This window comes from Calidithermus roseus (assembly GCF_003574095.1).
In the GTDB taxonomy this organism is placed as follows: domain Bacteria; phylum Deinococcota; class Deinococci; order Deinococcales; family Thermaceae; genus Calidithermus; species Calidithermus roseus.
Genome location: NZ_QWLA01000018.1, coordinates 1 through 49,714 on the forward strand (window position 1 = coordinate 1; position 49,714 = coordinate 49,714).

Genomic DNA, 49,714 nt, shown 5'->3' on the forward strand with positions numbered 1-49,714 from the left:
TCTCGATGAAGTCGGCGATGGCCTGAGCCGCCGGGCGAAGCTGGTCGGAGTTCTGGGTGGGGTTGAAGCCGATGCGAACTTTGATCGGGGCCTGGGCGATGCGCCCCAGCAACCACGGCGGCACCAGCCCCAGCGCCAGGGCATCGAAGAGCTGGGCGCTGTCGGCCTCGGTGAACACCTCGCGCAAAGCAGCCTCGGCAGAGACCTCCTCCCCCGAGAAGCCAAGGTGAAGGCGGGCGGCCTGCCGCACCTTCTCGCTGGGGTGGCTCCGCAGGGCCTCGAGCGCTTCCCGCGAGAGCAGCGGGTTGCGGCACAGCGCCAGCAACGCCTCCTCCTCCCCGTACTTCAAGGCCCAGCGCACGAACTCGGGCCAGCAGGCCGGGCTGCCCAGCAGGCGGTCGCGGCTCTCCGGGCGCATCTCGGCCAGCAGGTTGGGGTTTTCCAACAGCAGCAGGTCCAGCACCGGGTTGCGCAGCACCTCCTCGGGGAAGTGCACCGCCAGCCGCAGCAACACCTGGGTGGGGGTGTTGGGGTTGGCCGCCACCGCCCGGCGCACCTCGGCAGCAGGATGGGTCGCCAGGCGGGCCAGCCGCCGGGGAGGGGTGGTGGTCTGGGTGGCCTCGAGCAGCGCGTTCATCTAAAACACCTAAAACACCAGCTCGCGAAACTTGCTCAAGAACTCCTCGAGCCTCGGTTCGGCCTGGCGCAACTGCGCCAGCTCGCCCAGCTGCCCGCGCTGGCGCAGGCGGGTAAAGAGATCACAGGCAAAAAGCTGCACCCACTCGGGCGGGGCAACCTCCACCATCCAGCGGAAAGCGTGCAGGGCCTGCCGGGCGTTCTCGGCCCGCAGGGTCAAGCCCAGGGTCAGGGCGTAGCGGGCGGAGGGCTCGGCGGGGAAAGGCTTGGTGCTGCGACCCTCGAGGATGTCGGTGAGCTGGGGCAGCACCGCGTAGACCTGCTCGAAGGCCGCGAACTCGGCGGCGGCTCCCTGGCCCACCACCGGGGCGATGTCCAGCCCGGCTCTGAGCAACTGCGAGGCCATCTCCCAGCTACGCGGGCTGGGCCAGGCCGGGTTCTTGGGGTCGAGCTGGTGCAGCAGCGCCGGGCGGAAGGCCAAAAAAGCCAGGATGCGCTCGTGGATCCCGTTGCGGAAGGCATAGGCTTTGAAGCTCTCGAAGTCGGGTTCGACCTCGAGGTGCAAAAAGCGGTTGGCCAGGGGTGCGGGCATGTCGAAGACGGCGGCCCGGTCCTCCTTGCGGTTGCCCGCGGCCCACACGTACCACCCCTCCGGCAACTCGTACGAGCCCACCTTGCGATCGAGGATGAGCTGCTGGGCGATGCCCTGCAAGGTGGGCGGGGCCATGTTCAACTCGTCGAGGAAGAGCACCCCCTCCCCCTCGCGGGGCAGAAACTCCGGCGGAAACCAGCGCGAAACGCCACGCTCGGGCACCGGCAGCCCGCGCAGGTCGGTGGGAGCCAGCTGCGAAAGCCGCAGGTCGATGAAGCCCAGCCCGTGAGCCTTGGCCGTCTGGGCCACAATGCTCGACTTCCCCACCCCCGGCGGCCCCCACAGCATCACCGAGAGCTTGATCCTGTGCTGGATGAGACCCCGCAGGTAGTGCTCGAGCGCATTGGGCGTCACGCTTGCAAGGTGAGGTTACTCGGCCCCGGCTGCTGTATGCCAGGTCACCTTCTGGGTCGAATGCCTCACGCCAGGGTCGAACGCCGGACATTAGGGAATTAATCACTCTGGGGTAAAGCGCCCTCAATCGCTGACGGCGCTGCCCAGGCGGAGGTGGGGTGAGAGCAGGCGCACGGCCTCGCGGGAGAGTTCCCACAAGCGCCGGTCCTCGGGGTCGCGGGGCCGGGGAAGGCGCCCGGTGAGCTCGAGCTCGGCGATGATTCGTCCGGGGTTGGCGGCCATGACCAGCACGCGGTCGGCCAGGTAGACCGCCTCGAGGGGGTTGTGGGTCACCAGAAGCACCGTGCCTTGCTGCTCTTTCCACAGCTCCAGCACCTCCTCGCGCATGCTCATGGCGGTGATCTCGTCGAGGGAGCTAAAGGGTTCGTCCAGCAGCATCACCTCAGGGTCAAGGATGAGCGCCCGCGCCAGGGCCACGCGGTGCTGCATCCCTGTGGAGAGTTGGTTGGGGTAGTAGTCGTAGTAATCGGCCAGCCCCACCCGCCTGAGCCAGCTCTGCACCCGCGCCCCCACCTTGGGGGAGGGAGTGGCCTCGAGGGCGAAGTGGATGTTTTGCCGCACCGTCATCCAAGGCAGCAGGCGGGGCTCCTGAAACACGTAGCCGATGGTGGGACGTGTGGGGCTGCGCGAGTCGGTGAAGCTCACCTGGCCGCTGTAATCGGGGTCGAGACCGCTGAGGATGTTGAGCAAGGTGGTCTTGCCGCAGCCTGAAGGCCCCAGGATGGCCACGAACTCCCCGCTCTTTACCTCGAGGTTCACCCCTTCCAGCACTGCCTTTGGGCCTCGGCTCGAGGAGAAGACCTTGCGCAGGCCCAAGCAGCGAATCCCCGCCATCAGATCACCTGCTCCACGGGCCGCCGCCAGCGGAAAGCGCGCTCGCTCAAGGCCAACATCGAGAGGTCGATGGCCGCCAGCACCAGGGTCATGGCCAGCCCATAGGCTAGGATGCCGCGCATCTCGAACATCTGGAAGTAGAAGTTGATCTGGTAGCCCACCCCGCTGGTGCGGCCAATCAACTCGGCGAACACCACCATCTTCCAGCTTAGCGAGAGCACCCCCCTGGCAGTGCCCAGCAGGTAGGGAGCTAGTTGAGGGAGTACCACCTGGCGCCAGATCTGCCCCCTGGGTCGGCGCAGCGCCCGGGCCATCTCCACAAGCTTGACGTCGATGGAGCGGATGCCCTCGCGCATCTGCACGATCACCTGCGGCACCATGATGATCACCAACGCCACGATGGCCGCCGTGTCATTGAGCCCGATGAGCAAGTAGCACACCACCAGCGGCAGGATGCGGGGGACAGCCAGCCCGGTGACCACCCAGGCTTCCAGCAGGCGGTCCAAGGTCCGCGAGATCCCCACCGCCACCCCGATCAGGACACCCAGGGCCATGGTGATCGCGAAGGAAAGCAGCACCCGCCACAGGGTAATCCAGATATGAACCCACAGCTGTCCGCGCTCGTGTTCGCGGATGAGAAACTCCACCGTCTCCACCGGACCGGGAACCACGGTGCGGCCCAGCAACCAGGACAGGCCCAGCCACACCAGCACGATCGAAAGCAGCGAGAGCAAGCGCAGGCCGAGGGAACGGGAGAAGTCCCCCTGCGAGCGGGTTGAGGTTCGGGCGGGCAGGGCTTCCATGTTACTCCTTCTGTCCTTCGAGTTTCGCGCTTTTCGTAGGTCTGCTCAGTAACATCGCTACCTTTTCCACCTCATCGCGTCCTGCCCACTCGAGGATTCGAAGTGGCTGGCGAACAGGCTGCTGGGCCCGGTGAGGGCGCGACGCGCAGCCCGCATACGCGGCCCAAGGCGTCCGGGTGGCACCTCCGCGCTCGTGGGGCGCAACCGTGCCCACCTGACACCCCGATCCCATCGCCAACCCCTCGAGACGGTCCTAGTCTCCGAGGGGTCTGAACTGCGTGCTGTAGGCTCTGGCGTCGAAACGCGAGACCCCCACCACCTCCGCGCCGGCCACCTGCACCATGCGCTGCACCAGGTTGGTCAGCCCCACCACCACCCCGGCATCCCAGCGTTTGGGCAGACCGGATTCCCAGCGCTTGCGCACCGCCGGCATCAGGGAGCGGTCGGGCAGGGCGTAGAGGTTCTTGTCCAGAATCTCTTGCCAGAAGGCGTCGCTCTCCTTCATCCGCTGGTTGGCGAGTTGAACCGCCTTCAGCAGCCGCCCGATGGTCTCGGCATCGGCGTCGTTTCGGGCGATGATCAGCAGCAGGGGAAGGTCTGGCGGGGCCCCCAGCTCTTTGAGCATGTCCACTGCCGAGATCAGCTCCCGCGCCTCACCCGAGGCCACCTGGCGGGCCACGAAATGCCAGAAGGGCAGGCCCGCGTCGATCTCGCCCTTCCTGAGCAACTCCGCCATCAAGGGGGGAGCCACCGCCACCACCTTGCTGTCTTTCTGCGGGTCGAAACCGTACTTGTAAACCGCCAGCGCCCGCAGGATGAGCAGGCTCTTATCCCCCAGGCTCTGCGCGGCGATGGTCTTGCCCTTGAGGTCGGCGACGCTCTTGATGGGGCTGTCGGCCCGGACCACCACCCCACCCGTCACCAGGCTGTAAGGGTAGACCGCTCGAGCGGGAATCCCCTGCTGCTGGATACGAACCGCCTCGATGAAGTCATCTACCGTGACCTGGACCTCCCCAGCCCGTAGTGCGAGCTGGGTAGCCGCCTTGGTGGGGTACGTCGCCTCCTTGACTTGTATCCCTAGCTGCTTGTCGATGCCAAAACGCTCAATCGCGTAGATCACCCAGCTAAAAGTACCCCCCGCCTGAAGCCCCACCCGGATGGTCTTCGGCTCCTGGGCCAAAGACAGACCGCCCAGCATCAGGGTAGCCAGCAGCGCCAATGCTCTCACGCCCACTCCCATGGCTCACCTCTTTCCTTCCCTTCACTTGAGCTTTTATAGTATACCCCGCTCGAGCCAGTCGATGGCATCGGGAACGCATTCAGCTACCGCTCTTTCACCATCCCCAAGGCCAGTCCCACGAACCCCATCTCCTGGGAAATCTCGCCCGCCGCATCGGCGGCCATGTGCCCGTAGATTTGCAGGTGCTCGTCGTCCATGCGGAAGGCCGGGCCTCCCACCGCGATCGACCCCACGACCCGGCCACCAGAACCAAAGATCGGCGCAGAGACGGCGCGGGTCTCGGGGTCGTACTCCCGGTCGCTGATGGCGTAGCCGCGCTCGCGGGTACGTTCGATCTCACGGCGCATCTGCTTGGGATCGGTGATGGTGCGCGGGGTGTGTTTGGGGAGGGTGGGCAGTTTTCCCAGGAACGCCTGCTGGGACTCAGGGTCGAGGTAGGCCAGTATGGCCTTGGCCCCCGCCCCTGCGTGCAGGTCGAAGTGCTTGCCGACGATCGAGGACCAGCGAATGGCCTTCGTGCTCTCGATCAGATCGATGCACACCGCCCGCTCCCCGTCGTAGGTATAAAGCCCCACGGTCTCGCCGGTCTGCTCGAATAACCGGTACATGTGGCTGGCGGCGGCTCGAGGCAAGGAGAGCGCTGCCTTGCGGTGATTGCTCGCTGCCAGGGCGTTGACCAGGGAAGTCAGGGCCAGCTTGCCGTCGGGCTCGCTGCTCAAGAACCCGGCGTACTCGAGGGTCTTGACGGCCCGGAAGACCTGGTTCTTGTCCATCTGCGTCAGCACGCTCAGTTCGTGCAGTGAGAAACGGTGGGGGGCATGAGCAAAAGCCAGCAAGACCTGCAACGTCTTGTAGGCCGCTTGAATTACATAGCGCTCCATGATTATTTGATTTGATCAAATATACTTGATTCCGTCAAATATCAAACGCCCCCGTCGGATTTGGAAGGAGGGCTCGAGGGCGAAGGCCCCAACAAACTCAAGACTCACAAAGAGGAATCTTCGTGGAGCAGGGCCATTTGAGGCTAGCCTGGCCACGCAGAGTTGAAGTAGGCATCCTTCCGTCTGAGGGTTGTGGTTCTTGCTTGTGACCGCGATGTGGGCTATCTTAAGAAAGCTAAAAGCACAGGGCAAGTGTCGAGGTTGGGGTGCTGTTGCCGCCGCATTTGGCGACACGTCCCAGAAGTCGCGAGGAGGACACGATGCGAATAGTGGTTTGGGGAAGGCGACTCGCCGTGCTCAGCGTCATCTGTATAGCTTTTCTCCCCGGCGCTGTAGCCTATGACCCGGAAGAACCCGATGTACTGGTGGCACAGAGCCCGGTTTATGGACAATACCTCACCGATCTCAAGGGGCGCTCGCTATACCTCTTCACCAGGGACACCAAGAACACCCCCACCTGCTATGATCAGTGCGCCCAGAACTGGCCGCCCCTTCTCCTGGAGAAAAACAACAAACCCCTGGGCGACAAAGGGATAGATGCAAAGCTGTTGGGCACTGCCAAGCGCAACGATCTCAGTTCCTTGCAGATCACCTACAACGGCTGGCCGCTGTACTACTTCGCCCGCGACCAGAAGGCCGGGGACACCAACGGCCAGGGGGTGGGCGGGGTGTGGTTTTTGGTCTCGCCTAAAGGTGAGGCCATCAAGGCCGCGGTGACCCAACAACCGGCAGGAGCGGCGGCCCAGCAACCCGCAGGGGCCCAGGCCGACGCGCTGCTGGCCCAGCTCAAGACCGAGGGGCAGGCCGTCTATGCCCGTATCTGCGCTGCCTGCCACGGCGCTGAAGGCCAGGGAGGGGTCGGTGTGAAGCTGGCGGGCAACTCCTTATTGAGGAATGCGCGCTATATCGCGGGCCTGATCATTGGCGGGGGCCAGCAGATGCCCGCTTTCGGCAGGCTGCTCTCCGACCGGGAGATCGCGGCGGTGGCTACGTATGTTCGGAATTCCTGGGGCAACCAGTTTGGCGTAATCACCGAGGAGGAGGTGAAGGCCGTAAGGTAGCAGACCCGAACACGGGTCTCAAAGACAAGGGGCAGCGTTAGGGAGGGAATTGCGGTTGCCATGGGGGTTGGTGTGAGGAAAGCCTCTGCGTGGATTAGCCTGAGCGGGTTTCTGCTGCTGCTTCTTCAAGCCATCGCCCAGCAACCGGCAGCTCAAGCTGAGGATGTGGTCGTCAAGGTCGTTCATCACAAAATTGGCGATTACCTGGCCGATGCCAAGGGGCGCTCGCTGTACCTCTTCACCAACGACACCAAGAACACCCCCACCTGCTACGGCGCATGCGCCCAGAACTGGCCGCCCTTGCTGGTCAGGGGCAAGCCCGTAGCCGGTGAAGGGTTTGGCGTGATGGACGACTTTTACGATGGCCGGCTTCTGGGTACCGCACAGCGCACGGACGGCAGCACCCAGGTGACCTTCAGTGGCTGGCCGCTGTACTACTTCGCAGGCGACAAAGACCCCGGAGACATGAAGGGCCAGGGAGTCGGCGGAGTGTGGTTCCTGATAACCCCCAGAGGGGAACCCATCAAAGAAGGTGTGGCGGCCCAGCAACCCGCGGGGGCCCAGACCGACGCGCTGCTGGCCCAGCTCAAGGCCGAGGGGCAGGCCGTCTATGCCCGTGTCTGTGCCCCCTGTCATGGCCAGGAAGGCGAGGGGGCAGGCGGTGTGAAGCTGGCGGGCAACTCTCAGCTAGGAAACGTTCGCAACGTGATCGGCCAGATTGTCGGTGGGGGGCAGGAGATGCCCGCTTTCGGCAGGCTGCTCTCCGACCGGGAGATCGCGGCGGTGGCCACCTACATCCGAAATTCCTGGGGCAATCAGTTTGGCTTGATCACGGAGGAGGAGGTGAAAGCAGCGAGGTAAAAAGACGAGCATGCTCGCATACTTCGGCCTCGGCACACACGAGTACTAAGGGAGGTAAGTTGAATGCTTAAAAGTCGGCTTTTGATGAAGTTGGCCGTCATCCTGGCGGTGGTCCCGATCAGTGGAGTTCTGGCCAACCAGGAGCTGCTATACCTCCAGCAAGATGCCGCCCAGTGGGCCATGAGCAGCAAGACCTACAACGGCTGGCGCTACAGCCCCTTGAACCAGATCAACACCGGCAACGTGCGCAACCTGCGGGTAGCCTGGACCTTCGCCCTGGGCATTCAGGATGACGGGGTGGAGGGCGAACCGCTGGTAGTGGGCAACACCATGTACATCGTCTCCCCCTGGCCCCACCAGGTCTACGCCCTGGACCTAACCCAGGACGGCACCATCAAATGGATGTACGAGCCCAAGCTGGACGAGAAGTACAAGGCGGTAACCTGCTGCGGACTGATGGAGCGCGGCTGGTCTTATGCCGACGGCAAGCTGATCTTCAACACCGTCGACGGTCAGACCATTGCCCTGGACGCCCGAACCGGCAAGGAGGTTTGGAAGACCCAGGTCGGTGAGCTGGCCAAGCAGGAGGCCATGACCGCACCCCCGCTGATCGTGGGCAACAACGTCATCGTGGGCATGGCCGGGGGCGAGTTCGGCAACCGGGGCTGGGTCACGGCTTTGGACCTCAAGACCGGGCAGCGCAAGTGGCGGGCTTACAGCACCGGTCCCAACGAGGAGATGCTGATCGGCCCCCGCTTCAAGCCCTTCTACGACCAGGACAAAGTGCCCAACCCTGGGGTTTCCACCTGGTTTGGCGACTCCTGGCAGCGCGGCACCGCCACCACCTGGGGCTACATGACCTACGACCCCGAGCTGAACCTGTTCTACTACGGCACCAGCAACGGTGGCCCCTGGAACCCCAAGTACCGTCGGGACCCCAACGACCCGAGCCCCACCAAGTGGAGCAACAAGTACGTGGCCTCAGTGCTGGCCCGTGACGCCACTACCGGCGAGTTGGTCTGGGCCTTCCAGTTCACTCCCCAGGAGATGTGGGACTACGACGAGATCGCCGAGAACATCCTGGTGGACCTGCGGATTGGCGGCCAGGTACGCAAGGCGCTGGTCCACGTGGGGCGCAACGGCTTCTTCTACGTCCTGGATCGCACCACCGGCGAGTTGCTCTCGGCCACTCCCTACACCCACGTCAACTGGGCCACTGGATACGACCTCAAGACCGGCTTCCCCCTCTATAATCCCGACAAGATCCACAAGGGAACTGGGGTGGTCATCCAGGACATCTGCCCTAACCTGATCGGCGGCAAGAACTTCCAACCGGCCTCCTACTCCCCGCGCACCGGCCTCTTCTACTTCACCGCCACCAATCTGTGCATGGACCAAGAACCCCTGGACGTGGAGTACAAGCCTGGCGAGCGCTACGTGGGCATGCGCAACGTACATAAGCCCAGCCCCGCGGGGGACCACCGTTCTGAGCTGATCGCCTGGGACCCCATCAATCAGCGCCGGGCCTTCACCATCAAAGAGCCCTTCAACAACCGCTCAGGCACCATGGTTACCGCCGGTGACCTGGTCTTCTACGGCACCGTCGACGGCTGGTTTAAGGCGCTCAACGCCCGCACGGGCGAGGTGCTCTGGCAATTCCGCACCGGGGCGGGCACCTTCGCCAACCCCATGACCTACCTAGGGCCCGATGGCAAGCAGTATGTAGCCCTGTTGGTGGGCGCCAAAGGCCAGGGGAACCGCCCGGTAGATCAGGACGACGTCTTCAACGGCCTGATTGGCAAGTACTCGCGACGGGGCAACGTGCTGTTTGTCTTCAGCTTGCCATAAAAGCCAAGGCGCAAGGGTGGGGTAGCCCCCACCCTTGCCTTTACCCACAGCACAGAGGTGATCCTTGAGAAGAGGGGGCAGGGGAGGCCACCATCATGCGGCTTATTGGCTTCTCCCATGGATCATTGGCCTGGCCTGCCTCTCAACGGGAAAGGCCCAGGAGTGGGAGTTGCGGGTGTGCGCCGACGCCAATGGCCTCCCCTATTCCGATCAGCAGCAGCAGGGCCTTGATAACCGCATTGCCGAGGTACTGGCCCAGGATCTGGGGGCCAGACTGAGCTACGAGTGGTGGCCCCAGGGAGCCAGCACGGTCCAGTTCAAGCTGCGTGAAGGTCACTGCGACCTGATCATGGGGGTAGGTGAGAGCTATGAGGGCATGCTCTCTACGATCCCCTACTACCAGAGCAGCTTCGTGTTCGTCTACCGGGAGGATAGCCCTTATCAAATCGAGACCCTGGACGACGAAGTGCTGCGCCGACTCCGCATCGCCATCGAGACCGCTGGCATTCCGCCTTTCGAGGCGCTGGCCAACCGAGGTTTATCGGAAAAAACGGCGATCCTCGAGGCAATAGACCCCAACGACCGCACCCGCTCCCCCATCCTCGAAGCCGTGGCCGGGGGAGAGGTGGACGTGGCCATCCTGTGGGGGCCGGTAGCCGGCTATTTCGCCAAGCGGCAACCGGTGAAGCTCAAGGTAGTGCCCATATCCCCGGAGTTCGAACCCCCAGCGCTTTCGATGGTTTACCCCGTGACCATCGGCGTCAGAGCAGGGGACGAAGCCTTTCGGGACCGGCTCAACATCGCCATCGCCCACCGCTGGGAGCAGATCCAGGCCATCCTGAACGAATACGGCGTGCCCCAGGTTCCCCTGCCAGCACCGCTGGCGCAGACCGAGGAGGAGCCGGCCCAGGCTTTCAAAACCCTCCGTATTGGCCTGGTGATCCCCACCCAAACCGGAAGCATCCCGGTCAGCTCCTCGATCTACGAGGACGCCGGTGAGGCCGCACGCCGGGGGGCCGTCCTGGCGGGGGATGAGTTAGATCAGCAGGCGGAGAGCATGGGGATGCGGTTGAAGGTTCTTCTGGCGAGCGCCCCGAGCGCCGAGGCTGCCTTTCGCGCCGCCGCACGGCTGGTGGCGACCGAGGGAGTCTTCGCCCTTATCGGCGGGATAGGCCAGGGGCAGGCCGAGGCCCTGAGCCGGCTGGCCGAGCAGCGCCGGGTGCTCTTCCTCAACATCGGCTCGCCCTTCGACCGGCTGCGCCAGGAGGCCTGTGGCCGCTACACCTTCCACCTGGAGGCCAGCGCCGCCATGTACCTCGACGCCCTGGCAGCCTGGTTCGCCCGCACGGGCCTGCGCCGCTGGTTCGTGGTGTACCCGGACTCCGACGAGGGGAAAACCCTCTATCGGCGGGCGCTCGAGGCCCTCCAACGGCACCCTGAAACCGGCGAGGTGGGCAGGGCAGCGGTGCGCCCAAGGCAGGCAGACTACACGGCTATAGTCCAGGAGATTCGCAGGGCAAACCCACAGGGAGTCCTGTTGCTGCTGGATGCTCAGGATCAGCTAGCCTTTCTGGGTCAGTACGAACTCGAGGGCCTCGAGGCCCAGGTAGTCGCCTTCCCTGAGTCCATCGCCCAGACCCGTAACTTCCTCATCGCCCTGCGGCTGACGGCCCCCCAAGCGGGCGCCGGCTACCGGGCGGCTTTATGGGAGACGTCTTTGCAAAGTGGAGGAGCCGGTGAACTCAACGCCCGCTTCACCTCGCGCTGGGGCGAGCCCATGGACCCCCCGGCCTGGGCAGCCTATGCCTCGGTTAAGGTGCTTCTCGAGGCGGCCTCCTCCAATAAAGGGACGGGAAGTGCCGAACTCGTAGCCTACCTGGAAGACCCCAAAACCTCCTTCGACCTCTACAAGGGGGTGCCCCTCTCCTTCCGCCCCTGGGACCACCAGCTCAGGCAGCCGCTCTACCTGGTCAAGCCCGACCCCGAAGCCCCTCGAGGCATCGACCTATCCCACAAGGTTGGCCTGGCCCAACTAGTCGGCCAAGTCCCGGAGATCCCTCCAGGAGCCGATCCCGTACCCCTGCTCGACCGGCTGGGAGACCCGGCCCAGGGCTCGAGCTGCCGCTTTCCAGGAGAGCAGCAGTGATCGCCAACAGTTCCACGAGTATCGAAAGAAATGTGAGGCTAGCCACTGCACCGCGACGGTATTCGCGATATTCAAGGAGTCGGTTTTCTTCAAATCCGGATTTTCAAAGCCGCCTCGATATCACAGATAAAGGAGGTCCACTGTGAGGGAATGGTTTGTCCTCGGGGCCCTCGGCCTGGCCGGGCTGGGTGCGCTCGCCCTACAACAACAAGCCGCAGAGGTGGTGGTCCAGACCAGTGAGCACCAGGGCTACGGCCAGTACCTCACCGACGCCCAGGGACGCAGTCTCTATCTCTTTACCAACGACAGCAAAAACACCAGCAACTGCTACGACCAGTGCGCTCAGAACTGGCCACCCTTGCTGGTCAAGGACAAGCCCGTGGCCGGCAAGGGTGTGGCGGCCAGCCTTTTGGGCACCACTCAGCGCAGGAACGACACGCTCCAGGCCACTTACAACGGCTGGCCGCTGTACTACTTCGCCCGCGACCAGAAGGCTGGGGACACCAACGGCCAGGGGGTGGGCGGGGTGTGGTTTTTGGTCTCGCCTTACGGGGTAGCCATCAAGCCTCCGCAGCCAAGCCCGGCGGCAACTCCTGCCACCCCAGAGCCTATGGTCGCTGCGGCCCAGAACCCTGAGCTTATGAGGGCGGGCGAGGCAGCTTTCAAGGCCAATTGCGCCATGTGTCACGGGGAGCAAGGCCGGGGAAACCCAGCCCTGGCCGAGAACCGCAAGCTTCAGGACGCCGATTTCGTCATAAGACAGGTCCTCAGAGGCTCACGCTACATGCCCGCCTTCGGGGACAGGCTCTCGGATCGAGAAATCGCAGCGATCATCACCTTCATCCGCAACTCCTGGGGCAACAATTACGGAACAGTTACGGAGGGGATGGTCAAGACACGGCGGTAAAGCTGGAGGTGTCTCATGGGAACGCAAGGGAAGAGCTACTCGAGGGTTGTTGTAGTACTCGCCATGCTGGCCTTGCCAGTGGCAGTGGCCCAGACTGAGCAGGAGCTCCTAAATCCCCCGGCTAGCGAGTGGCCGACCTATGGGCGCAACCTGGAGATGCACCGCTACAGCCCTCTCTCCCAGATTAACACCCTCAATGTGACCAGGCTTCGCATGGTCTGGAGTCGCAGCCTGGGCTTCAGAACCGATGCCCAGTTCTCACCGGTGGTCTACCGGGGGATCATGTACATCCCCGCTCCCGACCGGGTCATCGCCCTCAACGCCACCAATGGTGAGCTGGTATGGGAGTACAAAGTCAAGCTGCACGAGAAGACCGGGTCTCTCGCTGCCAGCCGGAATCGCGGTGCCGTTGTGGTGTTCGACGGCAAGGTCTACCACACCCTGGGGGATGGCCGGGTGGTAGCCCTGGATGCCAGGACCGGCAAGGAGGTCTGGAGCACCCAGGTCGGCAAGATTGAGTTTGGTGAGGGGTTCACCTCTGGCCCCATCTTCGCTGGGGGCAAGATCGTTGTTGGCCCCTCGGGCGCCGACATCGGTGGGGTTAACGGACGCGTTGTGGCCCTGGATCCCCAGAACGGAAGGATTCTCTGGACCTTCAACACCATTCCCCAACCAGGGGAGCCTGGCTTCGAGACCTGGGATCCCCCCACGGCCGCCCAGTGGGGAGGGGGTTCGGCCTGGAACGTCGGTGCCTACGATCCAGTTACCAGGACGGTGATCTATGGGGTTGGTCAGCCCATCCCATGGGTCGCCAAGGACTTCCGAAGGGGTGATAACCTCTACACGGCTAGCTGGGTGGCCCTGGATGTGGATACCGGGAAGCTGAAGTGGCACTATATGGTCATTCCCAACGACGAGTGGGACCTTGACCAGATCGCTACCCCCACGATCACGGATATGCGCATTGACGGGCAGACCCGCCGGGTAGCCCTGCTGCCTACCACCACGGGCTTTCTGCTGCTCTTCGACATCCGAAGCGGGCAGATGATCAAGTGGTACCAGATGGTACCCGAGGTCACGATTCACAAGGGTTTCACTCCGGACGGCAAACCCATCATCGACGACACCTTCAGGTACCAGCAGGCAGGCGAGAAGAAGTTGGTCTGCGCCTTCCGCTGGGTGGATTGGGAGCCCGCTGCCTTTAGCCCACAAACAGGTCTTTACTATCGTCCTAACACCTACGACTGCGCAAACCTGAAGAACGACCCGCCCCCAGCCGATTGGAGGCCTGGCCAGAACCCCATCAACGCCGAGTTTGAATACCTTACCGATCGCTTTAACCGCTACGGAGCCCTCTCGGCCATCGACCCGGTCACAGGCAGGGTGGTGTGGGAGTTCGGATACGGGTACCGGAACTTCAACGGGCCGGTAGTGACGGCAGGAGGTGTGGTGTTCAGCGGCTTCATGGACCGGGTCTTCCGGGCCTTCAATGCCAGGACCGGGGAAGTCCTCTGGCAGCAGGTCATGCCGGCCTACATGCAGACCGACGCCATCACCTACATGGTCGAGGGCAAACAGTACGTGGCCGTGATCGCGGGAGGAGCCGGCACATTCTTCCCCCACAGGCAGACCGGCCTTCCTGCTCCAGTGGAGGGTGAAGTCACGGCCTTCGTCTTCGCCCTGCCGTGAAGGGGCCTGAATAGCGAGGGGGTGCCCCCTGAGAAGGCACCCCCTCATCCTCCAACCTCAGTAAGGATTTATATGACCTTCAAAGAGTGCGGCCACCTCCACCTCATAAGGACGCTGATGGTCATAGGGACCCTCATAGTTCCAACCGCCCTGCAGTCGCAGGGGGCGATGGCCTGGGAGATGCGGGTGTGCGCGAACCCCGACGACCCACCTGCTTCCAACGAGAAGCTCGAGGGGTTTGATAACCGTATTGCGCAGCTCATCGCAGATGAACTAGGAGCCAGGCTAAGCTACGTCTGGGGCCCATCAGACATACGTATAGTCCGCGATTATCTCCGTACCGGAGCCTGCGACATGGTGATGGGGGTGCCGGATGGGTATCTGGGTGTCTTGAGCACCGTACCGTACTATCAGATACCCCACGTGTTCATTTATCGGGCAGACAGCCCTTTTGAAATCCAGTCGCTAAATGATGAGATTCTCAAGCGTTTACGGGTCAGCACCTACCCATTCAGCCTGCCTCACCAGGCCTTGCGCAACCTGGGCCTCGAGGTCACCCTGCTCCAGCCAGCCCGGATATTCACCCAACTGGACGTGGCCGCCCCAATTATCCAAGCCCTTCTGAACAAGGACATTGACGTCGCCATACTCGATGGTCCAGTGGCTGCTTATTACGCCAAGCAACATCCTGAGCTCAAAATTGTGCTGGTCTCCCCCGAAATCGTACCCCCCTTGCTGCCAATGTTCCAGATGGGAACGATCGGGGTAAGGCAGGGAGATGTGGCACTGAGGGACCGGCTTAACATCGCCTTAGCCCGCAGATGGAACGATATCCAAGCAGTTTTCCGTGAATATGGCATTCAGTTTTCACCGTTACCCAGGCCAGAAGTCGTTGGTCCGGGTCAAGCCGACCTCGAGCCACTCCGTATCGGTGTGGTGCTGCCTACCCCCACCGGCAACCCGGCCGTCACCGATGCCGCGGGTTTTGCGGCCCGGTCCGGAGCCGTGATCGCCGAGGATTTGCTAGGTGGGATAGCCGCCAACCAGGGGATGGACCTGCAGATCCTCCCCGCCAGCGCTCCCAGCGCCGAGGCTGCTCTACGGGCAGCCCAGGGCCTGGTAGCTACGGAAAAAGTCTTCGCCCTCATCGGCGGGTTGGGGGAAGGACAGGCTCAAGTGCTCAGCAAGTTCGCCGAGGAGCAAGGTATTTTGTTCTTCAACGTTGGTGAACCCAGCGAGACCCTGAGGAAAAGTTGTTACCGCTACACCTTCCACATCGAAGCCAGCGCGTCCATGTACCTGGACACCCTGACAGAGTGGTTTACCTCCCAGGGGTACCGGCGCTGGTTTTTTCTCTACCCCGGCTCCGAGGAGGGAAGGGCGCTATATCAGCGTGCTCTGGGAGCGGTGGTGAATCACCAGGGACAGGAGGTAGGCCGCGCCGAGGTTCCCCCTGAGCGCCGGATCTATCAGGACATTGTCAGCCAGATCCAGCGAACCGCCCCCGACGTGATTCTCTCTTTCCTGGCCCCCGAAAATCAGGATTTTCTCCTTGCCCAGATAGATACCGCCACCTTTAGAACCCCGATAGTGAGTTTCCCCTACCCGGTCACCCAAGCCCGCAACTACTGGATGCGAATTCGGCAGTCTACCTCATCTGCCGAAAGAACCTATCGCGCGGCCCTGTGGGAGGCCACGTTAGCTAATGGGGGCGCCAGGGATCTCAACGACCAGCTCAGCTCCCGAACCGGCAACCCCACGGACCCTTCGGCCTGGGCCACCTACGCAGCAGTGAAGCTCCTACTGGAGAGCGTCCTGTCCACCGGCAGCACCGAGGCTTCCCGCCTGATCGCTCACCTGGAGGATCCCAAGACCTCCTTCGACCTCTACAAAGGGGTACCCCTTTCCTTCCGCTCCTGGGACCACCAACTGCGCCAACCTCTCTTCGTCGTCCAGCTCAACCCCAAGGCCGAAATAGGCACCCGGCTCTCCCAGCAACTGGCCCTAGCCCAACTAGTCGGCCAAGTCCCGGAGATCCCTCCAGGAGCCGATCCCGTACCCCTGCTCGACCGGCTGGGAGACCCGGCCCAGGGCTCGAGCTGCCGGCGCTAAGGAGGTGTGATGCTGAAGCACCCGCTGACTCGCCGCCAGGTCCTGGCTTTTGGCGGCAGCGCCCTGGCCCTGGGCACCCTGCGAGCCCTGGCCCAGCCCAAGGAGGAAGTCCTGCGCCTGGGCGTGGTGCTCCCCTCCCAGCCGAGGTCCGGCCTGGAAAGGGCGGTGGTGGAAGCTGCGCGAATGGGCCTCGAGATGGGGCGAGACGAGTACGGCTTCAACGCCAGCCTGGTGGGGCAGCGCCTAGAAGTGCTCCTGCGCACCGCCTCGGACGCCCAGGCAGCCGTGCGGGAGGCCGAGCGGCTGGTGGGAAGTGAGGAGGTCTATGCCCTGGTGGGAGGATTCGGAGGCCAGGCCGAGGCCCTGAGCCGGCTGGCCGAGCAGCGCCGGGTGCTCTTCCTCAACATCGGCTCGCCCTTCGACCGGCTGCGCCAGGAGGCCTGTGGCCGTTACACCTTCCACCTGGAGGCCAGCGCCGCCATGTACCTCGATGCCCTGGCGGCCTGGTTCATCCAGGCAGGTTTCAGAAACTGGTTCGTAGTCTATGAGGATGGCGCGGAGGGTCAATCCCTGTACCAGCGGGCGCGCAAATCCCTCCTGGAGCGGCACTTTGGCGCCAGGGAGGCGGGGCGGGCCTCGGTCTCTCCGAGCCGGCCCGACTTCCGGTCGGCCCTGGAGGGCATCCGGCGGGCCCAGCCCCAGGTGGTGCTCCTGCTGCTGGGCGCCGAGGCGCAACTGGCCTTCCTGAGCCAGTACGAGGCCGCGAGGCTCGGCGCCGCCGTGACCGGCTTCCCTTACCCGGAGGCCCAGACCAGGGCTTTCTTCGCCGCCTCTCGCAGCCGGGCTCCCAGAGCAGGCGCCGGGCACCGGGCGGTACTGTGGGAGGCCAAGCTCGACGCTTATGGGGCCCGCGAGCTCAACGCCCGCTTCCGGGAACGCTTCAAGAAGCCCATGGACCCCCCGGCCTGGGCCGGCTACCAGTCGGTCAAGCTGCTCTTTGAAGCGGCATCCTTCGGGGGAAGCCTGGAGGGCCCCAGGCTGGTGAGCTACCTGGAGAACCCCACGACCGTCTTCGACGTGCACAAGGGCATTGGGGTCTCCTTCCGCCCCTGGGACCACCAGCTCAGGCAGAGTCTCTACCTGATCAAGATTAACCCCCAGGCCAGGGATGACTGGGACCTCGCCGGCCTGGTAGGGGAACTCCCGGCCATCTATCGCCCCGGCACCGATCCCATCGAGCGGCTCGATCAACTGGGCGACCTGCGGCGCGACTCGCGCTGTCGCTTTGGAGGAGGACGCTGATGCGAGTGCCTTTGCGCTTTCTGATCTTCGTCGGCTGCCTTGGCTTGGTAGCCCTCCTGCCGACTTCCCTTGTCCAGCAGCAGGCCGTCACCTACCGCGCCTACGTCTCCAACGAGTACGGGGCCAACGTTACCGTCATTGACGTGGCCACCGACACCGTCATCGGCACCATCACCGTGGCGGGCCGGCCCGGCGAGGTGCGCCCCCGCGGCATGGCGGTGAGCCCGGATGGCCGCACCATCTACGTGGCCCTGAGCGATTTTCAGCCCATCCTCGAGGTCCCCGAGGACAAGATCGTGGCCATCGACGTGGCCACCAATCGGATCAAGGCCGAGTACCGGGTGGGAAGCAACCCCGAGCGGCTGGCGCTCAACCCGGAGGGCACCCAGCTTTGGGCCGCCAACGAGAACGCCGCCCGGGCCACCGGCTTCGATCTGGAGACCGGCAAAACCCTGGGCGAGTTCCAGACCGGGGTGGAGCCCGAGGGGGTGGCGGTGAGCCCGGACGGGCGCTTCGTCTACGTCACCGGCGAGACCAGCCACACCGTTACGGTCATCGACGCCAAGGAGCTAAAGCTAGTCAGACACTTCCTGGTGAACAACCGTCCTCGCTTCGTGCTCTTCTCGCAGGACGGCTCTAAAGCCTACGTCTCCGCCGAGATCGCCGGCACGGTCTCGGTAATCGACGCCAGAGCACACCGGGTCATTCAGACCATCTCGCTGGGGCTCGACTCGCGCCTGGTGGAGATGGCCCTCTCCCCCGACGGCAAGCGCCTCTACGTGGCCGGGGGCGGGACTAGCGCGGTCTACGTCATCGACACCGAGAGCAACCGGGTGGTGCGCACCATCCGCGAGCGCATGGGCCGCCGCCCCTGGGGGATCACCATCACCCCAGACGGGAAGAAGATCTACACCGCCAATGGTCTGTCCGACAGCGTCTCGGTCATCGACCCCGTGAGCCTGAGCGTGGTGAAGAGCATCCCCGCCGGGCGCGGGCCGCACTCGGTGGTCATCGGGGTGGTGCGATGAGAAGGGGTCTAGTGATCGCGGGGGTCGTAGCAGCTTTGGCCTGTGCCGCAGCGGTCTTCATCGAGCGCGCGGAGGAACTGCGCTTCCTGTGGGCCAGCGAGGTTCTGGGCATCCGGCTGCAAGCCCTGGTCCTCGAGCCGAACGAGGAGCAGGCCGAAAAGGTGCTCCACAGCAACCTTCCCCTCTTCGCCGGCAGCCTCGAGGCCAAGGACCCTGCCCTGCTGGGGGAACTGGAAGAGGCCCTGGAAGGGCTCGAGGAGCGGGTAGAAGCCAAAGACACCGTCAGGCTCGAGGCGATCTCCCAGCAAACCCAGGGGCTTCTGGAGCGGGCCCGGCGGCGGCTGGTGCCCGAGAGCGACCCCACCCTCCAGGCCGCCCTGATCGCCCAGTTGGTGCTGCTGGACGACGGGGTGGCCGAGAGCTACGAGGACGCGGCTCGAGGGGAAGAAGGGGCTTACCAAGTGGGCCGGGTCGCTCTGCAGCGGGTCAGGACGCTGTGGCAGGGCTTGAGGCCCGCGCTGGCCGGGCGTGCCGCGGAAGAAGTAGCCAGGGTGGAAGAGGGCCTCGATACCCTCGGACGGCTCTTCTCCTCCCCCACCCCTCCAGCCCGCTTCCAGGACCCGGAAGACGCCGAGCAGGCCGCGCTGGACATCACCTTCGCCCTGGCCGCGGCTGCCGGGGCCGAGTTACTGCCCCAGGAGCTCTCGGAGGCGCTGGCCCTGGTCGAACACCAGGCCGACCAGGGCTGCCGGGTCTATCCGGAGAGCAGACGGCGGCTGGCGCTGGAGAAGATCGCCGCGGCGAGCCTGTACTATAAGACCTACCTCGGCGATACCCTCCAGACCCTGGCTCCCGAGATCAGCCAGCGGCTGAACCCTCTCCTAGAGGAGCTTTCCGGGGCGATCCAGGCAGGAGAGGCCGCCAAAGTGAGCACAGACTGTAAAACACTGACAGACGTCCTGGCCCAAGCCAGGGATACACTAAAGTAAACATGCTTATTGTCGAATGTCATGAGCTGGGACGCCGCTTTGGCGCGGCGGTGGCGGTGGAAGGGCTGAGCTTCAGCGTGGCCGAGGGGGAGCTCTTCGCCTTCTTGGGCCCCAACGGCGCCGGCAAGACCACCACGCTCCATATGCTCACCACCATGCTCGAGCCTACCTCGGGCTGGGCCAGGGTAGCGGGGTTCGACGTGGTGCGGCAGGCCCCGGCGGTGCGGGAGAGCATCGGGGTGGTCTTCCAGGAGCCCGCGCTCGACGAGCGCCTCAACGCGCGGGAGAACCTCGAGATCCACGCGGTGCTCTACGGCCTCCGGGGCCCCAGGCTGAAGGAGGCCATCGCCCAGGCGCTGGAGTGGGCCAGCCTGGCCGAGGTGGCCCACCGCCCGGTGCGTACCTTCTCCGGGGGGATGAAGCGGCGCCTCGAGCTGGCCCGGGCCCTCATGCACACGCCGAAGATCCTCTTCCTCGACGAACCCACCCTCGGCCTCGACCCTCAGGGCCGCCGGCACCTGTGGGAGCGCATCGCCACCCTGCGCGGGCAGGGCCTGACGGTGTTCATGACCACCCACTACCTGCAAGAAGCCGAGGCCTGCGACCGGGTGGGGATCATCGACCAGGGCCATCTCATCGCCCTGGACACCCCCGCTGCGCTCAAGCTGAAGGTGCTGGGCAAGGCCGAAGGCAGCCTCGAGGAGGTGTTCCTCGAGCTCACCGGACGCAAGCTGCGCGACGAGGAGGCGAGGCCCAGGGATCGCCTACTGGGCTTCGCCCGCAGGGGAGGGGAGCACACCCGATGAGTACCCTCGCCTCCCCCACCCGTACTTTCTCCCTCGAGCCGGCCGTGGTCTGGGCAATGTGGCGGCGCGAGTTGCTGCGCTACGCCCGCGACCGCTCGCAGATCTTCGGCGGCTTCTCCCGCACGGTGTTGTGGCTGATCATCCTGGGCTTCGGCCTGGGGGCTTCCTTCCGCGACATCGAGGGCTACACCTATGCCCAGTACATCTTCCCTGGCGTCATCACCCTCAACATCCTCTTCGCCGCGCTACAGTCGGCGGTGGCGCTGGTGTGGGACCGCGAGGTGGGGTTGCTGCGCGAGGTGCTGGTCTCCCCCGCCCCCATGCTCTCGGTGGCGCTGGGCAAGCTGCTGGGGGGGGCCAGCGTCGCAGTGATCCAGGGCTCCATCCCCCTGCTCTTCGCCCCTCTTATCGGGGTCAGTCTGAGCCTCAGCAGCCTGCTGCTGGCCTGGGGGGTGATGGCCTTGCTGGGCCTGAGCGTCACAGGGTTCGGGGTGGTCCTGGCCTCGCGCATGGCGACCTTCGAGGGCTTCGGCAGCATCTCCAACGGCGTGATCCAGCCGCTGTACTTTCTGTCGGGCTCGATCTTCCCCCTCAAGGGCATCATCGGCGGGGTGGGCTTCTTGGACCTCCCCGACGCCCTGCGGCGGCAGTTGGAGCTGCTGGGCATCCACACCATCGGCGGGGGCTGGGTGGTGCAGCTTCCGGTGTGGTTGCAGGTGCTGGTCTACGCCAACCCGGTGACCTACTTCCTGGACCTGCTGCGCGCGGTGAGCCTGCGCTACCAGCAGTTGCCCATGGCCGCCGACCTGGCCGTGGTGGCCATCGCCCCCCTCCTGACCACCCTGCTGGCCACGCTGGCCATGAGCCGGATGCGCCGACGCTAACGCTTAGCTCGACGCCCCTGCCGCCGACTCCTCGAGCGACCGAAAGGCGATGACCGCGGCCAGGGCCGCCACCTCCGGCGGGGCTTCGCTCATCAGGCGCACGTCCTTGCCGTCCACGCGGCCCCCGATGCGCCCTTTGAGTTCGCCTCCGGCGTGCTCGAGCCTGACGTCGTTGCCGACCAGGCTTCCCCCGAGGCGGCCCTGGACCTGGCCGTGAGAGAGTTCGAGCTCGAGGTCCTGCCCCAAGGTGTTGCCCCCCAGTCGCGCCTCGACCCTGCCCGGCTGGAGGCTTCCGGCCACGTCGAAGCCCTCGAGGCTGCCCCCCACCCGCCCGGTGATGAAACCGCTGTGCAGGCTGAGGTCCACATCCTTGCCCACCACCGCCCCGCCGATGCGGCCTTTGAGGTGGGTGCCGTCCCAGGTGAGCTCGAGGTCGAAGCCCGCCGTCGCTCCGCCCACCCGCCCCCTGATCCGCTCTGCCTTGCGAATACCCATGGCCTGATTGTGGCGCAGAGCCAGGCGCGATGCAAAGCGAGCAGGGACGAGAGGCCCCTCGTCCCTGCTATCGCAGCCGGCGTAGCTATCGGCGACTGCCGTCGGCTAGGGGGCCGGCTCGAGTTCGATGGTTCCCAGGTTGGTGTCCTGCTCGGCCACCACCTCCACGTTCTCGAGGAGCTTCTCCTGTTGACACTCCCACGGATGAATCCAGTGGGATTCTTGGGCTCACCACTGCGCCCCAATCGAGCGTCTTACACGGTGATGCACGGCATTTCAACCGTCTCCTCAAGCGTGACTTCCCGTGTGCCCCACGGTACGGAGTTTGGTCATCGCACGGCTTGGTTTTCGCCGCAACTGACCGAGATTCACACGCTACAGGTTTTACCCGTCCAGCGCTTCGTGAACGGAACCCCCTACCCGTACTCTCAAGAACCTCGGGAATCGCTCTTCCCGATGGGCATTTTACCACACATCAGCCGCCCACCATGCCATGTCCGCCGAAAGCGGACGTGGGGGAGTCCATGTATCCCAGGGCTAAAGCCGCTGGGTTTTATAGCTCCCCCACACCCCCTCGCTTCTATAACCCTCCGCCGTCACCCTGACCTTGTAGCTGCCCGCCACCACAGCCACGATCTTGAAAGCGCCGGTCGTGGGGTCGGTCAGGGTGCTGGCTACCTCGGTGTCCGTGGCGTCCAGCACGCTAACTGGAGCACTCAGAGGGTTGCCCGAGCCTGCTGCTACCACCGTCCCTGAGATCGAGCCGGAGATGACCTTGGCCACGCCGCGGATCACGGGCTTGAGCAGGTAGTTGTGGGAACCGGGTGGGGTCTCCACGATGGACTTGGCCGCGTCGAAGTCGAGCAGCAAGGTGGTCACCTCGGTGGGCTTGACCTCGAACTTGATGTCGAGCTTGATCCCGCTCTGAAGGCCGCTGGGCACGGTGACGGGGTAGGTGGTGTCCACCCCGTTCTCCTCGAAGACGATCGAGGCTTCGCTCACCACGAGACGAAGCTGGGTGTAGGAGCCCGCCGGCAGGGCCTGGTCCCCCAGGACGGCCTCGGCGCCATTGCGCAGGCTCAGCAGGTCGAAGGTCTGCGGGGTGGCGACCACGGTCTCCCAGGCGTAGCCTTCGCGGTGGGCCTGCACCTCGCTGATGGTCACGTAGACGTGCTTGGCGTCGGCGGGGGCGTCGGTCAGGAGAATTCGGAGCTTTCCCTGCCCCGAGGGCTGCCCCTGACAGCCGGAAACGATAAGGGCCAGGAGCAACCCAGCCAACAACTTCGATACTTGCCTCATGAAGCACACCTCCTGTTGTGAAGCCTATGCGGGGTGGGTAAACGAGGGATTAACGGGCAAGTTCGCCGAGGGCAGGAGGCAAACCCCGGTTCAGTTGGCTGAACCGAGTACCAGATTGTGCTCAGGACGAACACGGTGCCTTGCCCTGGGGGTAGAATGACTTGCTCAAAAAAGGGGTATCCGGAGTTCTGACCTCGTCCCGCGATACCCGTCTTGGCATTGTCCCGTTACAGCCAGCCACCAGAACCGGACAGCCCCGAGGAGGAGGTGTGTGGTATGGGTTTGCGCAGTATCGCCCGACAGGAAGTAGTGCGGGTCAGCCCCCAGACCTCGGTGGCGGAAGCCGCCAGGCTGATGGAGCAGAAGAAAGTGGGCAGTGTCGTGATCTCGGACAACGGCAAGCCTAAAGGGCTCCTGACCGACCGTGACGTGACGCTGCGGGTGCTGGGCAAGGGGATGGACCCTCTGAAGACCCCGGTCGAGCAGGTGATGACCCAGGACCTCGTGACCCTGCGCGAGGACATGGGGCTGCTCGAGGCCCTCGAGGCCGCCAAGGACAAGCCCATCCGGCGCTTTTTGGTCGTGGATAACAAGGACAAGCTGGTGGGGATCTTCACCCTCGACGACGTGCTCTACCTGCTGGGCCGCGAGATGGCCGACGTGGCCCGGATCGTAGAGCACGAGATGCCCGAGGCCCCCACGCTGCCCGAGGAGCGCCACATGGCCACGCTGAGGCGCTTCATCGAGGAGTGCTGGAACCAGGGCAAGCTGGACGCGCTGGCCGAGTGCTGCATCGCCGGCTACACCCACCACACCCTGCTGCGCCCTGAGCCGGTGGCGGGCCTGGAGGCCAACAAGGCCTGGATCACCCAGATGCGCACCGCCTTCCCCGACCTGCGCTACCGCATCGAGGAGATCTTCACCTCGGGCGACCGGGTCTTCCTGCGCTGGAGCGCCACGGGCACCCACAAGGGCGAGTTCGCCGGCATTCAGCCCACCAACAAGAAGGTCGAGTTCAGCGGGAGCTTCCACTGCCGCTGCGAGAACGGCAAGCTGGCCGAGGGCTGGGCCTACCCCGACGCCTACGGCCTGCTGAAGCAGATCGGGGCTATCGGCTGACATGGACCACCGCCGCGCCCCGGTGTACCCCGCCGGGGCGCGAAGTGTTCACCTCCCCAGCGGGCCGGGCGGGAGGGCGGTGAAGGCCGCTAAAATCGTCATAGCGACGATGAACCTGCAAGAAGCCCTTCGTCTGCCCGCCCTCAGCCGGGCTCGAGTAGTCGCGGCAGCCCCAAAGCTGAGCAACCGAGTCCTGGGGGCCCACGCGGTGGACATCCCCGACCCCCAGGAGTGGATCCGGCCCGGTTTCCTCTTCCTCACCACCGGCTACGCCTGGCCCCGCGAGGAGCAGGCCCTGCGCGCCTTCATCCGGCAGATCGCTCAGGCCGACCCGGCGGCCATCGTGCTGGCGGTGCCCCAGTTCTTCGAGCGCTTCCCCGAAGCGGCACGCGAGGAGGCCGAGCACGCGGGCATTCCGGCCATCGAGCTGCCCTGGGAGGTGCCCTTCTCCCAGGTTATCGGCGAGCTCAACCAGCAGCTTCTGGCCCAGCAGTACAGCGTCATCGAGCGCTCGGAGGCCATCCACCGCGCGCTCACGCTCTCCGCACTCGAGGCCGGCGGCCTGCAGCCCCTGGCCGACGTGCTCAGCGGGCTCACCGGGCGCTCGGTGGTCTTCGAGGACCTGGAAGGCAACCTCCTGGCCTACGCCCTCACCGGCGGCGAGGACGAGCTGCGCCTGCGCTCCATCGCCCTAGGCGGCACCACCCCCGAGCTTAGCCACTACCTGCAGGAGATCGGCTTCGAGCGGCAGTTACGGCAGAGCCTGGGGCCGCTGCGGCTGCCGGCGCGGCCCGAGATCGGGATGGTGGGAAGGGTGGTCTGCCCCATCCGGCTGGGGGGTGAGCTGGTGGGCAGCGTGTGGCTGATCGAGGGGGAGGAACCCCTCTCCGAACTCGACATGCGCGCCGCCGAGCACGCCGCGACGGTGGCGGGGCTGCACCTGATGCACCAACGCGACATCGCCCAGCGCGAGGCCCGACTGGGCTACGCCTTCCTCGACGCGCTGCTGGAGGGCCGCTTCGAGCCCACGCCGCACAACCTCGAGCGCGCCCGGCTGCAGGGCTTCCACCCCGAGGGCCGCTACTACCTGGCTTTGCTGGTGCTCGAGGAGCCGGTGCCGCTGAGCCCGGAGGGCTTCAACCGGCGTGAGCGCCTGGCCGAGGGTCTGCGCAAGCTGCTGCGCGAGCAGGGGCTGGCCCCCTTGATCTCGGTCTTCCTCAACCAGGTGCTCTTCCTGCTACCCGAGGGCTTCGACGCCACTCGCGTGTGGGAGCGGCTGCCCCAGAAGGGGCTCAGCTTGGGCCTCTCCCGAACGCGCCAGGGCTGGGCGGGGGTGGCCGAGAGCTACCGCGAGTCGCAGGCCCTGCTGCCCCACCTGCGTCCCGGAGAGGTCAGCACCTATGCCCAGCTCCTGTTGCCGCGGGTGCTGGCCGGGGATGCCCAGGCCCAGCAGGATTTGCTGCGCGAGCTGTTCGGGCCGCTGGAGAGCGAGCGCAACCAAGGGGTGCTGCTACAGACCCTCAAGGCCCTGGCCCGGCACGGCTTTCAGCTCAAGCGCACCGCCCACGCGCTAGGCGTCCACGAGAACACGCTGCGGTACCGGCTCGAGCGCCTCCAACAGCTCACCGGCCTCGACCTGCGCGAGCCCCAGGCCCAATTCCGCCTCCAGCTCGGGTTGCAGCTTTTAGAGTTGAGCCACAGTAAATGGGGGTAAGATTTGTAGCCTGAGCCCATAGCCTGGTGCGCTGGGACCCCATTAGGCTGTTGAGCCAAAGGAGGAACACATGCCCACGACAGAGTCCCGCAACCAGGCGTTGCTGGAGTTGCGGCACAAGGTGGTCCCGCGCGGCGTCTCTCAGGTGCACCCGGTGGTGGCGGCCAAGGCCCAAGGGGCCCGGCTCTGGGACGTCGATGGCAAGGAGTACCTCGACTGGATCGGTGGAATCGGGGTGCTCAACGTCGGGCACAACCATCCCCGCGTGGTGGCGGCGGTGCAGGCGCAGCTCGAGCGCTTCACCCACACCTGCTTCCAGGTCACGGCCTACGAGCCCTACATCAAGCTCGCCCAGAAGTTGTGCGAAAGCGCCCCCGGTGCCTTCGACAAGAAGGCTTTTTTCGTCACCACCGGGGCCGAGGCTACCGAGAACGCCATCAAGATTGCCCGCGCCTACACCGGACGGCCCGGCGTCATCGCCTTCAAGAACGCCTTCCACGGGCGCACCCTGCTGGGCCTGAGCCTCACCGGCAAGGCCACCCCCTATCGCCAGAACTTCGGCCCCTTCGCCCCCGAGGTCTACCACGCCCCCTACCCCTACGAGTACCACGGCATCGACACCCGCCGGGCCATGGACGGCCTGCACGAGCTCTTCGACACCGCCATCCCCCCCGACCGCGTGGCGGCCATCATCATCGAGCCCCAACTCGGCGAGGGCGGCTTCGTGCCCGCCCCCATCGCCTTCCTCAAGGCCCTGCGCAGCCTCAGCGCCGAGCACGGCATCGTGCTCATCGACGACGAGATCCAAACTGGCATCGGGCGCACCGGCAAGTTCTGGGCCATCGAGCACGCGGGCGTCGAGCCCGACCTGATCACCTTCGCCAAGAGCATCGGCGGGGGGCTACCCATCGCCGGGGTGCTGGGCAAGGCCGAGATCATGGACGCGCCCCTACCCGGCGGGCTGGGCGGGACTTTCGCCGGAAACCCCTTAGCCTGCGCGGCGGGGCTGGCGGTGCTCGAGATCTTCGAGGAGGAGAAGCTCCTGGAGAAGGGCCAGCGGTTGGGCGAGATCCTGCACGAGGGCTTCCGCAAGATCCAACGTCGCTTCCCCCAGATCGGGGACGTGCGGGGCCTGGGGCCCATGGTCGCCATGGAGATCGTCAAGGACCGCCAGAGCAAGGCCCCCGACCCCGCCCTCACCACCCGCGTCTTCGACGCGGCCCGCGAGCGCGGGTTGCTCTTGATGAAGGCCGGGATGCACTATAACGTCATCCGCTGCCTGGTGCCGCTGGTAGCGAGTGAGGCCGAGGTACGCAGGGGTCTGGAGATTCTGGAGCACAGCTTCGAGGCCGCTACGGCCTGAGGCCGGGTGACCCGTTCACCTTCGGGTTCCTAGACCGGATCGAGTGAGGTGCAGTCATGAGCCGCAGCCCGTTGATGGGACAACCCCAACGCGCGTTCCGCCTGGCCCGGCTGGCCGAGATCAGGGGCCTCGAGGCCGGCGAGCAGTCGTGCTCGAAGCTGCTCTACCTCATCGGCAGCCAGGGCCAGTTCCACGTCTTCGGCGTCTCCGACGAGCGCCGCACCATCAAGGGGGGCAACGACCTGCTGCCCAGGCGGCTGGCGCACTCCGGCGCCGAGGCGGAGGCGGTGGGGGGCTTGCACTTCTGGCGGCGAGCACACCCCGCTGAACGCCCAGGGCTACCATGGAGGGCGGTTGCGCGAGCGGGTGGCCGAGGAGATCCTGGCCGTATTGAAGAAGGGCGAAAGCGCCCTGGTGAGCAGCTAGAGGAAAAACGATGGCAGTGATCCGACCCTCAGCGAAGGTTCAGGCTCGAGCCGCCACCGGCACCCTCGCCGTCGAGAACGTCGTCAAGCGCTTCGGCGAGGTGACGGCACTGGGCGGGGTCAGCCTGGAGATCAAGGCCGGGGAGTTCTTCACCCTGCTGGGCCCTTCGGGCTGCGGCAAGACCACCCTGCTGCGCATCATCGCCGGCTTCGAGCTGCCCACCGCCGGCTGCGTGCGGCTGGGCGGTGAGGACATCACCGCCGTACCCGCCAACCAGCGCCCGGTCAACACCGTCTTCCAGAGCTACGCGCTCTTTCCTCACCTCAGCGTCTTCGAGAACGTGGCCTTCGGGCTCAGGAGCCGGGGTTTCCCCCAGGCCGAGGTGCAAAAGCGGGTGGAGACGGTCATGGGTATGCTGCAGATCGAGCGTTTCATGGCCCGCTACCCCCACCAGCTCTCGGGCGGGCAGAAGCAGCGGGTGGCAATGGCGCGGGCGCTGGTCAACGAACCGCAAGTGCTGCTCTTGGACGAGCCCATGAGCGCCCTCGACGCCAAGCTGCGCGCCGAGGTGCAGGTGGGCCTGCGCCGCCTGCAGCGCAGCCTGGGCACCACCTTCATCCTCGTCACCCACGACCAGGACGAGGCCATGACCGTCTCCGACCGCATCGCGGTGATGCGCGAGGGGCAGGTGATCCAGGTGGGCACCCCCGAGGAGGTCTACGCCCGGCCCCGCACCTGCTTCGTGGCCGAGTTCTTGGGTGCGGCCAACCTGATCCCCGCCAGCCGCAACGGCAGCGGCGTGAAGACCGCGCTGGGCCACCTCGAGCTCCCCGCCGTGCCGCAGTGGGAAGAGGGCAACTTGGCCATCCGCCCCGAGCGGGTGGAGATCGTGCCCGAGCCCAGGGGCTCCAACTGCGTGCAGGTCCAGGTGCGCGAGGTGGTCTACCGGGGCAGCCACCAGGAAGCCTGGCTCGAGCCCGGCGGCCTGCGCGTGCGCGCCGCCCCCTACCCTCCCCTGCGTCCGGGAGAGGAGGTAGTGGCCCACCTGCCCAAGGACGCGCTGGTGGTGCTGGATGATTAGCCTTGGGCGCAAGATGCAAGACGCCAACGTCGTACGTCCTACGTCATACGCCAGTGGCCCTCAGTCCTCAGCCCTCAGCCCTCAGCGAAAGGCAAGGATCAGGTTCAGGGGGACGGGGGACGAGAGGCAAAACGCCAAACGCAAGATGCAAGACGCTGGTGCCTGTAGTTTTCAGCGTTTAGCGTTCGGCGTACGACGTTCGACGTTCGACACCTTCGGAGGTCGCCCGTGAACCGCGTGCTGGTGTGGTACGGCGAGCTCACCACGCCGGGGGCGCTCTCGAGGCGCGGCCTCTTATTCTTGCTGCCCGCGGCGCTGTGGCTGATGGCCTTTTTGGTGCTGCCCAGCTTGGCCCTCGTGGCGGTGGCCTTCGCCGAGCGGGGCACCTACGGCGAGATCGTCTGGACCTTCAGCCTAGAGAACCTCAAGCGGCTGCTGGGCTACGGGCTCTTCGGCTGGAGCCCCGACAACCTGCTGATCCTGGGCCGCTCGGTGTGGGTGGCCTTCGTGACCTCGCTCATCGCGGCACTGCTGGCCTACCCCCTGGCCTTCTTCATCGCCAGCCGGCCCCCACGCACCCGCTACCTGTGGCTGACGCTGGTGATCATCCCCTTCTGGACCAACCTGGTCATCCGCACCTACGCCTGGCAACTGCTGCTCTCCCCCGAGTTGCCCTTCGCGCGGGTCGCGGCAGCGCTGGGGCTGGCGGAGCCGGGCACCGCGCTGTATCCCGGCTCCTTCGCGGTCTACGTCGGCATGGTCTCGGCCTTTTTGCCCTTCATGGTGCTGCCGCTGTACTCGTCGGTCGAGCGGATCGACTCCAGCCTCATCGAAGCGGCCAAGGACCTCTATGCCAGCCGTGCGCGGGTCTTCTTCCAGGCCATCCTGCCCCAGACCCTGCCGGGCCTCACGGTGGGCATCATCCTCACCTTCATCCCGGCCATGGGCATGTTCGTCATCCCCGACCTGCTGGGCGGGGCCAAGTACCTGCTGGTGGGCAATCTCATCCAGCAGCAGTTCGGCGCCAGCCGCGACTGGCCCTTTGCCGCCGCCATCAGCCTGGGCCTGATGGCCCTGACGTTGGTGGCCCTGCGGGTCTACCGACGTAGCGGAAAGGACGTGGACCTGGTATGAGGCTGAGCGCTGGAGGTCGTACGTCGTACGCAAGACGCAAAACGCAAAACGCGGGACGCCTTGACCCTCGACCCTCGCCCCTCGAGACAGCCGGAGGCCGCTCATGAGCCGGCTCCACCCCGCCGTGGGCGTCACCGCCGTCCTGACGCTGGGCTTCCTGTACCTGCCCATGCTGGCGGTGGCGATCTTCTCGCTCAACCAGACCCGCTACGGGATGTCGTGGGGGGGCTTCACCTGGAAGTGGTACCAGAGCCTCTTCAACCCGGCGCTCTCACCCGACCCCAAGCTCACCGAGACCATCCAGGCCGCCTTCGTGACGACCATGGTGCTGGCGGTGGTGTCCACGGTCATCGCGACCGTGCTGGGGACGCTGCTGGCGATCGCCCTCGAGCGCTACCCCTGGACCCGGCGGGCGCGGGTCTTCCTCGACAACCTGCTCTATCTGCCGGTGGTCACGCCCGACATCATCCTGGCGGCGGCCTTGGTGGTGGCCTTCAGCGTGCTGCGGCAGGTCTCGAGCCTCTTCGAACTCGGCCTCCCGGCCATGATCATCGGGCACGTGACCTTCCAGATCGCCTTCGTGGCGCTGGTGGTGCAGAGCCGCCTCAAGAGCTTAGGCGCAGACCTCGACGAGGCCGCGCGCGACCTCTACGCCTCGTACGGCTACTTCGTGCGGCGGGTGCTGCTGCCCTTGCTGGCGCCGGGGATCGTGGCGGGGGCCATGCTGGCCTTCACCCTCTCGCTCGACGACTTCGTCATCAGCTTCTTCACCGCCGGGCCCGACTCCCAGACCCTCCCCCTCATCATCTACGGCTCGGTGCGGCGCGGGGTCACCCCGCAGATCCACGCCCTGTCCACCCTGATCTTCCTGGCTACGGTCATTCTGGTGTTGCTCAGCGAACGGCTCACCCGGAGGAGTGCATGAAAAAACTGCTGGCCCTGTTGGCGTTTGTGTCGTTGGCGTTGGCCCAGAGCAAGGAGATGCGGCTGTTCATCTGGTCGGAGTACATCGACCCGGCCATCATCTCTGCCTTCGAGAAGCAGTACGGGCTCAAGGTCCGCATCGAGCTCTACGAGTCCAACGAGGACATGCTGGCCAAGCTGCAGGCGGGCGGGGTGAGCCAGTACGACGTGATCGTGCCCGGCGACTACATCATCCCCACCCTGGTTGCGCTCAAGCTGGTCCAGCCTTTGGACAAGAGCAAACTGCCCAACCTCAAGAACCTCGACCCCAAGTTCGCCAACCCGCCCTTCGACCCCGGCAACCAGTACTCGGCGGCCTACCAGTGGGGCATGTCGGGGATCATGTACCGCAAGGACAGGGTCAAGACCCCCCCGGATAGCTGGGCGGTGATCTTCGACCCCAAACAAAGCGGCAGCTACGTGCTCATGGACTCCATCCGCGAGATGATGGGCGCGGCGCTGCGCTATTTGGGCTACAGCATCAACACCCGCGACCCCAAGCAGGTGCAGGCGGCGGGGAAATTGCTGCTCGAGGCCAAGAAGTCTAAGCGCGCGGTGGGCTTCGAAGGCGGCGTGGGCGCGAAGAACCGCCTGGTGGCCGGGAGCGCGACCTACGCGGTGGTCTACAACGGCGACGCCATCAAGGCCGCCTCCGAGAACCCCAACGTGGCCTTCGTGGTGCCCAAGGAGGGCGCCGCACTCTTCCTCGACAACATGGCCATCCCCGCCAAGGCCCCCAACCCCGACGCGGCCCACAAGTTCATCAACTTCATCCTCGACGGCAAAATCGGGGCGCAGCTTTCGAACTACAACCGCTACGCCACCCCCAACAAGGCCGCGCTGCCCTTCATCAACAAAGCAGACCTCAAGAACCCGGCCATCTACCCCACCGAAAGCGTCAAGGCCAAGCTCGAGTTCGTCCTCGACCTGGGCAAGGACGCGCGGCTTTATGACGAGGTCTGGACCCAGGTGAAGTCGCGCTAGGGGGCGTATGGACGTCCAGAAGGCCAGCATCCCGCCGCCTGGGAGGGTCGATGGTCGATAGTCGATAGCCAAAGACAAAATCCGTATGACGTATCGCGGGCTGCCGAAAGCCTCCGCGGTGCGCGATCTCAATCGAGGAACCCATGACGTACATTCAGCTCAAAACCCCCATCCCTGGCCCCAAGAGCCAGGAGCTCAACGCTAGGCGCGCCGCTTCGGTGACGAGCGCCCTCGCGCAGGCCAACCCCATCGCGGTCAAGCGGGCCCGCGGCTCGCTGATCGAAGACGTCGATGGCAACACCCTCATCGACTTGGCGGGCGGCATCGGCATGATGGCGGTGGGCCATGCCCCGCAGGCAGTGGTGGAGGCCATCAAGGCCCAGGTGGAGGAGTTCATCCACGCCTGCTCCATCGTGACCAACTACGAAGCCTACGTGGCCGTCTGTGAAGCCCTCAACCGCCTCACCCCCGGCGACTTCCCCAAGAAGACCCTACTCTCCAACGGCGGGGCCGAGGCGGTGGAGAACGCGGTGAAGTTCGCGCGGCGCTATACCGGGCGCTCCGGGATCCTCGTGTTCGAGGGGGCCTATCACGGGCGCAGCAACCTGACCATGGCCATGACCAGCAAGTGGGGCCTGTTCAAGAAGGGCTTCGGCCCCTTCGCCCCCGAGGTCTACCGGCTGCCCCTGCCCAACCTCTACCGCACCCCCAAGGGCATGACCGCCGAGGAGTACGTGGAGTGGAGTTGCTGGAACCTCGAGAACGCCCTCACCGCCCACATCGACCCCAGCGCCCTGGCCGCCATCGTCATCGAGCCGGTGCTGGGGGAGGGGGGCTTCATCCCGGTGCCCCACAAGTTCTTGCGCAAGATCCGCGAAGTCTGCGACGCCACTGGCGCGGTGATGATCGCCGACGAGATCCAGTCGGGTTCGGGCCGCACGGGCAAGCTGTGGGCCATCGAGCACTCCGGCGTGATCCCCGACCTGATCATCTCGGCCAAGAGCCTGGGCGCGGGCATGCCCATCAGCGCGGTGACGGGCCGGGCCGAGATCATGGACTCGCCCCACGTGGGCGGGGTGGGCAGCACCTACGGCGGCAACCCCCTGGCCTGCGTGGCCGCCCTGGCCGCGCTCGAGCACCTCTCCAAGCCCGAGACCCTGGCCCACGCCGCCCGCGTCGAACAAACCGTGCGCCGCACCTTCGAACCCCTGAAGGCCGAGATCCCGGTGCTGGGCGACGTGCGCGGCATCGGCGCGATGATGGCGCTGGAGTTCGTGCGCGACCCGGTGAGCAAGGAGCCGTGGTCCGACTTCGCCATGAGCGCCATCAAGGAGGCCAGCCAGCGCGGCGTGGTGCTGATTAGGGCCGGGCTCTACACCAACTGCATCCGCTTTTTGCCGGCGCTCGAGATCCCCCAGGACATGCTGGAAGAAGCCCTGGGCGTGGTGAAGGAAACCATCCAGGCCACACACAAGGCTATGGCGGCGACGGCGTGAGGAGGTCGATAGTCGATGGCCAAAAACTGCCGAACGCAAGAAGCCGGTGGGTCGTGGTTTCTGGCGTTTAGCGTTTTGCGTTTAGCGTCTGGCGTATTGCGTACGGCGTACGACGTATGACGTACGACGCAAAGCGTACGACGCTCACCAAAGGAGGACCCTCATGAAGCACCTTCTGGCCCTTATCACCGCGCTCGGGCTCGCGCTGGCCCAGCCCAAAGAACTTCGCATCTACACCTGGACCGAGTACATCGACCCCACCATCGTCAGCGACTTCGAGAAGCAGACCGGAATCAAGGTCAACCTCAGCTACTACGAGTCCAACGAGGAGATGGTCGCCAAACTGCAAGCTGGGGGGTTGGGGCAGTACGACCTGGTGGTGCCCAGCGACTTCATCATCCCCAGCATGATCCAGCTCAAGCTGTTGCAGCCTTTGGACAAGAGCAAACTGCCCAACCTCAAGAACCTCGACCCCAAGTTCGCCAACCCGCCCTTCGACCCCGGCAACCAGTACACCGTGGGCTACTTGTGGGGCACCGTGGGCCTGATGTACCGCACCGACGTGTTCAAAACCCCGCCCACCTCCTGGGGCGTGATCTTCGACCCGGCCCAGCAGAAGGGGCGCTTCGTGCTCATGGACTCCCAGCGCGAGATGCTGGGCATCGCCCTGCGCTACGTGGGGCAGTCGGTCAACTCTGCCGACCCCGCGGCCATGAAGAAGGCCATCGACGTGCTCTTGCAGGCCAAGAAGTCGAAGAACAGCCTGGGCTTCCAGGGCGGGGTCTCGGCCACCAAGGCGCTGCTAGCCGGGCAGGCGGTGGCGGCGGTGGTCTACAACCAAGACGCTTTGCGCACGGCGGCGGGCAACCCCAAGTACGGCTTCACCATTCCCAAGGAGGGCAGCACGCTGTTCCTGGACAACATGGCCATCCCCGCCAAGGCCCCCAACCCCGACGCGGCCCACCGCTTCATCAACTTCATCCTCGATCCCAAGATCGGGGCGCGGCTGGCTGAGTACCAGCAGTCGGCCACGCCCAACGCCCAGGCCAAGAAACTCGTCAAGCCGAGCACCCTCAAGAACCCCGCCATCTGGCCCAGCGAGGCCCAGCTCAAGGTGCTGGAGTACATCCTCGACGCCGGGAAGAACTCCCGCCTCTTCGACGAGGCCTGGACCCAAGTGAAGTCGCGCTGAAGCCCCCATGACCGACCCCAGCCCCATCCTCACCAGCGCCGATGGCCGCTTCGCCGTGGTGCAGAGCGAACCCTGGATGGCCCCCCACCTCGAGGCCATCCAGGCCGCCTCCTTCCCCGACCTCGCCCCACGCGAGCGGATGCGGGCCGAGCACTACCTCTCGCAGATGCGGATCTTCCCCGAGGGGCAGCACGCGGTGCTCGAGGTGGCCACGGGCCGGGTGGTGGCCTGCTCCACCGACCTGCGCGCTAAGGTGGACTTCGCCCACTTCGCGCACAAGTATCTCGAGGCCGTGGGCGGCAACTACCTCACCACCCACGACCCCGAGGGCGACTGGCTCTACGGCGCCGACATCGGCGTTCACCCCGAGTTCCGGGGCCACGGCCTCTCCACGCTGCTCTACACGGCGCGGCACCAGCTCATCCGCCGCCTGGGGCTCAAAGGGCACGTGGCCGGGGCCATGCCCAAGGGCTACGGGGCCCACCGCGAGCAGATGCCCATCGAGCAGTACGTGCAGCGCGTGGTGCGGGGCGAACTCTTCGACCCGGTGCTCTCCATTCAGCTCCGGCGGGGCTACGCGGTGTGGGGGATCATCCCGGACTACCTCGAGGACGCCAGTTGCGCGAATTACGGGGTGTTCATCGTGTGGCGGAACCCGGAGGTGGGGTTTTGATGCCGGGGCGGGTCGTACGTCGTACGTCTTACGTCGTACGCAATACGCAAGACGCAATACGCGATACGCCCTGGACCCTCGACGTAACTGGAGGCTATCTGTGAAGGCTGACACCCTGATCTATGGGGGTACCATCCTCAACCCCGGCCCCGCGCCCGGCGGGCTCGAGACCCTCGAGGCCGTCGCCCTGCGCGAGGGGAGCGTCCTGGCGGCGGGGCGGGTGAGCGAGCTCGAGCCCCTCCTCTCCCCCACCACCCGGCGCATCGACCTCGAGGGCCAGACCCTCCTGCCCGGCTTCAACGACGCGCACGTGCACGTGTGGAAGGTAGGGCAGTTGCGCACCACGCTGCTCGACCTGCGGAGCGTGGAGAGCCTGGAGGCCTTTTATACGGCGGTCCGGGAGCGGGCCAAGACCCTGCAACCCGGCCAGTGGCTTTGGGGGCGCGGCTGGAACGAGGCCCGCATGGGCGGCTGGCCCGACCGCTCGGCCCTCGACGCCATCGCCCCGCGAAACCCGGTGCTGCTGACGCGCACCTGTGCCCACATCCACGCCGTGAACACCCCGGCCCTACAGGCGGCAGGGATCACCCCCGAGACCCACGTGCCGGGCGGAGAGATCGACTTCGGGCGCGGCATCCTCTACGAGACGGCCTACGGGCTGGTCTTCAAGGCCATGCCCGCCCCCACCCAGGCCGACTACGAGCGCTGGGTGCTGGCGGGGCTCGAGTACCTGAAGTCGCTGGGCATCACCAGCGCCACCGACCCCGCCGTGGACCCGCCGCTCTACGCGGCCTACCGCGCCCTGGACGCCGCCGGAAAGCTGCCCATCCGGGTCAACCTGCTCTACATCCGCCGCCCGGACGGGGGCAGCGAGACCTTCCCCCTGCCAGAGAAACACGTCTCCGACTTTCTGCGCTGCGACTCGGTGAAGTTCTTCGCCGACGGGGGGCTCTCCGGGGCCACCGCCGCCATCAGCCAGCCCTACAAGACCCTCGAGCCCCCCAGCTCCGGCATCCTGCGCTTCGAGAGCGGCGAACTCTACGAGCTGGCCCTCGAGGCCCATCGCCAGGGCTTCCGCATCGGCACCCACGCCATCGGGGACCGGGCCTTGAACCAAGTACTGGACGTGTACCGGCAGCTCTACGAGGCCCATCCCTCGTCCCTGCGCCACCGCATCGAGCACTTCGGGCTGGCGGGGGAGGAACACCTCGAGCTCGCCCGGCGGCTCGGCGTGATCGCCGTGCCCCAACCGGTGTTCCTCCACGAGCTGCGCGGCAACTTCCTCAAGTACCTGCCCGAGGCCATGCTCTGCCGCTGCTACAACCTGCGGGCCATGTTCGCCGCCGGCCTCACGGTGGCTTTTTCCTCGGACGGGCCGGTGGTGAGCCAGATTTCCCCCCTCATCGGCCTGCAGGCCGCCGTGGCCGAGCCGATGTGCGAAGGCCACGGCGTGAGCCTGGAGACCGCGCTATGGGCCTACACCGTGGGCGGGGCTCTCGCCCAGGGCGACGAGGGCAACCGGGGCCGCCTCGAGCCCGGCCACTGGGCCGACTTCGTGCTCCTCGACCGCGACCCCCGCACCGCGCCGCCCGAGGCGCTGGGCAGCCTCGAGGTGCGCTCCACCTGGACCAACAGGGATTTCAGCCCTGGAGTTCGGCGTTAGGCACTGCGAGGGTTACGCCCTACGCAAGACGCAAAACGCGATACGCCTAAGACCCTCGACGTTTTTACGAAAGGACCCCCATGATCAAGGAACTCCCCAACCAGGCCTACTTCGCAGACGGCTGGCAGACCACCGGCAAGACCTTCACCGTCACCCACCCCGGCGACGGGCGCGTAGTGGGCGAGGTGGCCGACTGCGGCCCCGCCGAGGCCCGGCGGGCCATCGAGGCCGCGCTCGAGGCCTTCGAGACCTGGAAGCGCACTAACCCCTACGCCCGCGCCGAGATCCTCGAGCGCTGGAACGAGTTGCTCTTAGCCCACGAGGCCGAGCTGGGCCGCCTGATGAGCCTGGAGATGGGCAAACCCATCACCGAGTCGCGCGGGGAGGTGAAGTACTCGGCCAGCTTCGTCAAGTGGTACGCCCAGGAGGCCGTGCGGCTGCACGGCGAGCGGGTGCTCTCGCGCTTCGACCACAAGCGGGGCCTGGTGTCCTACGAGCCGGTGGGCGTGGTCTACGCGGTGACGCCCTGGAACTTCCCCACCGGCATGATCACCCGCAAGGCCGCCCCCGCGCTGGCGGCGGGCTGCGCCATCATCATCAAGCCCGCCGAGCAGAGCCCCATGAGCGCCCTGTACCTGGCCCGGCTGTGGGAGGAAGCGGGCGGCCCCAAGGGCACGCTTCAGGTCCTGCCCACCTCCGACCCCGTGGCCTTCAGCCAGCCCTTCTTCGAGGACGAGCGCGTCCGCAAGGTCACCTTCACCGGCTCCACCGAGGTCGGACGCGTCCTCTACGCCCAGGCCGCCAAGACCCTCAAGCGCGTCTCGCTCGAGCTCGGCGGCCACGCCCCCTTCCTGGTCTTCGAGGACGCCGACCTCGACAAAGCCGCCCGCGACGTGGTGCTCTCCAAGTTCCGCAACGCCGGCCAGACCTGCATCTGCACCAACCGCGTCTTCGTGCAGCAGAGCGTCCTGGGGCCCTTCACCGAGGCCTTCGCCGCCGCCACCGCCGCGCTGCGCCTGGGCGACCCCCTGCTGCCCGAGACCCAGGTGGGGCCGGTGGTGGACGCCCAGGGCCTCGCCAAGGTAAAGGAACACGTCGAGGACGCGCTCGCCAAGGGCGCGAAGGCCGTGGTGGGCGGTAAGGTGCGCGAGGGCCTCTACTTCGAGCCCACCGTGCTCAGCGGCGTGCGCCCCGACATGAAGATCATGACCGAGGAGACCTTCGGCCCCGTGGCCCCCGTCATCCCCTTCGAGAGCGAGGAGGAAGCCCTGCGCCTGGCCAACGACACCCCCTACGGCCTGGCCGCCTACGCCTGGACCAACAACCTCGCCCGCGCCTGGCGCGTCGCCGAGGGCCTGCAATACGGCATCGTCGGCATCAACGACCCCATCCCCACCGCCATGGCCCCCCAGGCCCCTTTCGGCGGCATGAAGAACTCCGGCGTGGGCCGCGAGGGCGGCTGGTGGGGGCTGGAGGAGTACCTCGAGGCCAAGTTCATCTCGATGTCGATAGCCGATGGTCGATGAGCCAGGGAGTCGAGGGCCGGGGTTCGCGGATATCCCCCTCGCGTACGACGTACGACCGATTTAATCTTCCGAGGACGGACCCAAGGCATCAAACGCCCTCGGGGTTGATGGCCCCATCAGCAAACCTTCATGGGAGGGGCGTTCAATGAGCCCGATCCCCAAAGGAGGTGCGCATGAGAGTGTGGCTAAGCATTGCCGTAAGCCTATTGAGCGGCCTGGCTCTAGCGATTCAACCGGTGACCCGACAACTCCTCGACGAGGCCCAGACGCTCGTCCAGCAGGCCCGCCAGCAGAAGGTGGCTCCCTCTCCCGACGCCTTGCTGTGGAACCGAGCCATCGCCAAGGGCCAGGAGCATCCAGCGGCTGATAGAATGGCCTCGCTATGAACCTCAAGGAATTGCCCGTCGGCAAGAAGGCCCCTGAAATCGTACACATGATCATCGAGATCCCTCGCGGCTCGACCAACAAGTACGAATACGACCCCGAGCTCGGAGCGATCAAACTCGACCGCGTGCTGCCCACCGCGCAGTTCTATCCTGGCGACTACGGCTTCATCCCCTCCACCCTGGCCGAAGACGGCGATCCGCTCGACGGCATCATCCTCGCTACCTACCCACTGCTCCCTGGCGTAGTGGTGGACGTGCGCATCATCGGCATGGTGGATATGCAGGATGAAAAGGGCGGTGACGCCAAAATCCTGGGCGTGGTCGCCGAGGACCCCCGCTGGGACCACATCAAGGACCTCTCCGACGTGCCCGAGGCCACCAAGGCCGAAATCCAGAACTTCTTCGAAACCTACAAGGCCCTCGAGGCCCACAAGGGCAAGTGGGTCAAGGTGACGGGCTGGGAAGGGCGGGAGCGGGCCATCGCCGAGGTCAGGGCCTGCATCGAGCGGTACAGGGCGGCGTCGATGGTCGAGGGTGGGTAGCTCACAACCAAACCCCAAATGCCAGACAAGGGGCGAACGCGAGGTTCGCCCCTGCACGAGTTGGGCTGTCCTATTTCTTTTTCCTGGCCAGGGCTTTAGCTTCAGCGATCCAGCTCTCCACGTCCACCCTGACTCGAGCCTGCACGATTTCCAGCAGCCGGGCGGGCTTGAGCTTGGCAAGCTGGGCGAAGGTGAACACGCCCGCCTCATACAAGCGCTTCTGGTAAGTCGGGCCGATGCCCTTGATCTCGACGAGGGGATCACGCGCTTCGGTTTCAGGGCTGACCGCTTTGGCCCTGCTCGCCGGGGCCTTGGCTTTGGCCGCCTTGGTAGCGGGTTTAGCCCCGCTGCTCACCGAAGACGGAGCGGCTTCAGCCGGTTGGGTCATTTTTTTTTCATCTGACCCACCCTCGAGCCCCTCGGCCTCGTAGACCACGGGCGGGGGCTCTTCCTCCGTGGTGGCCGCGCGGAGACTCTGGTAGTCGGGCAGCTTGCCCTGGGTGGCCTTGTAGGCGTCGCGGTGGGCCATGCGGGCGGGTTGGGTAGCCTCGAGCAGCTCGGCCACCAGGTTCTTCGCGCTCGTCTCTGGCTCGCCGGTAGCGTAGAGGCTGGGGTCGGCCTCAGGGAAGGGGTTGTCGAGGGCCTCGAGTTCGCTCAGGCGGCCCAGGTCGATGCGGTCATCGCTGAGCATCTGGTAGATCTCGGCGAAGCGGGCGGCGTGGTCCTCGTAGCGCTCGCGGGCATATTCCACCGCCTGGCCGGTGTCGATGAGGAAGGGCCAGTCGGAGGATTCCAGCAGCAGCAGCTCTCGCATGAGCTGGCGCAGGGCCCGGCGCTTTCCGTTTTGGTCGCGGCCAAAGCGCTGCACGGCGGCGATCATCTGGCCCTCGGCGCGGTAGACCAGCCGCCAGAAGTCGAGGGTCTCGCGGTTGAGCCATACGTCGTGGTGGCCGCCCCGTCCCCAGCTTCCCTCGGGCAGCGCCGTGCGTACCGCCTTGCCGCGCACGGCCTCGCGGGCGGTCATGGCCTTGACGGATTTGGATTGGGCCAGCTCGCGGAACACCGCCTCGAGCCAGGCCGGGCCCTCGTACCACCAGTGCCCAAACAGCTCGGCGTCGTAGGCCGCGCAGATCACCCCGTCGGGGTGCTTCTGGGCCAGCCCCTCGACCACACTCACGAAGTGGCGGGCGTGCTCCTTGGCACGGTTGAAGGCTTCTTCGGGATAGTAGGGCTGCTTGTCCCCCAGGCCAGCCTTGCGATGGGTGACGCGGTGGTGGCGCAGGCCCGAGATGGGGTCCTTGCGGTGAAACTCGCGGTAGGCCCCGTCGCCGGGGTAGCCGTAGTCGGCGCTCCAGACCTGCAGCGCAGTCTCCTGGTTGCGGGCCATCACCCGCAGGCCCGACTCGAGTTCGTGTACCTGGTAGACCGCCTCGCTCGACTCGGCGAGCTGGATGGACTCCACCTGGCCATAAGGGCCGAGCTGGGGCGGGAGGCTCTGGCCACCCTGAACCAGGTGCGCGTCTACGAAGGTGTAGCGAATGCCAGCTTTATACAGCAATTCGTCCACCCCGGCCCGCATTCCGGGCCTGGCTCCATCCACCGGGGGCTCCCAGTAACCTTTGGGGCGGTAGGCCATCTCGGGCATCCAGTAGCCGGTGGCTTCGCGGCGGTAGTGACGGCGGTAGGCGTCGGTGCCGGTCTTGATCTGGCCCCACAGCGCCGCATCCGATCCCAGCAGCGGCGAGTAGCCGTGGGTAGCCGAGGAGGTGATGACCTCGATCTGTCCCTTCTCCTGGGCCCTAGCGAAGAAGCCCACCACATCGCCGCCCAGGCGCTGGTAGTGGCTATAGGTCTCCTGCCAGTGGCTCACCTGATGGGCTGCCGAGGCCGCGAGGTCGGTGGCCTGGTAACGTGCCAGGTCGTCCTCGGCCCGCATCAGCCGGTCTTCGCAATACTTGAGGAATCCTTCCTTGACCTTGGCGTCGGCGAGTTGCTCGCTCAGGATGGGGGTGATGCCGATGGTCATAGGAGCCGGAACGCGGTCGGCCTCGAGGCGCTCCAGCAACCGGGCCAGGGGCAGGTACACCTCGGCGATGGCTTCGTAAAGGGTCTCCTCGCCAAAAGGCCACATCCCGTGGGCGCGCACGTACGGGAGGTGGGAGTGCAGGACCAACACGAACCGCGTCATAGCCCCTGCATTCTACCCTTAAGACTTCTCATGGAAGCCTTTCTACGACAGTCGCACAAAATGCGGTTCTATTCACACTTCTGCGAGCCCGCGCGGACGGGAAGAGGCTCAGCGCACCACCGTACCTGCCCCCGCCAGGGCCTTTTGGATGGGCTGCTCGACCCTCGCATCCCCGAAGATCACCCGGCCCACCCCGCCCTGCACCGCCTCCACCGCGCCCAGCACCTTTTTCTTCATGCGCCCCTGCGCCACGGCCATGTAAGCCGGATCACCGACCTTTGCCGCCGGGATCTCGCGGATCAGGCTGGACTCATCGGGGAAGTTGGCGAGCAGTCCGGGGACGTTGGACAAAAGCAGCAGCGCCTCGGCCTTGAGGCTGGTGGCCAGCATCGAGGCCGCGGTGTCGCCGTCGGTGTTGATGGCGTCGCCCTCGTAGCTCACGGCTGGGGGGGTGAGCACGGGCAGGTAACCCGCCTCGAGCAGCAACGTGAGCAAGGCGGTATTGACCCGCTCGACCGAGCCGGTGAAGTCGCCGCGGTGAATCTTGATCTTGCCGCCCTCGACGTACTTCACCGCCTCCTTGCGCCTGCCCTCGAAGATGCGTCCGTCTAGCCCGGAAAGGCCCACCGCATTGACCCCTTCACGCTGCAATAGCTCGACGATGCGCTTGTTCACCAGGCCGCAGTAGACCATCTCGAAGATCTCGAGGGTGCGCCGGTCAGTGAGGCGGCTGGTCATACCACCGGGGTGGGTCAGGAACTGCGGCGGGTGGCCCAGAGCCTCGGCAATCTTGTTGGTCTCGCTGCTACCCCCGTGCACGAGGATGAGCTTCTGGCCCGCTTTCCACAGCGCCGCCGCGTCCTTGGCGACCGCTTCGTAGTTGATGCCCTCCGAACCCCCCACCTTGACGACGATCATCTGCCAACCTCTAGCGGCCCATCATACCGATTTCACGCGCCTTCGGGTCGAGGCGTTCCACGAAGCGCTGGGGAGGTGCCATTCGAAAAGCGCGGCGCATATACCTCAGCGGTGGCTCCACCGTTCGGTGGATAGACCCTTCAGGCTCCTGGGCTAAACGGGGCGCTGGTCGATTTACGATTTCGTCCATCGTCCATATAATTTGCTCGGCAATCTCTGCCAAGAATGTCTGAACGTACCAAAGAGGAGGTTTCATGAGACACCTCAACAAGCTAGCGGCTTTATGGCTCATCGGGGCGGGTCTGGCCTTTGCGGGACCACAGGACAACAGCCTGGTGGTGGGGACTTCGCAGGAACCCAGGGTGCTGATGGGCGATTTCCTCGACGTGATCTCCAACCAGGCCATCAAGTCGGAGATCCAGCAGTACCTCTTCACCCCCCTGATCGGCTTCGACGCCAACAGCCAAAACACCGCCAACCTGGTCACCGAGGTGCCGACCCCGGCCAACAGGAGGTTGCGGGCCATCGACATCGGGGGCGGCAAGAAGCGCCTGGAGATGGACCTGACCCTCAAGCCTGGTCTTAAGTGGTCTGACGGCAACGAATTCACCACCGACGACATCGCCTTCTATTACGAGGTGGGCAAGGCCAAGGGCATGCCGGTGCTGAACCCCGACTACTGGCAACGGGTCAGGCTCACCGTCAAGGACAAGCAAAACTTCACCGTGACCTTCGAACCGGCCTACTACTACGACACCTACGGGAGCCCCATCAGCTACGCCCCGGCCCACCTGATGAGAGAGGAGTGGAACAAGGTCAAGGCCGCGGCGGCTGGCCTGGACCCCGACAAGGATGCCCAACGGCTGAACGAGCTCTACAGGGGCTTCTTCAACAAGTTCAGCACCCCGCAGTTCCTCAACTCGGGCAAGTACCCCTCCATGGGTCCCTTCAGGATCTCCCGCTGGGTGCCCAACTCTACTCTGGAGATGGTGCGCAACCCCAACTTCCCCATCATCCCGGCGGGCGGGGCCGACAAGTACGTGCAGAAGGTGGTCTACCGCTTTATCCAGAACACCAACTCCCTGCTGGTGGCCATTCTGGGCGGCAGCATCGACGCTACCTCCTCGGTTGCCCTGACCTTCGACCAGGGGCGCAGCAGGCAGCTCACCAGCCGCACCCCAGGCCGCTTTGACATCTGGTTCGTGCCGGGGGCCATCTGGGAGCACATCGACATCAACAAGTTCACCAACTGCCAGCAGGTAGCCGACTTGCAGCTCAACGACGTGCGCACCCGCCAGGCGCTGCTGTACGCCATGAACCGCGAGGGGCTGGTCAAGGCTTTCTTCGATGGGCTGCAACCGGTGGCCAATACCTGGATTGCCCCGGTGAACCCGCTCTCCAACCAGAAGGTGCAGACCTACCCCTACGACCCCAACAGGGCCAAGCAGCTTCTGGCCGAGCTGGGCTGGAGGCCGGGACCGGATGGCATCCTGCAGCGCACCGTGGGCAACCGCACCGTGCGCTTCGAGCTCGAGTTCGTGACCACCGCTGGCAACGCCGTGCGCGAGCGCACCCAGCAGTTCTTCGCGGAGAACCTCAAGCAGGTGGGCATCGCGGTCAAGATCAACAACGCCCCCTCCTCGGTGGTCTTCGCCGACGATTTCATCCAGCGGGCCAGCGAGTGCAAGTGGACGGGGATGTTCGAGTTCGCCTGGGTCTCGAGCCTCTCCGAAGACGGCAGCCTCTTCCAGTACAGAAACCTCAACACCGGGGCCATCTTCGTGCCCACCAAGGACAACAACTACCAGGGCCAGAACATCGGCGGCTGGCGCAACGACCAGTTCGACAGGCTGACCAGCCAGGGTACCATCGAGTTTGACGAGGCCGAGCGCAAGGATCTCTTCGCCCAGGCCCAGGAGATCTGGGCCAGGGAAGTGCCGGCCCTGCCGCTTTACTTCCGCTCCAACCCCTACGTCGTCAGGAAGGGTCTGGTGAACTACGTGGCCTCGGCCTACTCCGGCGGCTTCGGCTACCCAGGCTGGAACGCCTGGGAGATCGGCTGGGAGAGCCGGGGGGCCCAGAAGAGGTGGGACCAGGCCAAGTACGCCCTGTCTACCAGGTAGTTCGAGGGCTTCACGGCAAACTCGCCACATCCATTGACAAACTTGCCGTGGAGCAACTTAGACTGAGGCCCGCCTTGGGGCGGGCCTCGCCTTCGCTTTAGGCCTGTGGCCGAAAAGGTAATATAGGGACAAACTGAGGAGATAATGTTCGCCTACACGGTACGCCGGCTGCTTCAGATGGTGCCGCTCTTGTTCGCGGCCTCGGTGGTGATCTACACGCTTCTGGCCTTGCAACCAGGAGACCCCCTCGACCAACTGCGCCAGGCCAACCCCCGTATCACCGCCGAGCAGCTCGAGGCCCTCAAGCGCGCCTACGGCCTAGACCAGCCCATCTATGTGCGCTACTTCAAGTGGCTGGGCCGAGCGGTGCAGGGGGACCTAGGCCTCAGCCGCGACTACGGCATCTCGGCAGCGCAGTTCATCTTCCAGCAACGCCTGCCCTACACCCTCCTGCTTTCCGGGCTGGCCCTGCTGATCTCCCTGGCGGTGGCCATCCCGGTGGGCATCTTCTCGGCGGTGCGGCAGTACTCCACCGCCGACTATGCCATCACCACCCTGGCTTTCATGGGATACTCCATGCCGGTGTTCTTCCTGGGCATCCTGCTTTTGTTTTTGTTTGCGGTCTGGATTCCCGACCACCTCCCCTTCTTCCCCCGCTTCCCCACCGGGGGGGTGCCCGGCCTGCTGTGGTCGGACGTGCGCTCGGGCAACGTGGGGTTTTTGGCGTTCATCGGGCAGTGGGCCTGGCACCTGGCTCTGCCGGTGCTGGCCCTCTCGGTGATCCAGATAGCCACCTATACCCGCTTCATGCGGGCCAGCCTGCTCGAGGTGCTGAACCAGGACTTCGTGCGTACCGCACGGGCCAAGGGGCTCTCGGAGCGGCTGGTGCTCTACAAGCACGCCCTGCGGAACGCCCTGATCCCCATCGTGACCTTGGTGGGTCTGGCCATACCTGGGGTTCTGGGCGGGGCGGTAATCACCGAGACCATCTTCTCCTGGCCGGGCATGGGGCGGGCCATCTTCGACTCGCTGGTGGCCAAGGACTATAACGTGGCCATGGCCGCCCTGGCCTTCCTGGCCTTCCTCACCGCCCTCTTCAACCTGATCGCCGACCTCATGTATGCGGTGGTAGACCCCCGCATCCGCTACACCTAGGAGGTGCCATGCTAAGTGCCGCTCGTCCTGCCCCCAAATCCCAGAGCGCCTGGGCCTTGGCCTGGCGCCGCTTCCGCAAACACCGCCTGGCCATGAGCGCCCTGGTGGTGGTGATTCTTCTGGTGCTGATGGCCTTCCTGGCCCCCCTGCTGGCCCCCTACGACCCCACCGCCCAGCCCACCGGGGGCGACCTGGCTTCCTTTTACTTCCAGGGCCCCAGCCGCGCGCACTGGCTGGGCACCGATGACCTGGGCCGCGACGTGCTCTCGCGCATCATCTACGGCTCGCGCATCTCGCTGTTGGTGGGCTTCACCGTGGCCCTTTCGGCGGTGGTCCTGGGGACCATCCTGGGCACGCTGGCCGGCTACTTCTCGGGCCGCCCCCTGCGCTTTTACCTGGGCCCTCTGGCCTTTGCCTACGAGGGCTGGCACCCTCCCCTCTTCGCCTTGTGGCGGGTGATCTCCTGGGTGCTTTTCTACGCTTTCCTCTACTTCGTGGCCCGTCTGAGCTGGATCCTGGCCTCCGACGCGGTGCGGGCCGCGCTGGGGGGAAGTTGGACCCTGAGCAACGCCTTCTCGAGCCTGGCCCTCCTGCTGGTGTGGGCCCTGGTGGCCCTGGCCGCGGTCTGGGGCCTGTGGGGCCGGTTGCAGCTAGACCTGGACATCGCCATCAGCCGCCTGATCGACTTCATGCTGACCATCCCCACCCTGCCGCTGCTGCTGGTGCTCTCGGCGCTGCTGCGCGACCCTGGGGTGGCGGTGGGCCGCTGGGCCGAGGCTCTCTTCGGCAGCGCGGCCAGCGTGTTCATCATCATCACCATCCTGGTGGCCTTCGGCTGGATCACCATCGCCCGGTTGGTGCGCGGGGTCATCCTCTCCCTGCGCGAGCAGGAGTTCACCACCGCCGCCCAGGCCCTGGGGGCTTCCGAGGCTCGGGTGATGTTTCGCCACCTGGTGCCCAACGCCATCGCCCCCATCATCGTGCAGGCCACCCTCGAGGTGGGCAACGCCATCCTGGTCGAGGCCGCGCTCTCCTTCTTAGGCTTCGGCATCCAGCCCCCCGTCGCCACCTGGGGCAACATGCTCACCAACGCCCAGGAGTACATCTTCAGCGCCCCCTGGCTGGCCCTGGCACCGGGCTTCATGATCTTCCTCACGGTGCTGGCGTTCAACTACCTGGGCGACGGCCTGCGCGATGCGCTCGACCCCAGAAGCCGCTTGTAGCTGTTACAGTTAAGCCGTGTACCGACAGCCTCGAGAAGCTTTCGAAGCCCGCATTCATACCCTCGAGCACCGCATCTACGGGCAAATCTACTTGATCCCCGGCAGCGGCACGGCAGACCTCCTGAACGCCGAGGGCAAAGCTTATCTTCCGGTGACCGGCGCCTTGCTGTACGAAGCGGGCCACAAGCACCCACCCGAGGCCGGTGAACTCAAGGCCAGCAGCGCCTTCGTGGCCCTGCAGAAGACATACCTGCGCTGGCTGGTGGGGGGACGTCCGGCCACGCCGCGCGCCTCCAGGGCCATGCTGGAGAAAAAGCGGCTGGCCCTGCTGTACGGTTCCTACTTGCTGGCCGGAGACCTGGAGATCCCCAAGGGAGTGCGGCTGTCGGACTACCTTTCCTCCGCCAAACCCTTCCAGACGCTATACACGGCGGGTCTGTATCTTCTGCAGCCACAAAAGCCCGTCGTGGAACTCGAGCCCTACGAGCTTTTCGAGTTCGTGACGGTCAACCTGTACCAGGCTGAAGGGGTCATCGAAGCCCCCGCTCCTTCCGGTCAGGACACGCGGCTTACGCTGTTTGGTTAAGTCGTCGATGGTCGATAGCCCTCAGGTCGTACGCTGGACGCGAGTGGCTATCGACCATCGGCTACTGACGGTTTCCGCAGGAGGCTACTGCCGCTTGAGCAGATAAACGGTCAGCTCGCGGTTGTTGCGAAGGGGCACCTGGAACTCGAAGGGCTGGTACTCCGCGGCCTCGATGCGGAGGGTGTATTCGCCCACCTCGAGCCCCTGGAACAGCACCTCCGCCCCGCTCTGGGTGGCAACCTCGACGCCGCCCCGGCTTAGCCTGACCCGGGCATCCGCAATCCCCGTGACCACCTTGAGCAAGCAGGGACACAGCGCGTCGTTGCTGACCACACCCACCCGCTCTTGCGGTGCCGTGGGCTCAGGAGCGGGGGTTTCGCCAGTGGGTGTCGGGGTTGGCGAAGGTGGCGGGGTATCGGTGGGCGTTTCGGGGGCTGGTGCGGGCGGCTCGGCAGGAGTAGGAGCGGGCTGCGTGGAGGGCGGAGTCTGGGGTTCTGCTACGGTGGCGGGAGGGTTTTCGAGCAAGGCCAGCGGGTTGGTGTTCCAGGGCTGGGTAACGTTGAGGGCGGGAAACAGGAACAAAGCCAGCACCAGTCCCACGAACAGAGTGGTCATTTTCCCGCGCACCCTCGAGGGCACGAACAGCGCCAGCAGGAAAAGACCCACCCCCGCCAAGCCCACGATCAAATAGGCCTGGGTCTGGCGCCAAAGGCCCAGCGAGGGGATCAGCAGCGAGCCCAGGGCCAGCCCGATCACCAAGAGCACCGACCCGATCCTGGGGTTACGCGAGAGCGTGAACAGGCTGACGAGGAGCAGGAGCGCTCCGAGAATTCCACCGAACCAGAAGACCATTTCCATGCGCAACCTCCTCGAGCTGCCGCTTTAGAAGCCTGTGTTACTTTTGACGCTGCCACGGCTAAAGCATATGGGATTCTTGGGCTCACCACTGCGCCCGGTACGAGCGTCTTACACGGTGATGCACGGTGTTTCGACCGTCTCCTCAAGCGTGACTTCTCGTGTGTCCCACGCCCCGCCACGCCGTGGCGGGAAGCTTGGCCAAGAGTGCGGCTTGGTTTTCGTCGCACCAGACCGAGATTCGCATACTACAGGTTTTACCCATCCAGCGCTTCGTGGATGAAACCCCTTGCCCCGCCCTACCAAGGCGGGGCGGCAAGAACCATCGGGAATCGCCGTTCCCGATGGGCATTTTACCACATACCAGCCGCCCACCATGCCACGTGTCCCTGCGGGGCACGTGGGGGAGTCCTCGCCTCGCCACGGCGAGGCGACCATCCCTGAAGGGGATGGGTTTTATAGCTCCCCCACACCCCCTCTTTTTTTATAAAGCGAGCAAAGATTCACATTTTAGGAAAAGCTATGAACCCTCTCACCGAGAGCAGCCTCCGAAAACATCCCCAGCAGCTTCGCATCCAGCACCGGGTCAACCGCGTCCTCGACGCTGCCGCTCAGGTTTTCGCCGAACTCGGCTTCGAGGCCGCCACCACCAACACCATAGCCGAGCGGGCCGATATCTCCATCGGGTCGCTCTACCAGTATTTCCCCAACAAGAGCGCGCTGTTCCAGGCCCTGTGTCAGCGCTGCGAGCGGGAGTCGCTGGAGCTTTTGGACGCGGTTATAACCCCCGAACTCGCCCGGCTCGAGCTCGGCGAGGTAGTCGGGCGGGTAGTGGCCGCACTCAGGCAGCTCTACAGCACTAACCCCAGGCTGTTGCGGGTGCTGTTCCAGGGTTACCCGGCCAAGGACCCAAGCCTGCCGCACTCGAGCTTCCGCGAGGCCATGGTGCGGCGGGTGGAGCGGCTGCTCGAGGAGCGCTGGCCGCGCCTAGAGCCCACCCGCCGCCAGCTGGTGGCCGGGGTGTGTTTCCAGGTCGCCGACGGGCTGTTCGACCTGGCCCTGCTCTGCGAGGAGGGGGTTGGCCACCGGGTCATGGACGAACTCAAACGCCTGCTGCTGGCCTACCTCGAGCCCCTCGAGCGCGAAGGGGCTGGGTGATGCTGCCGGAGTGTGCCCACCCCATGCAAGGGTGGTTTTAATGGACTTCCTCTGGAGAATATTAAGCCTCAAACCCTTGCTTCACCCTGGACTCACTTCGTAAACTCGGCCCATGCCGATTTACGAGGACCGTTCCAGAGAGCAGCGGTCACCCGGCCATGCCCCCCTCCAGGTGGGGAGAGTTCGGGAGGCGTTGGAGATGCCGGAGGAGTTGTATCCGTCGTATCCCCCTCCTCGCCGCCCAGCTCCCCCGGCGAGGAGGGGGATACGACGGATACAACTCCTCCGGCATCTCCAAC

41 protein-coding genes and 2 pseudogenes are annotated in these 49,714 nt (G+C 65.4%); 32 read left to right on the forward strand and 11 right to left on the reverse strand.

Features of this window, described 5'->3' with window-relative positions; all coding sequences use genetic code 11:
* The 6 genes and pseudogenes from Mrose_RS18800 to Mrose_RS06260 form a co-directional block, all read right to left on the reverse strand.
* Nucleotides 1-637, reverse strand: a pseudogene (locus Mrose_RS18800) (hypothetical protein); the annotation flags it as partial.
* A 9-nt stretch (nucleotides 638-646) separates the two neighbouring features.
* Entirely contained in the window at nucleotides 647-1,642 is a 996-nt protein-coding gene (locus Mrose_RS06240; protein ID WP_119276565.1) for an ATP-binding protein, read from the reverse strand.
* A gap of 123 nt (nucleotides 1,643-1,765) precedes the next feature.
* Nucleotides 1,766-2,536 (reverse strand): ABC transporter ATP-binding protein, encoded by a 771-nt coding sequence (locus tag Mrose_RS06245; RefSeq protein WP_119276566.1) that lies wholly within the window; start codon nucleotides 2,534-2,536, stop codon nucleotides 1,766-1,768.
* Nucleotides 2,536-3,339 (reverse strand): ABC transporter permease, encoded by an 804-nt coding sequence (locus tag Mrose_RS06250; protein WP_119276567.1) that lies wholly within the window; start codon nucleotides 3,337-3,339, stop codon nucleotides 2,536-2,538. Before Mrose_RS06250 ends, Mrose_RS06245 begins: the two co-directional genes overlap by 1 nt.
* A 253-nt stretch (nucleotides 3,340-3,592) precedes the next feature.
* The gene (locus Mrose_RS06255; RefSeq protein WP_119276568.1) at nucleotides 3,593-4,579 is read right to left on the reverse strand and encodes an ABC transporter substrate-binding protein; all 987 of its coding nucleotides are present in this window, start codon (nucleotides 4,577-4,579) and stop codon (nucleotides 3,593-3,595) included.
* An 83-nt stretch (nucleotides 4,580-4,662) separates the two neighbouring features.
* Entirely contained in the window at nucleotides 4,663-5,460 is a 798-nt protein-coding gene (locus Mrose_RS06260) for an IclR family transcriptional regulator (protein WP_119276569.1), read from the reverse strand.
* A gap of 320 nt (nucleotides 5,461-5,780) precedes the next feature.
* Between Mrose_RS06260 and Mrose_RS06265 the strand changes: the two genes are divergently transcribed.
* From Mrose_RS06265 to Mrose_RS06320, 12 genes are all read left to right on the forward strand, one after another.
* The gene (locus Mrose_RS06265) at nucleotides 5,781-6,581 is read left to right on the forward strand and encodes a c-type cytochrome (protein ID WP_245969610.1); all 801 of its coding nucleotides are present in this window, start codon (nucleotides 5,781-5,783) and stop codon (nucleotides 6,579-6,581) included.
* Between the two features lie 72 nt (nucleotides 6,582-6,653).
* Nucleotides 6,654-7,442: a c-type cytochrome gene (locus Mrose_RS06270; protein WP_245969619.1), complete on the forward strand. Its 789-nt coding sequence runs from the start codon at nucleotides 6,654-6,656 to the stop codon at nucleotides 7,440-7,442.
* Between the two features lie 63 nt (nucleotides 7,443-7,505).
* Nucleotides 7,506-9,290, forward strand: coding sequence for a PQQ-dependent dehydrogenase, methanol/ethanol family (locus Mrose_RS06275; RefSeq protein WP_119276571.1), 1,785 nt, complete (start codon nucleotides 7,506-7,508; stop codon nucleotides 9,288-9,290).
* A gap of 175 nt (nucleotides 9,291-9,465) precedes the next feature.
* Nucleotides 9,466-11,436, forward strand: coding sequence for a quinoprotein dehydrogenase-associated putative ABC transporter substrate-binding protein (locus Mrose_RS06280; RefSeq protein ID WP_245969630.1), 1,971 nt, complete (start codon nucleotides 9,466-9,468; stop codon nucleotides 11,434-11,436).
* A 142-nt stretch (nucleotides 11,437-11,578) separates the two neighbouring features.
* Entirely contained in the window at nucleotides 11,579-12,343 is a 765-nt protein-coding gene (locus Mrose_RS06285; RefSeq protein ID WP_119276573.1) for a c-type cytochrome, read from the forward strand.
* 15 nt (nucleotides 12,344-12,358) lie between these two features.
* Nucleotides 12,359-14,032 carry a pyrroloquinoline quinone-dependent dehydrogenase gene (locus tag Mrose_RS06290; RefSeq protein WP_119276574.1) on the forward strand — a complete coding sequence of 558 codons (1,674 nt, stop codon included), beginning with the start codon at nucleotides 12,359-12,361 and terminating at the stop codon, nucleotides 14,030-14,032.
* 180 nt (nucleotides 14,033-14,212) lie between these two features.
* Nucleotides 14,213-16,144 carry an ABC transporter substrate-binding protein gene (locus Mrose_RS19775; RefSeq protein ID WP_420808336.1) on the forward strand — a complete coding sequence of 644 codons (1,932 nt, stop codon included), beginning with the start codon at nucleotides 14,213-14,215 and terminating at the stop codon, nucleotides 16,142-16,144.
* A 9-nt stretch (nucleotides 16,145-16,153) separates the two neighbouring features.
* Complete coding sequence (locus Mrose_RS06300; protein WP_119276578.1) at nucleotides 16,154-17,446, forward strand: ABC transporter substrate-binding protein; 1,293 nt, start codon at nucleotides 16,154-16,156, stop codon at nucleotides 17,444-17,446.
* Nucleotides 17,446-18,474: a beta-propeller fold lactonase family protein gene (locus Mrose_RS06305; RefSeq protein WP_119276580.1), complete on the forward strand. Its 1,029-nt coding sequence runs from the start codon at nucleotides 17,446-17,448 to the stop codon at nucleotides 18,472-18,474. Before Mrose_RS06300 ends, Mrose_RS06305 begins: the two co-directional genes overlap by 1 nt.
* Nucleotides 18,471-19,463 carry a hypothetical protein gene (locus Mrose_RS06310; RefSeq protein ID WP_119276582.1) on the forward strand — a complete coding sequence of 331 codons (993 nt, stop codon included), beginning with the start codon at nucleotides 18,471-18,473 and terminating at the stop codon, nucleotides 19,461-19,463. Before Mrose_RS06305 ends, Mrose_RS06310 begins: the two co-directional genes overlap by 4 nt.
* Before the next feature lie 2 nt (nucleotides 19,464-19,465).
* A complete protein-coding gene (locus tag Mrose_RS06315) occupies nucleotides 19,466-20,269 on the forward strand; it encodes an ABC transporter ATP-binding protein (protein WP_119276584.1) in 804 nt (267 codons plus the stop codon).
* Nucleotides 20,266-21,153, forward strand: a complete 888-nt coding sequence (locus Mrose_RS06320; RefSeq protein ID WP_119276586.1) for an ABC transporter permease — start codon at nucleotides 20,266-20,268, stop codon at nucleotides 21,151-21,153. The genes Mrose_RS06315 and Mrose_RS06320 overlap by 4 nt, the downstream gene beginning before the upstream one ends.
* Before the next feature lie 3 nt (nucleotides 21,154-21,156).
* Here the strand turns inward: Mrose_RS06320 and Mrose_RS06325 are convergent, their stop codons facing one another.
* Together Mrose_RS06325 and Mrose_RS06330 are read right to left on the reverse strand one after the other, a co-directional pair.
* Nucleotides 21,157-21,648 carry a hypothetical protein gene (locus tag Mrose_RS06325; RefSeq protein ID WP_119276588.1) on the reverse strand — a complete coding sequence of 164 codons (492 nt, stop codon included), beginning with the start codon at nucleotides 21,646-21,648 and terminating at the stop codon, nucleotides 21,157-21,159.
* A 537-nt stretch (nucleotides 21,649-22,185) separates the two neighbouring features.
* Nucleotides 22,186-22,947, reverse strand: a complete 762-nt coding sequence (locus Mrose_RS06330; protein WP_119276590.1) for a DUF4382 domain-containing protein — start codon at nucleotides 22,945-22,947, stop codon at nucleotides 22,186-22,188.
* A 276-nt stretch (nucleotides 22,948-23,223) separates the two neighbouring features.
* Between Mrose_RS06330 and Mrose_RS18805 the strand changes: the two genes are divergently transcribed.
* The 15 genes from Mrose_RS18805 to Mrose_RS06405 all read left to right on the forward strand — a co-directional run bounded on the left by Mrose_RS18805 (nucleotide 23,224) and on the right by Mrose_RS06405 (nucleotide 39,209).
* Nucleotides 23,224-24,066: an ester cyclase gene (locus Mrose_RS18805; RefSeq protein WP_182482700.1), complete on the forward strand. Its 843-nt coding sequence runs from the start codon at nucleotides 23,224-23,226 to the stop codon at nucleotides 24,064-24,066.
* Between the two features lies 1 nt (nucleotide 24,067).
* Nucleotides 24,068-25,780, forward strand: a complete 1,713-nt coding sequence (locus Mrose_RS06340; RefSeq protein ID WP_119276591.1) for a PucR family transcriptional regulator — start codon at nucleotides 24,068-24,070, stop codon at nucleotides 25,778-25,780.
* Between the two features lie 70 nt (nucleotides 25,781-25,850).
* Nucleotides 25,851-27,143: a 4-aminobutyrate--2-oxoglutarate transaminase gene (gabT, locus tag Mrose_RS06345; protein WP_119276593.1), complete on the forward strand. Its 1,293-nt coding sequence runs from the start codon at nucleotides 25,851-25,853 to the stop codon at nucleotides 27,141-27,143.
* 56 nt (nucleotides 27,144-27,199) lie between these two features.
* Nucleotides 27,200-27,589: a hypothetical protein gene (locus Mrose_RS06350; RefSeq protein ID WP_119276595.1), complete on the forward strand. Its 390-nt coding sequence runs from the start codon at nucleotides 27,200-27,202 to the stop codon at nucleotides 27,587-27,589.
* A complete protein-coding gene (locus tag Mrose_RS06355; protein WP_182482701.1) occupies nucleotides 27,580-28,650 on the forward strand; it encodes an ABC transporter ATP-binding protein in 1,071 nt (356 codons plus the stop codon). The genes Mrose_RS06350 and Mrose_RS06355 overlap by 10 nt, the downstream gene beginning before the upstream one ends.
* A gap of 228 nt (nucleotides 28,651-28,878) precedes the next feature.
* The gene (locus Mrose_RS06360) at nucleotides 28,879-29,784 is read left to right on the forward strand and encodes an ABC transporter permease (RefSeq protein WP_119276599.1); all 906 of its coding nucleotides are present in this window, start codon (nucleotides 28,879-28,881) and stop codon (nucleotides 29,782-29,784) included.
* A gap of 103 nt (nucleotides 29,785-29,887) precedes the next feature.
* Nucleotides 29,888-30,709 carry an ABC transporter permease gene (locus Mrose_RS06365; protein ID WP_119276601.1) on the forward strand — a complete coding sequence of 274 codons (822 nt, stop codon included), beginning with the start codon at nucleotides 29,888-29,890 and terminating at the stop codon, nucleotides 30,707-30,709.
* Nucleotides 30,706-31,731: an ABC transporter substrate-binding protein gene (locus tag Mrose_RS06370; protein WP_119276603.1), complete on the forward strand. Its 1,026-nt coding sequence runs from the start codon at nucleotides 30,706-30,708 to the stop codon at nucleotides 31,729-31,731. The genes Mrose_RS06365 and Mrose_RS06370 overlap by 4 nt, the downstream gene beginning before the upstream one ends.
* Before the next feature lie 143 nt (nucleotides 31,732-31,874).
* Nucleotides 31,875-33,227 carry an aspartate aminotransferase family protein gene (locus tag Mrose_RS06375; RefSeq protein WP_119276605.1) on the forward strand — a complete coding sequence of 451 codons (1,353 nt, stop codon included), beginning with the start codon at nucleotides 31,875-31,877 and terminating at the stop codon, nucleotides 33,225-33,227.
* 163 nt (nucleotides 33,228-33,390) lie between these two features.
* Nucleotides 33,391-34,419, forward strand: coding sequence for an ABC transporter substrate-binding protein (locus tag Mrose_RS06380; RefSeq protein WP_119276606.1), 1,029 nt, complete (start codon nucleotides 33,391-33,393; stop codon nucleotides 34,417-34,419).
* A 7-nt stretch (nucleotides 34,420-34,426) separates the two neighbouring features.
* Nucleotides 34,427-35,092, forward strand: a complete 666-nt coding sequence (locus Mrose_RS06385; RefSeq protein WP_119276608.1) for a GNAT family N-acetyltransferase — start codon at nucleotides 34,427-34,429, stop codon at nucleotides 35,090-35,092.
* Between the two features lie 100 nt (nucleotides 35,093-35,192).
* Nucleotides 35,193-36,755 carry an amidohydrolase gene (locus tag Mrose_RS06390; RefSeq protein ID WP_119276610.1) on the forward strand — a complete coding sequence of 521 codons (1,563 nt, stop codon included), beginning with the start codon at nucleotides 35,193-35,195 and terminating at the stop codon, nucleotides 36,753-36,755.
* A gap of 80 nt (nucleotides 36,756-36,835) precedes the next feature.
* The gene (locus tag Mrose_RS06395; protein WP_119276611.1) at nucleotides 36,836-38,281 is read left to right on the forward strand and encodes an NAD-dependent succinate-semialdehyde dehydrogenase; all 1,446 of its coding nucleotides are present in this window, start codon (nucleotides 36,836-36,838) and stop codon (nucleotides 38,279-38,281) included.
* Nucleotides 38,282-38,454: 173 nt separating this feature from the next.
* Nucleotides 38,455-38,667, forward strand: a complete 213-nt coding sequence (locus Mrose_RS06400; RefSeq protein ID WP_119276613.1) for a hypothetical protein — start codon at nucleotides 38,455-38,457, stop codon at nucleotides 38,665-38,667.
* Nucleotides 38,664-39,209: an inorganic diphosphatase gene (locus tag Mrose_RS06405; protein ID WP_119276615.1), complete on the forward strand. Its 546-nt coding sequence runs from the start codon at nucleotides 38,664-38,666 to the stop codon at nucleotides 39,207-39,209. The genes Mrose_RS06400 and Mrose_RS06405 overlap by 4 nt, the downstream gene beginning before the upstream one ends.
* Before the next feature lie 601 nt (nucleotides 39,210-39,810).
* On the opposite strand, the pseudogene Mrose_RS06410 reads toward Mrose_RS06405, so the two are convergent.
* Together Mrose_RS06410 and Mrose_RS06415 are read right to left on the reverse strand one after the other, a co-directional pair.
* A pseudogene (locus Mrose_RS06410) lies at nucleotides 39,811-41,397 on the reverse strand (1,4-alpha-glucan branching protein); the annotation flags it as partial.
* Nucleotides 41,398-41,505: 108 nt separating this feature from the next.
* Complete coding sequence (locus tag Mrose_RS06415) at nucleotides 41,506-42,315, reverse strand: [LysW]-aminoadipate kinase (protein WP_119276619.1); 810 nt, start codon at nucleotides 42,313-42,315, stop codon at nucleotides 41,506-41,508.
* Nucleotides 42,316-42,569: 254 nt separating this feature from the next.
* Between Mrose_RS06415 and Mrose_RS06420 the strand changes: the two genes are divergently transcribed.
* The 4 genes from Mrose_RS06420 (at nucleotide 42,570) to Mrose_RS06435 (ending at nucleotide 47,402) form a co-directional block, all read left to right on the forward strand.
* Nucleotides 42,570-44,438 carry a peptide ABC transporter substrate-binding protein gene (locus Mrose_RS06420; protein ID WP_119276620.1) on the forward strand — a complete coding sequence of 623 codons (1,869 nt, stop codon included), beginning with the start codon at nucleotides 42,570-42,572 and terminating at the stop codon, nucleotides 44,436-44,438.
* Between the two features lie 144 nt (nucleotides 44,439-44,582).
* A complete protein-coding gene (locus Mrose_RS06425; protein WP_119276622.1) occupies nucleotides 44,583-45,593 on the forward strand; it encodes an ABC transporter permease in 1,011 nt (336 codons plus the stop codon).
* A gap of 8 nt (nucleotides 45,594-45,601) precedes the next feature.
* Nucleotides 45,602-46,816, forward strand: a complete 1,215-nt coding sequence (locus tag Mrose_RS06430) for an ABC transporter permease (protein ID WP_119276624.1) — start codon at nucleotides 45,602-45,604, stop codon at nucleotides 46,814-46,816.
* Nucleotides 46,817-46,832: 16 nt separating this feature from the next.
* On the forward strand, nucleotides 46,833-47,402 hold the full coding sequence (locus Mrose_RS06435) for a DUF6812 domain-containing protein (RefSeq protein WP_119276626.1): 570 nt from the start codon (nucleotides 46,833-46,835) through the stop codon (nucleotides 47,400-47,402).
* 84 nt (nucleotides 47,403-47,486) lie between these two features.
* Here Mrose_RS06435 and Mrose_RS06440 read toward each other — a convergent pair whose 3' ends face one another.
* Nucleotides 47,487-48,260 carry a carboxypeptidase regulatory-like domain-containing protein gene (locus Mrose_RS06440; RefSeq protein ID WP_119276628.1) on the reverse strand — a complete coding sequence of 258 codons (774 nt, stop codon included), beginning with the start codon at nucleotides 48,258-48,260 and terminating at the stop codon, nucleotides 47,487-47,489.
* 519 nt (nucleotides 48,261-48,779) lie between these two features.
* Between Mrose_RS06440 and Mrose_RS06445 the strand changes: the two genes are divergently transcribed.
* Nucleotides 48,780-49,415 (forward strand): TetR/AcrR family transcriptional regulator, encoded by a 636-nt coding sequence (locus tag Mrose_RS06445; protein ID WP_119276629.1) that lies wholly within the window; start codon nucleotides 48,780-48,782, stop codon nucleotides 49,413-49,415.
* Nucleotides 49,416-49,714 lie beyond the last annotated feature (299 nt).

Bases quoted from the DNA above. Each gene is read 5' to 3' on its own strand.
- Mrose_RS06415 (WP_119276619.1), bottom strand. From the start codon at position 42,315: ATGATCGTCGTCAAGGTGGGGGGTTCGGAGGGCATCAACTACGAAGCG.
- Mrose_RS06315 (WP_119276584.1), top strand. From the start codon at position 19,466: ATGCTTATTGTCGAATGTCATGAGCTGGGACGCCGCTTTGGCGCGGCG.
- Mrose_RS19775 (WP_420808336.1), top strand. From the start codon at position 14,213: ATGCGGGTGTGCGCGAACCCCGACGACCCACCTGCTTCCAACGAGAAG.
- Mrose_RS06250 (WP_119276567.1), bottom strand. From the start codon at position 3,339: ATGGAAGCCCTGCCCGCCCGAACCTCAACCCGCTCGCAGGGGGACTTC.
- Mrose_RS06310 (WP_119276582.1), top strand. From the start codon at position 18,471: ATGAGAAGGGGTCTAGTGATCGCGGGGGTCGTAGCAGCTTTGGCCTGT.
- Mrose_RS06275 (WP_119276571.1), top strand. From the start codon at position 7,506: ATGCTTAAAAGTCGGCTTTTGATGAAGTTGGCCGTCATCCTGGCGGTG.
- Mrose_RS06300 (WP_119276578.1), top strand. From the start codon at position 16,154: ATGCTGAAGCACCCGCTGACTCGCCGCCAGGTCCTGGCTTTTGGCGGC.
- Mrose_RS06245 (WP_119276566.1), bottom strand. From the start codon at position 2,536: ATGGCGGGGATTCGCTGCTTGGGCCTGCGCAAGGTCTTCTCCTCGAGC.
- Mrose_RS06325 (WP_119276588.1), bottom strand. From the start codon at position 21,648: ATGGGTATTCGCAAGGCAGAGCGGATCAGGGGGCGGGTGGGCGGAGCG.
- Mrose_RS06375 (WP_119276605.1), top strand. From the start codon at position 31,875: ATGACGTACATTCAGCTCAAAACCCCCATCCCTGGCCCCAAGAGCCAG.
- Mrose_RS06370 (WP_119276603.1), top strand. From the start codon at position 30,706: ATGAAAAAACTGCTGGCCCTGTTGGCGTTTGTGTCGTTGGCGTTGGCC.
- Mrose_RS06425 (WP_119276622.1), top strand. From the start codon at position 44,583: ATGTTCGCCTACACGGTACGCCGGCTGCTTCAGATGGTGCCGCTCTTG.
- Mrose_RS18805 (WP_182482700.1), top strand. From the start codon at position 23,224: ATGGGTTTGCGCAGTATCGCCCGACAGGAAGTAGTGCGGGTCAGCCCC.
- Mrose_RS06355 (WP_182482701.1), top strand. From the start codon at position 27,580: ATGGCAGTGATCCGACCCTCAGCGAAGGTTCAGGCTCGAGCCGCCACC.
- Mrose_RS06350 (WP_119276595.1), top strand. From the start codon at position 27,200: ATGAGCCGCAGCCCGTTGATGGGACAACCCCAACGCGCGTTCCGCCTG.
- Mrose_RS06430 (WP_119276624.1), top strand. From the start codon at position 45,602: ATGCTAAGTGCCGCTCGTCCTGCCCCCAAATCCCAGAGCGCCTGGGCC.
- Mrose_RS06330 (WP_119276590.1), bottom strand. From the start codon at position 22,947: ATGAGGCAAGTATCGAAGTTGTTGGCTGGGTTGCTCCTGGCCCTTATC.
- Mrose_RS06265 (WP_245969610.1), top strand. From the start codon at position 5,781: ATGCGAATAGTGGTTTGGGGAAGGCGACTCGCCGTGCTCAGCGTCATC.
- Mrose_RS06380 (WP_119276606.1), top strand. From the start codon at position 33,391: ATGAAGCACCTTCTGGCCCTTATCACCGCGCTCGGGCTCGCGCTGGCC.
- Mrose_RS06260 (WP_119276569.1), bottom strand. From the start codon at position 5,460: ATGGAGCGCTATGTAATTCAAGCGGCCTACAAGACGTTGCAGGTCTTG.
- Mrose_RS06320 (WP_119276586.1), top strand. From the start codon at position 20,266: ATGAGTACCCTCGCCTCCCCCACCCGTACTTTCTCCCTCGAGCCGGCC.
- Mrose_RS06305 (WP_119276580.1), top strand. From the start codon at position 17,446: ATGCGAGTGCCTTTGCGCTTTCTGATCTTCGTCGGCTGCCTTGGCTTG.
- Mrose_RS06340 (WP_119276591.1), top strand. From the start codon at position 24,068: ATGGACCACCGCCGCGCCCCGGTGTACCCCGCCGGGGCGCGAAGTGTT.
- Mrose_RS06400 (WP_119276613.1), top strand. From the start codon at position 38,455: ATGAGAGTGTGGCTAAGCATTGCCGTAAGCCTATTGAGCGGCCTGGCT.
- Mrose_RS06255 (WP_119276568.1), bottom strand. From the start codon at position 4,579: ATGGGAGTGGGCGTGAGAGCATTGGCGCTGCTGGCTACCCTGATGCTG.
- Mrose_RS06365 (WP_119276601.1), top strand. From the start codon at position 29,888: ATGAGCCGGCTCCACCCCGCCGTGGGCGTCACCGCCGTCCTGACGCTG.
- Mrose_RS06395 (WP_119276611.1), top strand. From the start codon at position 36,836: ATGATCAAGGAACTCCCCAACCAGGCCTACTTCGCAGACGGCTGGCAG.
- gabT (WP_119276593.1), top strand. From the start codon at position 25,851: ATGCCCACGACAGAGTCCCGCAACCAGGCGTTGCTGGAGTTGCGGCAC.
- Mrose_RS06420 (WP_119276620.1), top strand. From the start codon at position 42,570: ATGAGACACCTCAACAAGCTAGCGGCTTTATGGCTCATCGGGGCGGGT.
- Mrose_RS06385 (WP_119276608.1), top strand. From the start codon at position 34,427: ATGACCGACCCCAGCCCCATCCTCACCAGCGCCGATGGCCGCTTCGCC.
- Mrose_RS06405 (WP_119276615.1), top strand. From the start codon at position 38,664: ATGAACCTCAAGGAATTGCCCGTCGGCAAGAAGGCCCCTGAAATCGTA.
- Mrose_RS06445 (WP_119276629.1), top strand. From the start codon at position 48,780: ATGAACCCTCTCACCGAGAGCAGCCTCCGAAAACATCCCCAGCAGCTT.
- Mrose_RS06290 (WP_119276574.1), top strand. From the start codon at position 12,359: ATGGGAACGCAAGGGAAGAGCTACTCGAGGGTTGTTGTAGTACTCGCC.
- Mrose_RS06440 (WP_119276628.1), bottom strand. From the start codon at position 48,260: ATGGAAATGGTCTTCTGGTTCGGTGGAATTCTCGGAGCGCTCCTGCTC.